The sequence below is a fragment of the Pseudarthrobacter sulfonivorans genome (genome assembly GCF_001484605.1).
GTDB classification, from domain to species: domain Bacteria; phylum Actinomycetota; class Actinomycetes; order Actinomycetales; family Micrococcaceae; genus Arthrobacter; species Arthrobacter sulfonivorans_A.
The window spans coordinates 2,809,582-2,866,483 of the sequence record NZ_CP013747.1 but is presented as its reverse complement, the minus strand read 5'-3'; the positions used below and the strand labels follow the sequence as shown (position 1 = coordinate 2,866,483).

The following is a 56,902-nucleotide window of genomic DNA, read 5'->3' as shown; positions in this document are numbered from 1 at the left end:
ACCGGTGGAGGCCCACAGCGGACGCTGCGTGCGTGCGCCGGCTTTGGTCAGAACTTCCCACCGTTCGGTCGAAAAGAGCTGCTCGTACACCTGGTAGGCCAGGCGGGCATTGGCTACGCCGGCCTTGCCCTTGAGTGCCTTGGCTTCGTCGGTGCCGAGGGCGTCGAGCCGTTTGTCGATCTCGCTGTCCACGCGGGAGACGAAGAACGAGGCGACCGAGTGGATCGTGGACAGGTCATGCCCGTTTTCCTTGGCCAGTTCCAGGCCGGATTGGAAGGCGTTGATGACGGCGCAGTAGCGGTCGAGGGAGAAGATCAGGGTCACGTTGACGCTGATGCCTTCGGCGAGGGTTGCGGTAATCGCTTCCAGGCCTTCGAGCGTCGCGGGGATCTTGATGAGGACGTTGTCCTTGTCCACCTTCTTGTAGAGGTTCTTGGCCTCGGCGATGGTGCCGGCCGTGTCCCAGGCGAGGCGCGGGTCAACTTCGATGGAGACACGGCCGTCCACTCCCTTGGTCGCAGCGGCGATCGGGGCGAACAGGTCGCAGGCGTCCGCGACGTCGGTGGTGGTGATCTCGAAGATGGTCTCCTCAACACCGGCGCCCTGGGCGGCGAGTTCTGCGATCTTTGCGTCGTAGTCCGAGCCGGAGGTGATCGCGGCCTGGAAGATGGACGGGTTGGTGGTCACGCCGACGACGTTCTTTTCGTCGATGAGCTTCTGGAGGCTTCCGCTGGCGAGACGCTCACGTGAGAGGTCGTCGAGCCAGATGGACACACCGGCGTCGGACAGCTGGGCGGTGGGGGTTGCGTTGGTCATGGCTTCTGCTTCTTCCTTCAAAAATTGTGGACTGGTGAGGGTTCGCGGCGGCACCGCGGGACGCCCCCATAAGGCCGTCCCGCGGTGCCGCCGCAGTGCAGGGGAAAGGCTAGTTGCGGGCCGCGGCGAGGGAGTCCTTGGCAGCGGCGGCAACCGCCTCCGCGGTAATGCCGAACTCCTGGAACAGGCGCTTGTAGTCAGCGGAAGCACCGTAGTGCTCGAGCGAGATGGAACGGCCGGCGTCGCCAACGAATTCCCTCCAGCCCAGGGCCAGACCGGCCTCCACGGAGACGCGGGCCCTGACGGCGGCGGGGAGCACGGACTCGCGGTAGGCGGCGTCCTGGTTGTTGAACCACTCGACGCACGGCATGGAGACAACGCGGGCGGCGATGCCTTCGGCCTGCAGGGCTTCGCGGGCCTGGACAGCCAACTGGACCTCGGAGCCGGTTGCGATCAGGAGCACGTCGGCCGGCACGGTGGCGCCGTCCTTCGATGCTTCAGCCAGGACGTAGCCGCCCTTGGCCACACCGGCCGGGGAAGCAAAAGTGTCGCCCTGTGCTGCACCATTACCGCGGGCGAAGGTGGGGACGTTCTGACGGGTCAGGACGATGCCGGCCGGGTTTTCGTGGTTCTCCAGCATGGTCTTCCACGCTATGCCCACCTCGTTCGCGTCACCGGGGCGGACGACGTCCAGGCCCACGATGGCGCGCAGGGTGGAGAGCTGCTCCACCGGCTGGTGAGTGGGGCCGTCCTCGCCCAGGCCGATGGAGTCATGCGACCATACGTAGATGGACGGGACACCCATGAGGGCGGAGAGGCGGATGGCGGGGCGCTGGTAGTCGCTGAAGATCAGGAATGTGCCCGAAAAAGCTCGGGTGCGGCCGTGCAGCGAGATGCCGTTCACGATCGAGGCCGCGGCGTGCTCGCGGATGCCGAAGTGCAGGACCCGACCGTACGGGTTGCCCTTCCACGTGTCCGTGGAGCGCGAGGCCGGGATGAACGACGGCGATCCCTCGATGGTGGTGTTGTTGGACTCCGCGAGGTCGGCCGAACCGCCCCACAGTTCCGGCATGACCGGGCCGATCGCGTTCAAGACCTTGCCGGACGCTGCGCGGGTGGAGACGTCCTTGCCTGCTTCGAAGACCGGCAGGACGGCGTCGAGTCCGGCTGGAAGCTTCTTGGCTTCGATCCGCTCCAACAACGCAGCGCCCTCAGGGTTGGCCGACTGCCACGCCTCGAAGGACCCGTCCCATTCGATGCGGGCAGCAGCACCGCGTTCGACGACGGCGCGGGCGTGCGCCAGGACGTCCTGGTCAACGTCGAAGGACTTGGCCGGATCGAAGCCCAGGACCTCCTTGAGGCCTGCCACTTCGTCGGCACCCAGGGCGGAACCGTGGATCTTGCCGGTGTTCTGCTTCTTCGGCGCCGGGTACCCGATGATGGTGCGCAGCGAGATGATGGACGGCTTGGAGGTCTCGGCCTTCGCGGCGAGCAGGGCCGAGTACAGCTCCTGGACGTCTTCGACATATTCGCCCGTCTCGGTCCAGTCAACGCGCTGGGTGTGCCAGCCGTACGCCTCGTAGCGCTTGAGGACGTCCTCGGTGAAGGAGATGTCGGTGTCGTCCTCGATGGAGATGTGGTTTTCGTCGTACACCACCACGAGGTTGCCCAGTTCCTGGTGGCCGGCCAGCGAGGAAGCCTCGGAGGTCACGCCTTCCTGGATGTCGCCGTCGGAAGCGATGACCCAGATGGTGTGGTCAAACGGGGACGTGCCCTCGGCAGCGTCGGCGTCGAACAGGCCGCGCATCCGGCGCTGCGAGTAGGCGAAGCCCACCGAGGAGGCCAGGCCCTGGCCCAGCGGGCCGGTGGTGATTTCGACGCCGGCGGTGTGCTTGTACTCGGGGTGGCCCGGCGTGAGGGAATCCCAGGTGCGTAGCGCCTTGAGGTCGTCCAGTTCCAGGCCGTAGCCGGACAGGAACAGCTGAATGTACAGGGTCAGCGAGGAGTGACCGGGTGACAGGATGAAACGGTCACGTCCCAGCCAGTCCGGGTCGCGGGGGTCGTGGCGCATCAGCTTCTGGAAGAGAAGGTAGGCGGCCGGTGCAAGGCTCATGGCCGTGCCGGGGTGGCCGTTGCCAACCTTCTCGACGGCGTCCGCAGCCAAAACACGGGCTGTGTCCACGGCGCGCTCGTCCGCGGGCGTCCAGTCGAGTGTTGCTGAATTTGTAGTGCCGGGGAGCATAACATTTGTTCTCAGGTTCACGGTTTGTCCTCTTGGATCTGGTCGGCCTGTAGCGGCCGGACGGATGCTTTCTGGTTGATATCCATGATTGCGAATCGAATGGGCAGGGGTAACACTGTTTTCTGACGGTTCTTACTACCCTTTTGGGTTGGTTGGACGCTTCCGCCCCGGTAAGCTGTTGGGATGAGTGCAGCCCCTGACCCATCCCTGAAGGAATCCACCATGCCTCTTCCAGACCTGCCGTGGCCGCTTTTGCAGAGCGTGGCAGCCTTGGCCGATGCCCCTCTGGCCCAGATAGCGGAGCGGTTGCGCGATGCCACACTCCCCTTCATGGGAGGCAGTGCGCTGGTCATCTTCACCGAAGACTGCACGGGGCGGCCGCAGAAAAAGGCGGGCGACGAAGAAATCATCTCCCGGGCCTCCATCGCCGAGCTTGACACGCTTCGCGCTGCCCTTTCGGATGAGGCACCCTGGTTTGGGGAAGCCGAGATCGCTGGCCGGACCCGGCCCGTCCTCGCCCTGAAGCACGCCTCCAGCAATGCCCTCCTGGTCCTCACGGATCCCGCCCCTGCCGATTCGGGACACAACTCCGGATTGGACCTGGTGACGTATCTCTGGCGCCTTACTGCCCGCCGGATCCGCGAGAAAGTGGCTGATGCGCCGCCGTCGTACCTGCTGGAATCTCGGGCGGCTTCCGCTGAGCGCCTCCGCGTGACGGCGGAACTGACCGATCTGCACTCCACCACCCTGGAGACCCTCCTGGCAGCCCTGCGTTCTTCCTCCTTGGAGGATGCAGCAGCCCGCTCAACCGTCACTGACCTCACTGCCAAGGCTTTAATCGGGCTCCGCACCCACAGCGACCGCACGACAGACCTGGTCAAAGAGCCCGTTGCCAAGGCTTTCGAACGACTGCGGGAGGACCTGCGGCCGCTCACACGCTACAGCGGCATCGAGATCGAATTTATCGAACCGCCGCTGAATGGAAGGGCGCTGCCCGGCGAAGTTGCCCACGCGGCACGGGCCATTGTCCGCGGACTTGTGCTGGCCATGACGGAACAGCCGGACGTCAGCAGGGTACGGACGCAGTGGGACTGCGATGGCGAAAACCTGCTGATCAACGTACGCGACGACGGCCGCGGTGCACTCGCCGCCGACGCGCCGAGCATCGCCCGCCTGGACCGCCGGGTCCAGGCGCTCACCGGACAGCTGCGGATCGACGTCATGCCGGGCTGGGGTGCAGACGTCTTCGTCACGCTCCCCTTGGACCTGCCGACACGCCCGTCCGGGGATGTCGCCGGATGGGACCTTGCCGCCCGGGAACTCGAAGTGCTCCAGCACCTTGTCGCCGGACACCGCAACAGGACCATCGCCTCAAAGCTGGGCATCAGCGAGAATACGGTCAAGTTCCACGTGCGAAACCTGTTCAAGAAGCTCGACGTCGGCTCACGCACCGAGGCCATCGCTCTGGCACACAGCCACGGACTCCGGTGACGGTGTAAACCCCGCTGACCGGCTAACGCAAGGAGGACGGCCCCGACTCCCATCGGAGACGGGGCCGCTATGCTGTGTGATCAGCTGGCAGTGGCAGCCGCCAGCGAAGCGGACTCCTCGGCGGCTTCCGGCTCCGCCACGTGCGGCACAAACCGGACGAACATGGCCTTGAAACCGGGGGTGTTGGATTCCCGCGCCACGTTCTCTTTATGAACCAGGGCGTTGGCCTCGGGGAAGTATGCCGCCGCGCAGCCCTTCGCCGTCGGGTAGGCCACCAGTCGGAACTTGTACGCCTGCCGGTCGTGCCCACGGAAGGTGCTGACCACGTCCACGAGGTCCCGGTCCTGGAAACCCAGTTCTGCCAGGTCCTCCGGATGCACCAGAATCACCCGGCGCCCGCCCGAGATCCCCCGGTACCGGTCATCCAGGCCGTAGAACGTGGTGTTGTACTGGTCGTGGCTGCGGATGGTCTGGAGGACCAGATGGCCGTGGGGCGGAGACAGGTACTCGAGCGGGCTGACGGTGAAGCGGCCGCGGCCGATGTCGGTCTTGAACGACCTGGTGTCCCGCGGCGGGTTGGGCAGCACAAAACCGTTTTTGGTCCGGATCCGGGCGTTGAAGTCCTCGAATCCGGGGATGACGCGGGAGATGTGGTCACGGACCACGTCGTAGTCCCCGGCCATGGCCCTCCAGTCCACCAGGTGGTCCGGCCCGAAGGTGGCCTCTGCCATCCGCGCGACGATCACCGGTTCGGCGAGCAGGTGCTCGGACACCGGCGCCAGCCTGCCCTGGGTGGAGTGGACCACGGACATGGAGTCCTCCACGGACAGGAACTGTACGCCCTTGGCGTGCTTGTCGTCCTTGTCCGTCCGGCCGAGGGTGGGCAGGATGAGCGACGTGCGGCCGTGCACCACGTGGGACCGGTTCGGCTTGGTGGACACGTGCACGGTCAGGCCAATCCGCTGCATCCCGGCTTCCAGGGTCTCGGTATCGGAACAGGCGAGCGAGAAGTTTCCGCCCATGGACACAAAAACGTCCACCTCGTCCCGCTCGAAGGCCGCCATGGTTTCGACGGCGTCGTGGCCGTGGTGCCGCGGGGACTCGATCGCGAACTCTTTGTCAAGTGCTTCGAGGAGCCATTCCTTGGGTTTTTCCCAGATGCCCATGGTCCGGTCGCCCTGGACGTTGGAGTGGCCGCGGACGGGGCAGGCGCCGGCGCCGGGTTTGCCGAAGTTGCCCTGCAGCAGCAGGACGTTGACCATCTCCTTGATGGTGTCCACCGAGTGCGGCTGCTGCGTCACGCCGAGGGCCCAGCAGAAGATGGTGGCCTTGGACCTGATCAGCATCCCAGCCACGGTCTCAATTTGTTCGCGGGATAGGCCGGTGGCCTTCTCGGTTTCCGCCCAGTCCAGTTCCTGGCGGGCGTCTCGGTAGGCGTCGAACCCGTCGGTTTGTGCGTCGATAAAGGAACGGTCGACGACGGTGCCCGGGTTGCGCTCTTCCTCCGCCAGGAGCAGGTGGCCCAGTGCCTGGAACAGTGCCAGGTCACCGCCGACCTTGATCTGCAGGTACTCGTCGGCGAGCGGTGTGCCGCCGCCCACCACACCGGAAACGGTCTGCGGATCCTTGAAGTTGAACAGTCCCGCCTCCGGCAGCGGGTTGACCGCCACCACCTTGCCGCCCTTGTCCTTGCATTCCTTCAGCGCTGAGAGCATCCGGGGGTGGTTGGTGCCCGGGTTCTGCCCCACCACAAAGATGAGCTCGGAATCGTGGATGTCCTCCAGGGACACGGTGCCCTTGCCGATGCCGATGGTCGGGTTCAGCGCCGAGCCGGAGGACTCATGGCACATGTTGGAACAGTCGGGCAGGTTGTTGGTGCCCAGTGCCCGCGCGAACAGCTGGTACATAAACGCGGTTTCGTTGGCGGTGCGGCCCGAAGTGTAGAAGACGGACCGGTCCGGGGTGGAGGCCCGGATGTGTTCGCCGATCAGCTCGAAGGCTTCGGTCCAGGAGATCGGCGAGTAATGCGTGTCGCCCTCGCGGATCACTACCGGTTCGCTCAGCCGGCCCTGGTTGCCTAGCCAGTACTCCGTTTTCCCGGAGAGTTCGGCGATGGAGTGCCGGGCCCAGAACTCGGCCCCGACCGTGCGGAGGGTGTTCTCCTCGGCCACCGCTTTGGCCCCGTTCTCGCAGAACTCGGCCGCTTTGCGCTTCGTGGCCGATTCCGGCCAGGCACAGCCTGGGCAGTCGAAGCCGCCCTGTTGGTTCAGCCGCAGCAGGGACTGCGCCGTCCGGGTCACCCCGGCCTGGGCCACCGCGCGCTCGAGGGCCACCATGACGGCCTTGATTCCGGCCGCTTCCGTTTTGGGCTTGTGGACTTCGAGGTTGTCCTCGTTGATGTCCGCGACGGGGGCGGGCTGCTTGCCGAACTTCATTGTTCCAACTTCCTTTGCGGCTCACGCCGTTCTTCTTCAAAACGCCCGTTGAGGCGCGCCAGCTGTCCTGGCGCGCCTCAACGGGATCCTGCTGTTAAAGACCCTGCTCTATTGGGAAACCTTAGCCAGCGTTTCCCGTTCCGCACCAATAGTCGTGTTGTCGCCGTGGCCGGTACGGACCACGGTCTCCGGCGGGAGGGTGAGCAGCCGTTCCCGGATGGAGGTCAGGATGGTGGGGTAGTCGCTGTAGGAGCGTCCCGTCGCTCCCGGTCCACCGTTAAAGAGGGTGTCGCCGGTGAAGACCGTTCCCTCACTTTCGAGGTAGAAGCAGGTGGAGCCCGGGGAATGGCCCGGGGTGTGGATGGCCAACAGCGCGGTGCCGCCCACCTCGAACACGTCGCCTTCCCCGTGGTACCGGTCCGGTTCCGTATCAGGGTAGGCCTGCTTCCAGAGGACCAGGTCCTCCGGGTTCAGGACGATCGGGGCGCCCACAGCAGCCGCGACCTCCCGCGCCGCGCCGATGTGGTCATTGTGCGCGTGGGTCAGCAGGATGGCCAGGACCTTCCGGCCACGGACCTGGTTGATGATCGCTGCCGCATCGTGCGGGGAATCGATGATCACACACTCATCATCGTTACCCACGATCCAGACGTTGTTGTCCACGTCCCAAGTGCCGCCGTCGAGCGAAAAAGTGCCCGAGGTGACCAGGTTTTCGATGGTGACTGTCATGAGAACTCCTTCAGTGTCTTTACTTCAACAACCGAGCGCAGGACCTTGCCCTCGTGCATCTTGGCGAAGGCTTCCTCCACCTGATCGATGGTGATCCGCTCGGTGACGAAGGCGTCCAGATCAAGGTTGCCCTGCTTGTACTGCGCCACGAGCATGGGGAAATCACGGGAGGGCAGGCAATCCCCGTACCAGGAGGACTTCAGCGAGCCGCCCCGGCCAAAGACGTCCAGCAGGGGCAGCTCAAGCTTCATGTCCGGCGTCGGGACACCCACCAGCACCACCCGGCCGGCGAGGTCGCGGGCGTAAAACGCCTGCTTGAACGTTTCGGGACGTCCGACGGCGTCAATCACCACGTCCGCTCCGTTACCTCCGGTGAGGGCCCGGATGGCCTCGATGGGATCGTCCTTGCTGGAATCCACGCCGTGGGTGGCCCCCAGGGTCTTGGCCATCTCCACCTTGTTGGCGTCGATGTCCACCGCGATGATGGTGGTGGCTCCGGCCAGCTTTGCGCCGGCGATCGCGGCGATGCCCACGCCGCCGCAGCCGATCACGGCCACGGATTCGCCGCGCTTGACCTCGCCCGTGTTTATGGCGGCACCGATGCCGGCCATCACGCCGCAGCCGAGCAGCCCGACGGCGGCGGCATCGGCGTCGTCATCCACCTTGGTGCACTGCCCGGCGGCTACCAGGGTCTTCTCCGCGAAGGCGCCGATGCCCAACGCGGGAGAAAGCTCTGTGCCGTCCTCGAGCGTCATCTTCTGCGTCGCGTTGCGGGTGTTGAAACAGTACTGCGGCTGGCCCTTGGCACACACACGGCATTCCCCGCACACGGCACGCCAGTTCAGGATCACGCGGTCGCCGGGAGCCACCTCGGTGACGCCGGAACCGACGGCGCTGACCACGCCGGTGGCCTCGTGGCCCAGCAGGTAGGGGAACTCGTCGCCGATGCCGCCCTGCTTGTAGTGCAGGTCGGTGTGGCAGACCCCGCAGGTGAGAATGTCTACCAGCGCCTCCCCCGGCCCCGGATCCGGGACCAGGATAGTCTCCACCGAAACAGGGGCATTCTTCTCCCTGGCGATGACCGCTTTGACTTTGTGAACCATTATTTTGTGTTCCTTTCCTGGATCCGGGCGGATCCGGTGAGTCGAGGTCCCCTTAGACGGCGATCAGTGACAAGCGATCCCGGTTACGTTCTGGCTCCCCGCTGCAGGTGAATGTCACGCTGCTGGCTTGATGCAGTCTGGAAGTACCAAGGCTGCGAACGGTTTCGCCGAAGACTTCGTCGGGGTCGAGGCGGCGGAGTTCTTCGGCGAGGCAGTCTTTGAGGCTGCGGCGTGGCAGGGAGATGCGTTGGGCGGGTTGTCCGGGCTGGGTGAGTTCAGCGACGGAGAGTCCGGGGCGGAAGAGCTGCACGTCGCCGGTGTGGCGGGTGAGGCGGACGCGGCGGATGCCGGTCCCGGCGGGGTCCGCGACGATGGTCACGGGCGCGTCCAGGGCCAGGGTCAGCCAGGCCGCGAGCAGGATCGTGGACGGGGAGTCGGAGGCGCCTTCGACGGCCACGGCGGTCACGGGCGAGGAGTCCACCTGGTCCAGGACCGCCGCGAGCTGGATCCGCCAGTTCGTCAGCCGGGTCCACGCGAGGTCGGTGTCCCCGGCCTTGTAGGTCGCCCGGATGTTCTCCAACGCCATTTGAGGGTCAGTTTCGTTCGCGGAATCGGTGATCCGGCGGTGCGCGATCCGGCCCACGGAGGTTTCGCAGGCGTTCTCCGGTGCCCCGTGCGGCCACCAGGCCACGATCGGGGCGTCCGGCAGGAGCAGGGCCGCGACCAGGGATTCGCTTTCGTGCGCGAGCTCGCCGTAGCCGCGGAGCACGATGACCTCGGACGCGCCGGCGTCACCGCCGACCCGGATCTGCGCGTCTAGCCGATCCGGTGCGCTCTGGCCGGCGTCGGCCAGCACGATGATCCGGCAAGGGTGTTCGCGGCTGGCCTCGTTCGCCGCCTCGATCGCTTCTTCCTCGAGCCCGGACCGGGTGACCACCACAAGGGTCAGGACCCGGCCCAAGGCGATCACCCCGCCCTGCTCACGCAGGGCCATGATCTTCTTGGAGATCTTCGAGGTGGTGGTGTCCGGCAAATCTACAATCATGGCCTTCTCCAGGTTCGTCCGTCACGGGCCAACAGTTCATCCGCCGAGGCAGGGCCCCAGGACCCCGGGGCGTAAGGCTCCGGCTGCTCAGCCAAACCGGCCCAGTAATCTTCAAAGGGGTCCAGGATCTTCCAGGACAACTCCACCTCCGCGTGCCGGGGGAACAGCGGCGGCTCGCCCAGGAGCACATCAAGGATCAGCCGTTCGTACGCTTCGGGGCTGGACTCGGTAAAGGAGTGCCCGTAGCCGAAGTCCATGGTCACGTCGCGGACTTCCATCTGCGTGCCCGGGACCTTGGACCCGAACCGGATCGTGGCGCCCTCATCGGGCTGGACCCGGATCACCACAGCGTTCTGGCCGAAGTCATCCTCGCCATGGTCACGGAACAGCAGGTTCGGGGCGCGCTTGAACACCACCGCGATCTCGGTCACGCGCCGGCCCAGGCGCTTGCCCGCACGCAGGTAGAACGGCACACCGGCCCAGCGGCGGGTATGGATATCCACCCGGATCGCCGCGAACGTCTCGGTGGTCGAATCGGCCGGGATGCCGTCTTCTTCCAGGTAGCCCTGGACCTGTTCCCCGCCCTGCCAGCCGCCGGCGAACTGCCCGCGCGCCGAATGGGTAGAGAGATCGTCCGGGAGCTTGACCGCGGCGAGGACCTTTTCCTTCTCCGCCCGCAGGTCATCGGCGTTGAAGGAAATCGGCTCCTCCATCGCCGTCAAAGCCAGCAGCTGCAGGAGGTGGTTCTGGATCACATCGCGGGCCGCACCCACACCGTCGTAGTACCCGGCCCGCCCGCCCGTGCCGATGTCCTCGGCCATCGTGATCTGGACATGGTCCACATAGTTCGCGTTCCACAACGGCTCGAACAGCTGGTTGGCGAAACGCAACGCCAGGATGTTCTGGACCGTCTCCTTACCCAGATAATGATCGATCCGGAACACCGCATCCGGCGGGAACACCGACTCCACAATCTCATTCAGAGCCCGGGCCGACTCCAGGTCATGCCCGAACGGCTTCTCGATCACCACCCGCCGCCACTTCTCCCCATCAGCCTGCGCCAGGCCATGCTTGGAGAGCTGACGGCAGACCTGCTCAAACGCCTTCGGCGGAATCGAAAGGTAGAACGCATGATTCCCCCGCGTTCCACGGACCTCATCGAGCCCCGCGATCGTGTCACCCAACCGCTCAAACGAATCATCGTCGTCGAACTCGCCCCGGACAAAACGGATACCCTCAGCGAGCTGGTTCCACACCGCCTCATCAAACGGCGTCCGCGAGTACGCCTTCACCGAGGCCTTCACCTCGGCGGCGAACTCCTCATCCGACCACGGCCGCCGACCGAAACCCACCAGCGCGAAACTCGGCGGCAACAGCCCCCGGTTCGCGAGGTCATACACGGCCGGCATGAGCTTCTTACGGGCAAGATCCCCGGTCACTCCAAAGAGCACCAACGACGACGGACCGGCAATCCGATTCAGCCGGCGGTCACGCGGATCCCGGAGCGGATTACGGCCTGGCTTATGCCCGGACCTCACACTTGAATCAACGTAAGTAACTGACATGGTTGCTTCTAACTTTCGACAAGGCAGTGCGGCAGTCGACCGACGGTCACGAGAGTATCTGCTCGCGGGTCTCCCCATAGGGAACGGTGTCGCTGAGTGCGAGGGTGTAGCGGCTGGGATCATGGCGGGTGACCAGAATGCCGGCATAGCATTGGGGCCTGGCTATTTGCCGAAGCGCGGCTTCTGCATCGTCGAGCAACTCGTAGAGTCGACCAGGCTCGGTAACGTGGACTTCCAAATGCTCGGCGGTCTGAGTGCGCATGATGAACAGCTTCCTTTCCAGGATGAGGGTCCCCCGAATGTGCCAACCCTCATCATTGAGGGTGTGATGTGTTCTTGGATCAAGTCGATGTGACGGGATCGTCTTAGTTCTTCCACCGAACGCGTACTGCCCGCGGTGACGTTTCTCCGCGGGCAGTACAGGTAAGACATTCCGCGGCTGCAGGCCCCCAGAAGTAACAGGGTCCTGCAGCCCGGAGGTGGCTTCCCGCAGCTTTACGGGTGTGGGACGCCACCGTCACTCGGATGGTTAGACGATGGCAGCGCGGAGCTGCTTCGCTGCCAGTGCCGGGTCGGCCGCGCTGTAGATGCCGCCTCCGACGACGGCTACGTCAGCGCCGGCCTTCTGGACTGATTCGATGGTGGCGAGCTTCACGCCGCCTGCGACGGAGAACGGAACGCGCGCTTCTGCTCCGGCGCGGAGCAGTCCGGTCAGGTCGAAGCCGGGCAGGGCCTGCTCGTCGAGACCGGCGTGCATCTCTACGAACTTGGCACCCAGGGCGCGGGCTTCCTTGGCGCGGGTTACCTTGTCTGCCACGCCGATGAGGTCAACGACGATGCCCTTGTTGTGGGCTTTGGCTGCCTTGACGGCGCCGGCGATGGTGGAGTCGTCGGCGGTGCCGAGCACGGTGACCAGGTCGGCACCGGCCTTGAAAGCGATGTCGGCTTCGAGTTCTCCGGCGTCCATGGTCTTCATGTCAGCGAAGACGATCTTGTCCGGGTGGGCGTTCTTGACGGCGGTGACGGCGGAGAGGCCGGCAGCCTTGATCAAGGGGGTGCCGAGCTCGATGATGTCGACGTACTCGGCGACCTGACCGGCCAGTTCGAGGGCGGCTTCAGTGGTCAGGACGTCCATAGCAACTTGGAGTTTCATGGTGTTGTTTTCCTTCTGTTGGGAACTGCGGTGGGTGTGAAAAATTGTGGTTCGGTTATTCGAGGTTGGCGTGCCGGAGCCAGAGCTCTTCAGCCGGTACATCGGTGTTGTCCCACAGAGACTGGAAGAGTGCTTCCGTGGCGAGGAAAAGGACCTGTTCGAAGAGAGACCCCGAGTACTGGCGGGAAACGCTGGAGCCGTGGTCGGTCTTCTGGGCGGCGGGAATGATCACCACCGCGTCTGCGAGCCCAGCGAGCGGCGAACTCGGATTGGTGGTGAACGCCGCAATCCGCGCTCCGGCCTTCGCTGCTGTTTCCGCTGACTTGACCACTCCCGAGGTGGTTCCCGATCCGGAGGCCACCAGGAGCAGGTCACCGGAACTGATTGCGGGAGTGGTGGTGTCACCGGCGACATGGACATCCAGGCCCAGGTGCATCAGCCTCATGGCGGCCATACGCAGGACAAGCCCGCTTCGGCCCGCGCCGGCCACGAACACCCGGCCCGGGTGGCTGAGATGGCGGGCCACGTCAGCTACCTGCTGCTCGTCGATCTTGGCCGCTGTGTCCGCGATCTCGTCCCTGACGAGAGACAGATTGCGGACAATGTCACCGGTGGTGCTGTACCCGGTGAGCGTTGTACTTGCTGTCGGATTCACGATTTGTCCCTTCCCTTCGGTCGTCGGCCTGTGTCGGTCGAACGATGCTTTCTGGTTGATATCCATAATCCCGAAGCAAAAGGGCAGGGGTAACACTGTTTTCTGACGGTTCTAACTACACTTAAGGATTGGGCGTTGTCCCAGGCCGTCCGTTGAGGAAGCGTCCAACGCCGTGGTCCATGGACTGCCATGCCGGACGAGTGGCTCCTTAGAGGGACCGGTCCGCTGGAGCGCGGAGGCCTACCGTTCTGAAAGCCGCAGTTTTGAAGGATTTATTGCATAGACTCTGAAGAACGAGTTAAGTCCTTTAGGTCCTGTCCGGGCTGCTTGTTGTTGTCCTGACCCGTAGCCCATTCTCGGAGCGCAGACTTTTGGCCTCGCCGTCCTCATTCCAATCGCAGATATATCGGTCCTTGCCGGAAATCGAGAGGGCCGACGCAATTGTGGACAGGATTACCAAGGCCATTGGCCTCGGGCTGCTCAAAGTAGGTGAACGTCTGCCCCCGGAAGCGGCACTCTCGGAGATGTTTGGAGTTGGCGGCGCCACTCTTCGCGAAGCTTTGGGGGACCTGCGCGAGCGGGGAATCGTCGAGACTCGCAGAGGCCGGAGCGGGGGAACCTTCGTCGTCAGCCAGCCTCGTACGCAGACCGACACCATCCGGGATTGGTTCCTCTCGACGTCCATTTCGGAAATACGTGACATCGGAGACGAGCATTCCGCTATTGCAGCCACGACCGTCCGGCTGGCATGTGAGCGCGCGGAAGCACACGACGTCGACCGTCTTCAGGAACTTGCGCGAGCATTGGTTCTGGCCTCAACCCCCGAATTGCGTGCACCTGCTGACAGCCGCTTCCATATCGAGTTGGCAGTAGCCGCGCAATCACCGAGGCTTGCCAACGCCGAAATCCGGCTTCAGGAAGAAACAGTTCAGCAGCTATGGACCCCGCTCACGGTGGCATTTGACCCAGAACAGGCAACCGCTGAACACTTGGAATTGGTCCGGGCAGTCGCCCAGGACCAACCCGAGAAGGCCCAGAAACTGGTACTTGAGCACATCAGGCGAAACATTTTCCATCTGATTGACAAGAAACTCACCCTCGGTTACGCCCGATCAATCCAGGATGGTCAATGAAGCCCGCCACTGAAGTCGTACAAGCTGCCAATGCCCTCACTTCGTGGATTAGCGGCGTCGCCATGGAGACTCAGAAACTCTCCAGGTCCGTTGCCTCGCTGCTTGAACAGAATCTCGCCGGCAAGTCCAAAATCGACAAGGCTGCCCTGGTCGGATTGGACGAACTCTCACGGCAGTTCCTGACGAATAACACTTTTGCTGTCGGCGCCGGGACCTTCTTCGCCACGGAATCCGTTGAGGAGGGCGGCCGACCTTGGGAATGGTGGTCCCGCAAGGAGTCCGGCGCCATCGGCAGGCTTGATTTTGACCTGACTCCAGGCAGCAGCCGATATTACAACTATGAGAAGCTACCGTTCTTTTCAACCGCCGCGTCCACAGGTGAGCAGACCTTTTGGGGGCCGTATGTCGACTATCTCGGCTTCGAGGAATACATCCTTACGTTCGCGGCTCCGTTTTCCGTCCACGGGAACTTTGCCGGCGTAGCCGCATGCGATATTCGGATCAAGGACCTGGAACCCCTCATCATGCCAACCCTGCGAGCCATCCCAGGCGATGCCGCCCTCATCAACGCCAGCAACCGCGTCGTTCTCGGCAACTCTGGCAGGTACTTGGTTGGCGAGCGGATCAAATCCGGATCTCCAGACCAACATCGGTTGGATTTGGATGTTCCCCACCTGGGGCTGTCCTTGATCTATACCCCCTAGCCTCGGACCTCCTGAAGTAGGCAGTGGATCGTTGTTATAGTTCGCGCTCTGGTGTGCCGGCCTCAATACATGGGACCGACAAAGTTGGCTGAGATCCGCAAGAAAACTGTTGCCATATAGCTTTAAGTCTGCAACCTTTGAAGTGATATACATCACAGCCGCCTCCGTTCCAGAGTCTGGATCGGAACATCCCAAGAAGCACCTCCACCAGGTGCACTCCACCCCCGCTCTGCCGTCGCACTCAACGCCAACGGCTCATTTACTGGCTTACAAGCCATCTGGATCGGACCCGGCACAGCTCGCCTTGCCTAAGGCAAGCGCTGCGATTCTTGCCCCTGCATGCTGACGCGAAAATTGAGCCCGGTCGGAAACCGACATTTAAAAAAGACTGGACTAGATGAATTTCGAGGCGTAGCTTTGCCCGTTAGGACGAACCTTCGTGACAGGCATCACACCGGCAGAACTCCGAGCAGAGCTCGGCTGGCCCTCTGGAAGTTGGAGGATGCCGGGTTCGCAGACGATCCCTCCCGGAGCCTCGGCCAGGGCCCTGACTTGAACTTCAGCAAGTCTCATATGCAGCAAAGATGAACAGCTCTGACAAAGATGAACAGCTCTGAGAAATCTTTGACGCCACTATTCATAGGAGAAATCATGGAAACCGCACTCGTAGGAACACTCAGCAAGGCCGGCTCCATCCACAAAGTTGAAAACGGCTTCATCGGACTGCCTGAGATGAACGAACCCGGGTGTGATGCCGCCATCGGCGACTGCCTCTCCAACCCTGCCGGGTCGGTCATGTGCGCCGGATTCTTCGAACTGAAGGAGTCAGAACCGCTGGTGTACACGTACACCTACGACGAAACGAAGGTCGTCATCCAGGGTGAATTCATCCTCACCGACCAGGCCACAGGGGAAGTAACGCACGCCAGGGAACGCGACGTGCTGTTCTTCCCAAAGGGCACAACCGTCAAATTCGAGACGCCTGACTATGGTCTGGGGTTCTTCACCGGCCACCGTTCCTTCGCACCCTAAGACCCCACCATGCGTTCTGGGTCCAGGCCACCCGCTTCAGGCACCGGCAGCGAACATCCATGTACCTTCAAATCGCCGTAGTGTACGCCGCATCATGCGCTGCCTGTTGAATCAATCAGCACGATTGATCCCGCCGAGCAATGGCAAACCACACGATTACCAGCTGTCGGCAAGAGTGTTGTGGTTTGCCACGCCGCCTCTTTAAACGATTCAAGAAGCAACTCACATGTCTAAAAAATCAGACGAATCTAAGTTCGTCTAAAGGAGATTCTTATGAGTAAAAATCGTTCGGACGGAGTCGATGACCTGGAAAGGTCGATCGACTGGAAACAGGGTCTGGCCATTGCGCTGGGTGTGCCCCTGCTGATACTGCCCTCCTTGGGCTATCTTCCAATGTATTTATCGGCTGCAGCCATTCTTATCTGGGGATTGTCGGTCGTTCAGGGATTCTTTCAGAACGCCGCCTATGCCGAGATGGCTACGACCTTTCCCAAGGCCTCCGGCCTGCCGGGTTTCGCGCAGCATATTTTTCGCACCGAGAACTACCAGGGCAAGTACGACAAGAGCAAGCTGATCGGCGGCTTCAGTGCCTGGAGCTACTGGTTCGCCTGGACCCCGGTACTGGCGATTTTTTCCATCCTGGTCGGCGGTTACCTGCATGGGCTGTTTCCGGTGCTGGGCGAGACGTTTACCGAGTATCAGCTCTCGTTGATATCCGGGGTAGTGATTTTCGGCGGATTGTTCGCCGTCAACTGGTTCGGCCTCAAGGACGGCGCCAAACTGGGGTACATCCTGGCTGCCTTTTCCCTGATACCGCTGGTCGTCCTGACGGTGGCGCCTTTTGCTACCGGACACGTTCAGCTGACCAACATCACCGGCAGCTGGGTGCCGACAGACTGGGCCTGGGATCTGCACCATATCCTGATTCTCTTTGGCATCTTTGCGATCGCACAATGGAGTGCCTGCGCCTGGGAAACGGCAGCCATCTACGGCCCCGAATACAAAAACCCAGCCAAAGACGTCCCCAAAGCCCTGCTTGCCTGCGGCATCATCTGCTTCTTCTCGTATGTGCTGGTGCAAACCGCAGTGATCGGCGTGCTGGGTGTCGACGGCGTACTGGCCGAACCTGTCTCGCCCCTGATTCCGGTCGCCCAGGCAGTCTTTGGCCAAGCCGGCTCCATGATCACCATCATCATGCTGATCGCCGCCATGATACTGATCATCCAAACCGCTTACCTGGGCTCGTCCCGAGCCATGCACTCCATGGCCACGGAAGGCAACCTCCCCAGGTCTCTCGGCAAAACGAACCGCCACGGCACTCCCTTCGTGGCCATGCTCGTCATCGGAGCCTTCAACCTGCTGCTGATCTCGATGGGAAACCCCGCCGCGATTGTCGCGGCATCGGCGATAGGTTACACCTGCGCCAACGGCATCAGCCTGTTCGCCTACGTCAGAGCCAAAAAACACCCCGACTTCGCTGCCCTGGAGAGGCCATTCACGGCACCCAAGGGCTGGAAAAACGTCGCCATCGTCTTCGGCCTGTTCAACCTGCCCCTGTGCCTAATCGGTGTGGTCTACCTCAACAGCCTCGAGATCGGCTGGACCCCGACCTGGGTCGGCTTCATCGTACTGGCGCTCTACATACCCATCTGGTTCTACTCCCAGCACGAATCGAGTCGCTCCAAAAAAGCAGCCACTGCCCGCCCTTTAGATGACGATGCCGCAGATTTGGAAGATGAGGTTCCCGTAGCCAGGTGACGGAACCTGCACCTATGGCTTCTAGATCCAAAGGAGTCCCCCTGCTGACTGCCGGTCACCGTTCCAGTCACTGCCTCAAAGACGGGAAGGCAGACCGGTCAAGAACGGTCTGCCTTCCTGTTTCTGCGTCCGGGAATCTGCGTACTTGCGTCCCTCTACGCATTTTTTCCTTGGCCCCTCCCAACCGCCGGACTCGATGTCCCGCCGCAGCCATGACGGCACCGCCTGCCTCCTGCACCATGGCCCGCATCGCTCGGTCCATGTATTTCGTGATCTCCTGGAAGAAGGGCGCGGCGCCGCTGGCAAAAATATCGTACTAAAGGTATTCCTCGGCGTAGCGCGAAGAGCTTCGCGAGCCCTGTTCAAGACTTCCGCCGGAGATCACGACCGTGTTTCCGGCGTCGCGGGTCCTCCACCCGAGATCGGGGCGCGATGATGCCATCGCTGCGGGCGGACACCGGGGCCGGCCCCTTTTTCTCCAACGAACCAAGGCTCGCATTGGATTTTGTGGGCATAAGTCATGGATTCGAGCGCGAACACTGACCTCCCCGTGCCCCGTGATTGGCGGTCGCGCACACACCTGTCTTGATTGTTCCGATATGTCAATACTCGGGGAGAAAAATTAACTTGAAACTCTCAAATTAATAATCCTAAAAAAGACTGGACTAGATGAATAACGTCGCGTAGCTTTGCAACCAGGACAAACGTTCGTGACTGGCATCACACCCAGCAGGGCTCGAGTAGAGCTCGGCTGGCCCTCTGGAAACAGAGGATGTCGGGATCGCAGACGGATCCTCCCGGAGCCCATCCAGGGTTCTAACTAGATCTCCAGCGCAGTCTCACATGCAGCAAAGACGAACAGCTCTGACAACGATGAACAGCACTGAGAAATCTTTCACACCACCATTCATAGGAGAAATCATGGAAACCGCACTCGTAGGAACACTCAGCAAGGCCGGCTCCATCCACAAAGTCGAAAACGGCTTCATCGGACTGCCGTCGATGAACGAGCCTGGAACGGTCGCTGCGATCGGCGACTCCCTCCACAACCCCGAGGGATCGGTCATGTGCGCCGGATTCTTCGAACTGAAGGCGTCAGAGCCGTTGGTGTACACGTACACCTACGACGAAATGAAGGTGGTCATCAAGGGTGAATTCATCCTCACGGACCAGACGACAGGCGAAGTGACGCACGCGAAGGAACGCGATGTGCTGTTCTTCCCCAAGGGCACAACCGTCAAGTTTGAAACCCCTGAGTACGGTCTGGGGTTCTTCACCGGCGACCGCACCTTCGCTCCGTAGGACCCACCATGTGTTCCGCATCCAGGCGGCCGGTAGCTGGCACCGGCTGCGAACCAGGTTTCCGCGGGGTCATCTGTGCCTCATTCGGCTCAACAGATGCTCCCGCGGATCAAAACAACGGTGGCCGGCCCCGGCACGATCTCCGTTTTTCATCTGCAGACCAGGGAACCCTCTCGAACCTTAGGTCTGTGCTCGGCCGGTCATGCATCGGGGTCCGTCTTGTGCTGGCCGGCCCTGCAGTCGACGTCCATGCAGCCGCAGCCGCAGCAGCGGAATGCGGACTGCTGGACGAGGAGATGACCCTCCTCTGTGAGGAAGGGGGTCCGCGCCTCGTTTTCTGCGGACACTGCCGCACGGCCACCATTACCGATCAACCCAGCGGCTCCGAGGTGGACTGTCAGGGATGCACTACTACCTTGGCAATTAGTAGCCACTTTTCCCGGCGTATTGGAGGCTACCTGGGATTCTCAGCCCATGCCGAGGAGGCAGCAGCATGACCGCGACGACTCTCGAGACCACTGTCCACCCGGCGGTGGCAGGAGGCCTGTTGCTGGAGGTGACAAACGTCAGCATCCAGACGCCATCGATTACCAGCATCATGTTTCGTGATCCGTCGGGGGAACCTCTGCCTCCCTATGTTCCGGGAAGCCACCTCGTGGTCCAATACGGGACAGGCGCCAATGCCTATTCGCTCACCGGATCAGGCAGCGCCCCCTTCGAGTACACCATCTCTGTCCTGCGTGTTGAGGGCAGTGCCGGGGGATCGCTGGCCATGCATGAGCTCGCCGTGGGTGACCGCGTCCACGTTTCGCGTCCACGCAGTGCCTTCGCTCCTGCGGCAAATGCCAAACATCACTTGCTTATTGCCGCAGGAATCGGAATCACGCCGGTGCTTTCACACGCCCGGTTCGCAGCCGAATGGGGGGCGGCCGCATCCCTGATCTACTGCTATCGGCCAGGTGAAGGGGCCCACGTTGCGGAAGCGAGGGAACTGCTGGGACAGGGATTGACGGAATGCCATAATCGCGGCAGCTTCCAGGAAGTTCTGACGGAAAAGCTCACTACTCAGAAACTCGGAACTCACCTTTATGTCTGCGGCCCGGCTGCCTTCATGGACTCAGTCCTCGAGCAGGCCCGCGACCTTGGCTGGCCGAAGGGCCTTCTGCATTCAGAAGCCTTTGGCGCGGCCGACCTGGATGAGGGCCAACCGTTCTCAGTGAACCTGGCCCGCAGCGGCATCAGATTGGAAGTTCCGGCCGGCGTTTCGTTGCTGGAGACACTCGAAAAGGCAGGAAAAAGCATTCCGAACATGTGCCGCAAAGGCATCTGCGGCGAATGCTCCCTGTCAGTACTTCGAGGGGCACCCCAGCACCGGGATCTCTACTTGAGTGACCAGGAAAAAGCCGAGAACACCACCATGATGTGCTGCGTTTCACGCAGCCTGGATGAAGAATTGGAGTTGGACCTTTGAGCATCATCATCGACACAGACGCGGTCACCGCGGCCCTCCCCGAACGGATCAAACGCTTTCCCTTTCCCTATTCCAGTGAAAGTTACCGCTACAGCGCCAACGTCGAACCGTCCCGCAAAGTAGTGATGACTGAAGCTGGCGAGTGGGGCGGCCGGCTGCTGGACATCGACGAGCACTACCTTTCAGACGTCAAGGAACGCGGCGAAGTGCTGGACCGGGATCCCTCACGAATCCAGGTCCTCCCGCACATGCGGCCAGCCGTGTGGGACGCCATCGCTACCCTGCTGCCCGCAATGGCGGAAGAAAACCCGGACAGTATGTCCTTCCACCGGGAGGGAAATAATTGCCGCTGGTGGAACGGCCTGCAGGACCTGGAGGTGGAATTCACCATCGGCGACGACAGTTCCCTGCAGGGGGGCCCGTTGCGGTTCCTCGGCAGCCAGATCCAGGACGACATGGTCTTTCTTGACCAGCGCGAGGATGCGCTGTGGCTCGACGCCGGACTCGTCACATTCGCCGCCGACTGGTCCCTCGGATTCGATACCGGCATGAAATTCCACGAAATCCACGGCCCCGTCCCACGGGTACTCGAGGAGAAGATCGTCAGCCGGGCCGAGCAATTCCTCTTGAGGCTGCAGCCGGGCGAGCAGTACCGGCGGACCAACTGGACCTTAACCATCGACCGGCGTCTGGACACCTCCACCGAAACCTATCCCAACTGGGCACCGGAGCGCGGCACCATCGCCGACGATCCCGCCCTCCCGGATAGAGTCCACCTGCGGGTGGAGGTCCAGCACCTCATCCGCCTCCCCCACTCCGGGGCGATCCTGTTCTTGGTCCGGACCTACCTTCTGTCGCTCGCCGACATTGCCCGGGTCCCCGTCTGGCGGGAGATCGTGGGCCGCGTGTTGGCCGAGCTCCCGGAAGACATGGCCGAGTACAAGGGCATCAGCAGGTACCGCAAGGCGGCATCTGACTGGTTGCTGGCCACCTAGTCACCCGCCCGGGCCCTCTACCCATCCAACGATCGGTGGAGAACACCCCGGCTGTCAGACCTTTATTGACCCTCATTGCGAAGAAAGAACCAAGGAGAAAAGTATGTCTATCGACATTGAAACCGAAACTGTTGTAGGGGTAACGCACCCCCTGGATCCGCTTTCCCGGAATGAGATTTCCCGGGCGGCGTCCATCCTGAAGGACGGCCCGGCCGCGGCAGAGTCGTTCCGCTTCATCAGCATTGAGCTGCGCGAGCCTGAGAAGGAACTGCTGCGCAGCGGCGCTAAGACGGTGCGCGAGGCAGATGCAGTCCTCGTGGACCGTGCCGAGGGGCGTTCCTACGAAGCGATTGTCGACCTTGATGCGGGCATCGTCTCGAAGTGGACGCAGCTGGCTGCCAACATCCACCCGCCCTTCATGCTCGACGAGTTCGCCGAGGGTGAAGAGAGCTGCCGGAAGAACCCCGAGGTCCAGGCCGCCCTCGCCAAACGCGGCATCACCGACATGGGCCTGGTCTGCTTCGAACCGTGGTCCGTGGGCTACTTCGGCGAGGATAACGAGGGCCGGCGCCTGATGCGTGCCCTGGTCTTCGTCCGTCAGGAGGCCGACGACAGCCCGTACGCGCACCCGATCGAGAACTTCATCGTCATCGTTGACCTCAACTCCGGCGAGGTCGTCAAGGTCGAAGACGACCAGGCCATCCCCGTCCCCAGCGCCAGCGGCAACTACCTGCCCAAATACGTCGGCCCCGCCCGCACCGACCTCAAACCCATCTCCATCACCCAGCCCGAAGGCGCTTCCTTCAACGTCACCGGAAACCACGTCCAGTGGGCCGACTGGTCCTTCCGCGTCGGATTCACCCCCCGCGAAGGCCTGGTCCTCCACCAGCTGAAGTTCCGCAACAAAGACACCGAACGCCCCGTCATCAACCGCGCCTCACTCTCCGAAATGGTCGTCCCCTACGGCGACACCGCCCCCGTCCAGGCCAAAAAGAACGCCTTCGACTCCGGCGAATACAACATCGGCAACATGGCCAACTCCCTCACCCTGGGCTGCGACTGCCTCGGCGAAATCAAATACTTCGACGGCATCACCGCCGACAGCCACGGCAACCCGCTGACCATCGAAAACGCCATCTGCATGCACGAGGAAGACGACTCCATCCTCTGGAAGCACTTCGACTTCCGCGAAGGCACCACCGAAACCCGCCGCAGCCGCAAACTCGTCATCTCCTTCATCGCCACCGTCGCCAACTACGAATACGCCTTCTACTGGCACCTCTTCCTCGACGGCAGCATCGAATTCCTCGTCAAAGCCACCGGCATCCTCTCCACCGCCGGCCAGAAACCCGGCGAGAAAAGCCCCTACGGCCAGACCCTGAACAACGACGGACTCTACGCCCCGATCCACCAACACATGTTCAACGTCCGCATGGACTTCGAAATCGACGGCCCGAACAACGCCGTCTACGAAGTAGACATGGAAATCCCCGAAGACAACCCCACCCACACCGCCTTCATGGCAGTGGACCGGCTACTCGAAACCGAACAAGCCGCCATCCGGAAAACCGACTCCTCCAAACACCGCTTCTGGAAAATCGCCAACCGCGACAGCAAGAACATCGTGGACGAACCCGTCGCCTACCGCCTCATCCCCACCGACGGTATCCAACTGGCCGCCGGCGACGAATCCTACGTCAGCAAACGAGCCCAATTCGCCCGCAACAACCTCTGGGTCACCGCCTACGACCGCACCGAACGCTTCGCCGCCGGCGAATTCCCCAACCAAGCCACCGGCGCCGACGACGGCCTGCACATCTGGACCCAAAAAGACCGGAACATCGTCGACCAAGACCTCGTAGTCTGGTACACCTTCGGCATGCACCACGTCGTCCGCCTCGAAGACTGGCCCATCATGCCCCGCCAAAACATCGGCTTCATGCTCGAACCCCACGGCTTCTTCGACCAAAACCCCACCCTCAACCTCCCCAGCAACGAAAACCGAACCGAAACAACCACCACCGAAACATGCTGCACCACGGAAAAGTGAACCGACCAAGCTGACGAATCAGAGCTGGAAAAGGAACAACCCTAAACAGGCGGTCCCCGGTGCTGTGGCAGCAGCATCGGGGACCGTCCTGCACCTACCCAAACCCAGTAGTGAGAGCGTGATCCCCGTGTTCAATATCCCCGCCATTACCTGGGCCCTCACGGCCGTTCTGTTGCTTAGCGGGAGCTACCACTTCCTGCAGGCTACAAAGTCTCACCAGCGTACGGACCAGATCAACAAAAGCCTCCATGCACTCATGAACGTCCTCATGGCTGCCATGTTATGGAACCTCGTGCCGTCAACGACGCTGGCCCAGACCGCAGTCCTCACCGGTGCGGCGCTGTGGTTTGTTATACAGGCCGGCGCCCGGCCGGAATTCAAAACACTCTGCGCGGGTAACCAAGGGCGGCTAAAATGCCTGTACCACAGCCTCAGCATGGCTGGCGCTGCGGTCATGATTGCCATGATGGGTCAGGTCACCACCGGCCACGTTCCGGCAGGCGGAATGTCAATGCCGAACGCCCATCACTCGATGGCAGCCGCAGCCCCAAGCACGGCTGCAGCAACCTTTGACCACTCACCCGGTCTCGCGATCCTGCTGACAGTATTATTCGGAGCTGCGGCAGTGGTTTTCATTCTCCTTTTAGTGCGTTTCCGGGTAACGAAAACCACTCTCCGCGACACGGCGGCCTCGCGGCTTTCCGTCCGTGCAGAACACGGGCTGGAAGCTCTCGGCGCCGCCGTCATGGCCATGATGTTTGCCACCATGTCATGACCCTGGCAATTGATCGCCCACAAGCAACACAGTGCGTCGCGAAAACCCGAGCCCTATCCAACGCCGAGCGATCCACCCTCATAGAAAAGACTTGCGACTCAAGCCTCGAGGCCGGGGAGTGCTTCTTCTGCACCGGACCTGAGACCGACTGAGCGCAGCAGACCCCAGGGCCTTCCGTTGCCCAACGCGGAAGGCCCTGGTACCAAAAAAGCGAGCGGTCATACGATCCGAATGTGGACGCAGCTTCCTTAATGCCCATCGGCGCGGCGTCCGGTTCGGAGCCCGTGACACCGCTCTGAGAAAGGCAATCACGATGAACTCTTCAACCGGCCGCACGCCCAAGACAGCCGCGGTTCTGGCCGTTGCAACCTGTTTGATGACCTTCGGCGCTGGAGCCGCGTCAGCACACGTCGGCGTTACACCTGATTCAACATCTGAAGGTGGTTTCTCCCAACTGACATTCCGGGTCCCCAACGAATCCCAAACGGCCAAGACGACCAAACTCACAGTCACCCTCCCATCCGAAACGCCCTTCACGTCCGTGTCGGTCAAACCGATGGATGGCTGGACGGTCGAGGTCCTGGAAGCAGAGCTTGCAGCTCCTATAACTGTCAAGGGCGCAACGATCACGAAAGCTCCGGCCTCTGTTGTATGGACAGCAGATGAGGCGCATCAGATTTCCCAGCGGCAGTACCAGACCTTTTCTATCTCAGTGGGCCGGTTGCCGCACGCAGGAACTACCGTGCTGCTGCCGGCAGCCCAAACGTACTCCGACGGAACTGTTGTGAACTGGAGTGAGGCGGCAGTTGCCGGCCAAGCGAAGCCCGAGCATCCCGCGCCTTCCTTCATCGCCACCCCTCCGGCAGGTGCGCACGGCGCCGAAGCAACCGCAGATATTGAGGCGGCATCGGCTACCTCTGCCGTGTCCCACGATGCCGGCTCTGCGGCCCTTGGATGGGCAGGCCTGGGCACCGGCCTGCTGGGTCTGGCCGCCGGAGCAACCGCGCTGGCCAAGACTCGCAGGGTCGACAAGGACTAACACCGGAAGACTGGCGGGCGGCTCTGTCATGGGCGAGCCCTGCCTGCTCCTAGGGCCCGTACACCCTCTACTACCTGGCGGCAGCAGAGGGTGTACGGCGCGTCAGCGCGCTTAGACGCCGGCCTTGATCAACAGTGCATCAATCATCATGAAGAACTGGGCGCGGTGATCGGTAGCCTTCGGGTCGGTCATGTATTGAATGGCGGCTCCGTCGTAAATCATCAGAAAGATCCTCACCAGCGTAGGGAAGCCTATGAGGCACTGATCACCGCTGCTTTGGGAGGTGGGCGTACAAGCCGTCGGGAAGCTCATATGCCAGCCCGCCCACCACCACCGCGCGGAGGCCCGTCAGGACCGAGCCCCATATCGGCCTCCCCCGAAGCCGCGCCCACACGGCCGTGGCCGCAAAAGCGAGTGCGCCGAGCAGTACCAGCCGGTGCCCCACCGCGTGCGTTGGTGACCGGACGATGAAATTGAACGAGGCGGCCAGCCCGCAGGCCATCATGGCGGCAGCGAGCAGGACCAACAGCGCCCACAGCCCTTCGTTCCAACCCATCCAGTCCGCTAATCCGCGTCTGATCGGGCGACTTCTTCCGTGCCTTGAAGTGTCTGGGAAGCATTCCACTGGCGGCACGAGAATGAAGATCCAACCTATGTATATAGTCCCGCGCTGCCCCTGCCGGTCGTTGTCCAAGGGGCAGTGCGGGCAGGGTTTACGCTAGGTCCGAGGCGGCGCGGTGAGGCGATTTCGCCAGGTGTGCTGACATCGAAATCCGCGCTTTGGCTGCTGTGATCCGCCCTAGAATCAGCACCAACACCAGAGCGATGATCACGGGCACGCATACTGAGAGAACGATGATGCTGGTATCCACGCCGAGTCCGATGAGGACGCCGCCGAAGATCGGGCCGACAACCGATCCGAGTCGGCCCATTGAAGCCGCCCAGCCGATGCCGGCAGTCACCGTTGCCTGGGGGTACAGCGTCACTGCCACCGCGGCCTGGCCGATCATGCCGGCCTGAAGTCCGAGGCCGACGCCACCGAACACCAGCAGCAGCAGCGCTTTGTCCGGGCCGAGGAATGCAGAGATGACAAGGAACACGATCGCTGCTGCCGAGGTTCCAGCCAGGACCGACGTCATCCGGTATCGACTCGACCCGAGGATTAGTACGCAGGCACCGACGATGCTTCCTATGCCCAGGGCCGCGGACCCCAGCGGTGCTAGACCGGTGCTGAAGCCGTAGCTGGTGAGCAGGGTCGGCAACCACGACGAGAACACGTAGAACACGGCGAAGATGAGGAACGAAAAAGCCCACAGGAGAATCGTTCTGCTTCGTACGGAAGCATCGAACAGACGCGCAACTGACGCATGGCGCTTGGCCTCAGCCGCGTCGTTGGGCGTGCTCGATACGTGGCTACCGGACAATCCGAACCACAGGAACGGCAGAAGTACAGCAGAAGCGATAGCTCCGACAATGAACACCCATTCCCACCCGAATGCGCTCACGATACCGCTCCCGGCCAGCCCTGCAATGAGAGCCCCGAGTGAGATGCCCGTCATCACGGCCACCGCAATCGATTGACGCAAACGACCGGGATTGACTGCGGTCGCATGGGAGACAGCGGCCGGCAGCACGGCACCCAGTCCCAGGCCGGTCACGAAACGTAGAATCGTCAGCACCATAATCGAATCTGACCACGCCGTCAGCAGCGAACCCAGCGTGAACACCACGACTGCCGAAAAAATGACGTTTCTGGTGCCGAGCTTGGCCACGAGGCGCCCTACCGCCAGATACCCCAGAGCCACTCCAGCGCTGGTCAGCGCGAGCGCAGGAGTGAAGTGCGAGGGTTCAACACCCCAGTCCTTCGCAATCGCCGGTATGGACACCCCCAACGCGACCGTGTCGTATCCATCGAGCACTACAGCGGCACATGCGAGACAAAGTACCCACCAATTCGGTTTGGTCTCGTCCTGCTTCTTGGGTTCGATCATCGTCTCCATCGGACATCCTTAAGGTTGTGAGGGCTTCGAATTCAGTCTCGAAGCGGGGGATGCCACCATCATCGGCGGCTCGCCAGTCAGTGCCGTGGACGAGGTGCACGCTCGCAGGCTACGTCATGGCGATTTTCTCCGTTCAAGCCCGACATGTGCTCTCTCGCCGTCGGCCCGGCCATAAATACGCGGGCTGGCGAGGTAGGCAAGTGTGGTGAAGATCATGCCACTGCGTTAGTTCTATCTCCTTAGTGCTTAAAGGTCAAGCCCCCACTTCCTTGACACAAAGTATCTTAGTACTGTTATTCTTTGGCATGACCTAGTTCACATTCCGGGTCGCCCCCGCGACCTGCGGGACAAGCCGCGAACAACGTCGACGGCAGCATGAGTGACTATGAAGATTGGTGGACCCTGAGGATGACAACGCAGAGTAGCGCGGGCATCGCGGACCGGCCGGCGGGTACGGGCTCCGAAGGATTCGACCCCACCCTCGGCTCTGAACCGGGCATGGACACGCTGGACGAAATTTATGTCGGCGGGGTCTGGACCCGGGGCGCGGGGGCACTGATCGAGTCCGTCAATCCCGCAACGTCAGAGGTGTTCGCGACGCTCCATGGTGCCACCATTGACGATGTTGATCTAGCAGTTACGGCCGGCCTGGCGGCCATTGAAGAGTCCGGCTGGGCCCGTAGGCTACCGCACGAACGCGCTGCTGTTCTGCACAGGATCGGTTCGGCTATCGAAGCCAATGCTGACCGCATCGCTATTCTTCAGACCCAGGACACCGGTAAAACCCTCAAAGAGACACGTGGGCTGGCAATGAGCGCTGCTGCCACCTTCCGTTTCACCGCGTCAGCCCTGGAAACTATGGAGGACGCGTTAACCCCGCCGCGGGGTGACTACCTGAGCATCTCCACCTATGAACATATCGGCGTGGTAGCTGCCATCACGCCATGGAACTCCCCGATCGCCAGCGACGCGCAAAAGGTTGCCCCGGCACTTGCTGCGGGCAACGCCGTCGTGATCAAACCGCCGGTCTGGGCCCCGTGGGTGTCGCTGCTGCTGGCAAGGATCTGTGACGAGGCAGGATTGCCTTCGGGTCTGCTTTCGGTGCTTCCGGGCCCGGGACGGACCGTCGGGGATGCGCTGGCACGGCACAGGGATGTCGGCAAGGTCTCCTTCACCGGCGGCACCTCGACCGGCCGGCAGCTGGGCCGCATCGCGGCCGAGAAAATCATGCCGATCACGCTGGAACTGGGCGGAAAATCGCCAACCATCGTTTTTTCGGACGCGGACCTGGATCAAGCCGTCGCGGGGGTGCTCTACGGAATCTTTTCCTCAAGCGGACAGAGCTGCATCGCGGGTTCGCGGATATTTATCCAGCGGGCCATCTATGACACCGTCCTGGCGCGCTTGGTCGAGGGGGCCAAAGCCCTGCGGGTGGGTCCAGGAACCGAGGCGGGCACGCAGGTTGCACCGCTTGTTGCCCACGCCCATAGGGATTCCGTTGAAAAGATGGTTGAGGACGCACGGGCAGCCGGAGCACAGATCCTGTGCGGCGGCGCACGGCCGGTGGAGGCGGAACTACAGCAGGGTGCCTACTACCTGCCCACCGTCATTGCCGGTGTGACCAACTCCGACCTGATCTGCCAGGAGGAGATCTTCGGTCCTGTGGCAGTGGTTCTTCCCTTTGATGATGAAGCTGATCTGCTCGCCCAGGCCAACGACAGTGTGTTTGGTCTGGCCTGCGGCATCTGGACGGCAGACTACCGGCGGGCCTGGCGCATTGCGCGCGCCGTTGCTGCGGGCACTGTCTGGATCAACACGTACAAGCAGTTCAGCATTGCTACCCCCTTTAGCGGGATCAAGGAAAGCGGTCTGGGAACCGAAAAAGGCAGGGACGGCATCCGCTCCTACATGCGCCAAAAGAGCATCTACGTGGATCTTTCCGGTGCCCCGTTGCCATGGGCCGGCGCATGAGACCTGCAGCATATTCCAATCCATCCCCGATGAAAGGCAAGTCAGTGAGTGCTCACCCCTACAGTCCGGCATATCAGGCCGGAGGTTTCGGCTTTGTGTCCGGGGCGTTGTCCGTTGATGAAAACTACACGCCCGTCAGTGGTCGGCTCGAAGCCATTGAGGCCGCTTCGACCAGGCTCTCGGAGCGGTTGGCAACCATCGGCATGTCTATGCAGGACATCGTCAAGACCACCTACTTCGTCACGGACCTGACCCTGCGCGAAGAAGCCAACAGCCACTATGAGCAACTCTTCAGTGCTCCCCGGCCGGCCCGGACCTTCGTGGAAGTTTCTGCGCTGCCATACGGTGCCACGGTGGAAATTGAAGCCATCGCGCACCGTGGCCAGGAGTGAACCATGACTACCGCCATTTTGAACACACGGGGACCGGAAGTATCCCCCCAGCCGGTTCCCGCCAATGAAGGGGCAGTAGCCGGGGAGCCCCCCGCACGGACCCTGAGGGTACAGCAGAAGACCTGGGAAGCGGACGGCGCTACCAGCGTCACGTTCGCTGATCCGTCCGGGGCGAAATTGCCGCAATGGCAGCCAGGTTCGCACTTGAGCCTTCATCTGCCCAACGGGCTCATACGCGAGTACTCGCTGTGCTCGAATCCGCTGGATTCGAGCAGCTGGACAGTGGCTGTGCTGCGGACGCCTGATTCACGGGGTGGCAGCCAACTGGTCCACGAGGGTTTGCCGGTGGGATCGCTCCTTAAGGTTGAAGGCCCGCGCAATAACTTCGCGCTCGAAGACGCCGGACGCTACGTGCTCGTGGCCGGCGGAATCGGCATCACCCCGATCATCTCCATGGCACGGGAACTTCAGGCGGCAGGGGCGGACTGGTCGCTGCTCTACACCGGCCGGTCCAGGGGCACTATGGCCTTTCTGCCTGAGATCGTGGCCCTTCCGCAGGACCGGATTACCATCCACGCCGATGACGAGGCCAACGGCAGTTACCCTGACCTGGCCGCCGCTGTCGGAACCCTGAGCCCGGATGCGCTGGTCTACGCCTGTGGTCCGGAACCATTGCTGAAGGCTGTTGCCGGGGCCATGCAGGACGAAGCCCAGCTTCGGATCGAGCGGTTCAAGGCACCGGAGAAGGTAATCGTCGCGGAACAGAGCGAATCAGCGTTTGACGTGGTGTGCAACAGCACCGGCCAACGCATTCCTGTGGCGCCTGATGTATCTGTCCTTGATGCTCTCAACAACGCCGGTGTTGACGTTCCCAGCTCCTGTGCGGAGGGAATCTGCGGTACGTGCGAAACCCGTGTCATCAGCGGCGAGGTGGAACACCGTGATTTTCTCCTCAGCCAGGCTGAGCAGGCCGCGAACAAGTCAATGTTCGTCTGCGTCTCGCGTTGCCGTTCGGCCGAACTGATTCTTGATCTTTAAACCTCGAAAAGTAAGAAGGTAGCCCCATGAATTTCTTTGCAGCAGAGCCTGTCTGTAAGTTGCGATCTCTTCGGTCAGTGTCCTTGAAGGTACCGGAAACGGCGCGTGCCAAGGATTTCTATCACGAGGTTTGGGGCCTTTCCACCGTTGAGGAGGACAGTGACCGCTTCTGGCTTCGCGGAACCGGCTCGGAGCACCACATTCTGAAGCTGGAAAAGGGCCAGCAGAACGCCCTTGGCGGCGTGGCCTTCGCCCTCGCTACGCCCCAGGAGGTGGACCAGGCCGCAGCTAAGCTCACCGCTCTGGGTATTCCCCTCTTCCGCGAGCCAGGACCATTGGACGACGCTGCAGGCGGTTACGGCCTGCAGCTGGTTGACCCCGAGGGAAGACTTGTTGAACTTTCCGCTGATGTTCATGCCGTCCTCAACCAAGAGCCTGCGGGGCGGCGGGCGATCCCGCGCAAGATCGCCCACGTCGTGCTGAACACTATTGACATTGACCGGGCTACGGCCTTCTACACCCAAGTTTTGGGGATGCGGGTCTCGGACTGGTCCGAGCATCAGATGTCATTTCTTCGGTGCAATTCCGAGCACCATGTCATCGCCTTCAATCGGGCCCCCTGGACAGCGGTCAACCATGTGGCGTACGAAATGCAGAGCATCGACCATTTCATGCGCGGCATCGGGTCCCTCAAAACCCACGGTATTGCCCCCCAGTGGGGTCCGGGCCGCCACGGTCCCGGGGATAACACCTTCTCCTACTTCACCGACCCTTCAGGCCTTGTATGTGAGTACACCTCTGAAGTGGCGCAGGTTGATGAAGACAGCTGGCTGTGCCGTACGTGGAAGCGGACTCCCGAGCTGTCGGACCAGTGGGGAACTGCCGGGCCGCCCACGGTTGATGTTCGCACCGCTATGGCCGGAATCCCCGATGACGGCTACCGCTCGCTGGTTGTTCCGGGTAGCGCCGACTACTTCACTGTTCCCTCGGTAGATGCGGCAAACCATGCAGCAGCCCACTGAGGTGGCTACCGCCATCCGAAACCTGGACAGCCGTATTTCCCTCCACGGCGTATCGCTGGTGGTCCGCGGCGAAGGAGCGCCTGTCTTCCTGATGCATGGCATCGGGGGAAATGCCTCATCCTGCGGGGCGTTGGCGCAACTGCTCAGTGAGGCCGGCCACCGCACGTTCTGCTGGGATGCGCCCGGCTACGGGGAATCTGCGGATCCGCGGGGCCCGGTGGACCACTCCGGGCTCGTCCTGCAGATCTTGGCTTCCCTCGCCGTCGGACCCGCCCACCTGATCGGGACCTCGTGGGGAGGAGTTATCGCCACCAAAGCGGCAGCGCAAGCACCGGATGCTGTCCGCTCTCTGGTTCTAGCGGACAGCACCCGCGGTTCGGCTGTTACCGGGGATTCGGCGGACAGGATGCTGGCGCGCATCCCGGAACTGGCCGCAATGGGGCCAGAAGCCTTTGCCGGCCGACGGGCTTCCCGGCTGCTCTCGCCAGCAGCGGATGCTGTCACGGCCGCGGCGGTCAGGTCCGAGATGGCCGCGGTCCGCCTGCCCGGGTATACCGCCGCAGCGACGATGATGGCAGCCACCGACACGTCGGATGTGTTGCCGTCTCTGCAGGTACCGTCACTGGTCCTGGTCGGCGAAGACGATGTAGTTACCGGCGTGGCAGAATCCAGGGTCCTCGCCGAATCCATACCAAATGCCTCGTTAGAAGTCATTCCGCGTGCAGGCCATGCCGCAGTGCAGGAGAAGCCTGCAGAGATGGCGTCATCGATTCTTGAGTTCTGGAAAGGGCTGTCATGACACGGTTGATAGTAATCACCGGCTCCGGCCGCGGACTGGGGTTCAGTATTGCCGAACGGCTGGCGGCCGACGGTGACCGCGTCGTCATCGCCGAGAAGAACGCCGAGCTCGCCGAACAGGCAGCCGCGACGCTGCGGGAACGCGGACTCGATGCCACGGCAATCATTACCGACATCGCCGACAAGGCCTCCGTCGCGGCCTTGGCCGACGCCGTCTGGAAGCTAGGCGGCGCAGATGGGCTGGTCAACAATGCCGCCCTCGCCGACGGAGTCGGCGGCGACGCATTCTGGGACCTTGACGAGGATTTCTTCCAGCGGGTCATGACCGTCAACACCTACGGTACCTGGCTCGTGAGCAAGCACCTCTATCCACACTTAGCGAAAAAGCAGACGGGCTCCATCGTCAATATCGCGTCCGATGCCGCCCTGTACGGGTCTCCGCGCCTTGTCCACTACGTCGGCTCCAAAGGTGCGGTCCTGGCGATGACCCGGACCATGGCCCGCGACGCGGGAGCAGCCGGGATCCGCGTCAACGCCGTCGCCCCAGGCCTGACCAGGGTCGAAGCAACCGAGTCCGTTCCGTCCTCCCGCTATCAGCTTTATGAGGACAACAGGGTACTCACACGGGACCAGGTACCCGAGGACGTCTCCGGCGTGGTCCAATTCCTGCTCTCCGACGCGGCGGCGTTCATCACAGGTCAAAACATCGTTGTGGACGGCGGCTTTGTTATGGGGCACTAAGGCGGCCTTCGCCGACCTATGAACATCCCCTTCCGAAAACTACCCCATGATGCCGACCACCGGCTAACGATCAAGGAGATCCCAGATGGACCTGCAACTCAAGGACCGCACCGTCGTCGTGACAGGCGCGAGTTCCGGTGTCGGCCTGGCCACCGCCCACTACCTGCTCGCGGAAGGCGCCAAAGTAGCTGCTTGCGCCCGTGATGCCGGGCGCCTCGCCGCAGCCTTCGATCAATTTGCCTGGGCCGACAAGAACTCCATCTACCTCGCCTCCTGCGACGTCACTGACCGCCAAGCGACGGACGCATTCGTCGCCGGGACGCTGGATAGCTTTGGCACCGTGGATGGGCTGGTCTGCAATGCCGGCCGTTCCCTCATGGCCACGTTGGATGAGACGACTGACGAACAGTTCCGCGACGAATTCGACCTCAAGATATTCGGCGTTTTGAACATGGTGCGATCCGCTCGTGCCGCACTTGCCGCATCGGCGCAGGGATCGGTGGTCAACGTGAATGCCATCCTGTCCCGCCAGCCCGAGCTGCGCCTGGCAGCTACTTCGGCCGCCCGCGCCGGGTTGCTGAACTTGTCCCATTCGATCGCAGATGATCTCGCCGGGGACGGTACCCGGGTCAACTCGGTGCTGCTGGGACTGATCGACACCGGCCAGTGGCGCCGGCGATTTGAGAATTCCGGCAGCGGGCTGGACTTCACGGACTGGAGCGCCGAGATCACGAAAGACCGGGGGGTAAAGCTGGGCCGCTTCGGCACTGCCGAAGAAGTCGCCTTCCACATTCTCACCCTTCTATCCCCGCTTAGCGGCTATACAACGGGAGCCACGATCGACGTCGGCGGCGGTGTTGGCCGCTATGTGTAAGCCACCCGCCAATCCGGCTTCCGCTGCACGGCCTCCCCGGCGGACCCGGCCCTGATCTACGAAAGAGATAAGACATGTCACAGGAACAAGCAACAGAAATACCCCGGGATCCTACGGGCGGGGACATCCTCGTCCGCGTCATGCGCAGGCACGGCATTGACACCGCTTTTGGGGTGATCAGCATCCACAACCTTCCCCTGGTCGAGGCCGTGGACCGGGAACTGAACTTTGTAGCAGTCCGCCACGAAGCCGCCGCAGTTAATGCGGCCGACGCTTACGCGCGCGCTTCGGGTAAGTTCGGTGTGGCCCTGACCAGCACCGGCACCGGAGCGGGCAATGCAGCCGGCTCCATGGTGGAGGCACTGACTGCGGGCAGCAGGGTGCTGCACATCACGGGCCAGATCGACAGCGAATACCTCGGAAGCAACCGGGGAGTGATCCATGAGGTCCCTCGCCAGCTGCAGATGCTTCAAGCAGTATCCGGTTACGCACGGACGATCTTCAACGAGAAAGATGCGGAGGCGGATCTGGAGGAGGCTATTGCGCACCTGCTCACTCTTCCGCACACACCAGCCAGCCTGGAATGGCCCATCGATCTGCAATACCTGGCCCTCCCGGAAGACCAGCGCCCGGCCGACACCCCCAGCCCGGCAGCTGTCTCCTTCGATCATGACGCCGTGGCTGAAGCCGTGAAATTGCTCTCTCAAGCCAAAAGACCCCTTATCTGGGCAGGCGGTGGAGCCGCCGGCGCCGGTACCGCCCTGGCTGAGCTGCTGCACCGCCTCGGGGCCGGGCTGCTGACCAGCAACTCGGGCAGGGGCGTAGTACCCGAAGACGACGATCAGGTGATCGGAAACTTCGCCACCACGCCCGAGGCCGCCGCGCTCATTGCGGATGCGGACCTGCTGCTGAGTGTTGGAACGCATTTTCGTTCCAATGAAACGAAACACTACTCAATGACCTTGCCCAGGCCGCACATCCAGCTTGATATTGATCCTGCCGCCATCGGCCGGGTTTACCCGGCTGATGTCGGGCTGGAGGGTGATTCACGGATCCTGCTCGAAGAGATCGTTAAGAAACTCCCCGCGCACAGCGTCGAAGCAGGCTGGACCGAGCGGGTCCGCGCGACCCGCCGCAGTGTCCGGGCCGCCCTGACCGAATACATCGGCGGGTATGCCGAGATCTGCGAAAGCCTTCGCCGCCGGCTTGACCGTGAATCAGTGATCGCCCGCGACGTGACGATCCCCTCCAGCCAATGGGGCAACCGCCTGCTGGAAATTTACTCGCGGGAGACGAACATTTTCCCGCTCGGCGGCGGCATTGGCCAGGGACTTGCGATGGGTATCGGTGCCGCCTGCGCCCGGCCCGGAATCCCGACGGCGGTGATCGTCGGTGACGGCGGACTGGCGGTCCACCTCGGTGAGCTTGCCTCCCTGGGCGGGTCGGGTGCCTGGTGCGTAGTGCTGGTCTTCAATGACAGCGGCTACGGGGTCCTTCGGAACATGCAAAAAGCCAACGGCTTCGCCGAAGCCGGCGTGGACCTTTACACACCGGACTTCGATTTGTTGGCCCAATCACTTCGCCTGCCGTTTTGGCGGGTCCGTGGTTCCGGGCAGTTCGACCAGGCCCTGGCAGAAGCGCTGGCAGTTCCGGGACCGGCAGTTATCGAAATTGATGTCACCGCCCTGGACCCAGCCCCGGGAGCCTTTGTGCCGCCGGTGCATATCCCCAGCCGGAACCACTAGACGCACGAGGAGGAAATCATGGAACCGACAGAAACTCTAACCTGGGACGGCCCGGAACTGGAAGCAGGGCAGATCCGGCATCGCGTCGTCTGTCTTCACAACGGCGCCGGAGCCGGAGAGTGGTTCGCGCATCAGATAGCCGCCTACGACGCCGTGGCCTGGGACGTTCCGGACGGTGTCATTCCGGACGCCGCTGGCTCACCAGACCAGATTGAGGCATGGGTGACAACTGCTGCGGCAGCGCTGCGGGACGGCGGGGTCACCCCGGTGCACCTAGTGGCCTCCGGCCGTGCCGTCTACGGCACGATCGTGCTCGCGGGCCGTTATCCCGAGCTGGTCAAAAGCATGATTCTTGGCGACCCGGAAGTTGACATCTCCATCGAGGGATATGCCCGTTCGCTCCAACTCGTTCAGGCCCCATCGCTGGTTATCGCCGCCGCGCCGCACGCGGACACAGATATTAACGAGCCCCAGAGCATCGCTGGCGGCATCGACAATGGCGTCTTCGTCATTATCGAAAATACCGCCGTCCCCGCACACCGAACAAGGGCTGACTCTTTCAACGAGTGGGCCACATCATTCATGACCATCGCCGAAGGCCTGCACACCTTCGCCGAATCAGAGGAGGACTTCCGTGCCTGAACAGTACCTAGAACCGAATCAGGCCCGCACCGGGCCTGCGACTCCCTACGAGAAGAAACTCGCCGGGGCACTCAGCGAGATCTTCGCCGGCGGCTCAAAAGATCTGCCAGGAGTGGTTGCAGGTTTGAACGGCCTCGGTCTAAATGCTCCGGATGGCAGCCCGTGGGACGAAGCCCGTTTCCGCGCCGAAATGCGACGATTGGGAGAATAAGAAATGACAACTACAACACCAACCGCACGTCCCACCGGCGGCAAGAGCAGGACAAAAAACGTCGTGGGCGTCCGCCACGAAGTCGATGCCAAGGAACTGGCAGCGATGGGCCTGCGGGACCGCTGGTACCCCATCTACCCCTCCCGCTTTGTCGGCGTTGGGGACATGGTCAAGGTCAAGCGCCTGGGCGTGGACTGGCTGCTGTTTCGCGATGCCACCGGACGTATTCGCATGCTAGAGGACCGCTGCCCCCACCGCAGCGCCCCCCTCTCAGTCGGTCAGCACCTCGGAGACCGCGTGGCCTGCAAATATCACGGAGTGCAGGTCGATGGAAACGGTACGGTAATTTCCGTTCCTGGCATGCCCGGATGTGCCCTCGAAGGCCGAACCGTTACCACGTCGCTGGCAGTTGCAGAAGCAGCCGACACCATCTTTGCGTTCATGCCACTGACAGCTGACTCCGAGGTAACGGAGTTCAAGCTGCCGGACCGCTTGGCCAATCCGGAAGTTTCCTGGTTCTCGAACTTCGCGGAATGGAAGGGGCCCTGGCGCTTCTACATGGACAACGTCCTGGATCCGATGCACGGCGCTTTCCTCCACCGCGACTCACACTCCATGTTCGGCGGAGACACCAGCGCCCGCTTCCGCATCCGCGAAACTGATCGCGGCTTCTTCTTTGAGAAGACAGACCAGCGCGGCGTGAACTTCGACTGGGTCGAATACTGCCGCGAAGCTATGGACTACGTCGATCTGGAAATCCCCTATGCCGAGTCTGCAGGGCCCGGCGGGAATTTTGGCATCGTCGGTATGGCCACTCCCATTGATGCAAACAACTCGGCAATTTTCCACTGGCGTACCCGCACCGTCTCCGACTGGGAGCGGGACGTCTGGCGGTTCATGTACAAGGCGACACTTGAAGAAAAGCACTGGGCAGTCCTTGAACAGGACCGCGAAGTCCTCGAAGCACTCGCCGCAGACGCCGACAAAGATGAACATCTCTACCAGCATGACCTTGGCGTCGCACGGATCAGGCGCATATACGAAGCCGACGCAGAAAAGCAGGCCGCCGTCCTCAGAGGGGAAGGCCTGTAACGGAGGACTCCATGTTGCTGGACGGTGGAAATCGAAGCACAAGGGATTATCGGGGCTGCCCACCAGTGGGATTTGCGTCAGATGCCCTGGGTGCGCGGTCCGGGTGGATACGTCTCTTCCAGTTCTGACCCTCCGAATGTCGGATTGTAGTTGGCAATCCGACATTCGGAGGGAACCGACCTTCTCTCCCACTAAGGCGCTGTAAAGCGCGTGAAAGCACCGGTAGTTCAGAGTGGTATTCGAGTGAGCACTAATGCCTCCGAGCGTGACGAGAATATTCTCGTCACTGTGCTTCATGAACCCTCTGTGCGAGCGGAACTAACTACCTACTCTCAAGACTCGAAGGACATTATGAAGTCAGCACGCACCTGCCGGGTCGGAGTCATCGGTTACGGCGCCATCGGAGTACCCGTCGTTGCTGGGATTACTACGGGACGGGTCACAGGGGCTGTCTTGGAAGGGATCATCTCCCGGAGCCCGCTAAGGAGTGCTCCGGCGAAGCAGTTGGACCTGACGGAGGCTCTGGAATGCTGCGACTTGCTAGTTGAATGTGCAGGTCAGGAAGCACTCGTCGAGCACGCCGAGGTTGTGCTCCGGGCGGGTGTTGACCTGCTCGTGACGTCTATTGGTGCCCTGGCAGATAGAGAATTCTCAAAGCAGCTCAATGCCGCCGGGCCGGGGCGGCTCTTCCTGACATCTGGCGCAGTTGGCGGCCTCGACCTTTTGTCCTCAGGCGCCCGTGCGGGAGGCTATGACAGAGTCACGATTACGACGACGAAGTTGCCGGGCTCCCTTGTCCAGCCCTGGATGAACGAGGCCTTGGTTGAGGAGATACGCAATGTTCGTGGCCCACTGGACGTTTATGAAGGATCGGCCGCTGAAGCCGCGCTGTTGTTCCCCAAGTCTCTAAACGCTGGCGCCGCCGTTGCCATCGCTGTTAACAACTGGGACGCTGTGACGGTCAGAGTACGGGCAGACCCCGCAGCGGAACTGACCAGCCACGTCATTGAAGCTTCTGGAACCATCGGGGAATATCGATTCGAAATCCGCAACAAGCCTTCTGAGGACAATCCGAGGACAAGCGGTGTAGTGCCGTTCGCCGTACTACGATCCCTGGAATCCATTATCGGTGGCCGGGGTGGACTGATATGAGTGCAGGAACCGCCTCGAATTACTGCCCTCCTCGCAGCGGGCAGTAAGCCTTCGCGCCAGAAGTGTGCCAGTTAGCGCCGGCAGAAGAAGACGGAATGTTTCAGGAGCCTTGGCCAACCGCTTCCGTCGCATTTACATCAAATGCGACCACCGATGCCTCTGCCTTCTTAAGCAGCGCTGCGAGTTGATCGAGTTCCGATAGTGACAGACCGCTCAACATCTGACGTTGCTTGTCTAAATGCTTTCCGAGTGCCTCATCGATAACAGCCTTGCCATGTGCGGTCAGCTGGGCATAGACAACCCGACGGTCTTCGCGGGTCCGAACTCTCTCAATGAGGTTCTGCTCCTCCATCCTGTCCAACCGGAAAGTAATACCACCGGTCGTGAGCATGGAGGAGGTCGCGAGCTCTCCGGCAGTCTTCCGGTGCGGTGGCCCGGAGCGGCGCAGGTTGGCCAGGACGTCGAAGGACGCAAGTGTCAGCCCGTACTCATCAAAGTAGGAACTTTCGACAGCGCGGACCTGATTGGCCAGCCGCAAGAGCCGCCCGAGGACGCCAATGGAGCTCGCATCCAAGTCCGGCCGTTCACGCAGCCAATCCGCCAGAATGCGGTCAATAGCGTCGTCTTCAGTCGTATCGTCAGGCATGGCCCTGTCCTTTAGATGTAGGTAATGCATCTTAACATTGAGCTTTTCAGCAATCAACTAACTCAGTCTAGTTCCACTCAGGGTCTTGATACTTGATCCAATCTACCTTAGTGTTGAGATAGTTATAGTTGAGGGAGTTGCTCCTTAGCTTTGCTACCAGTTTTTGGTTTACATCGACCCAGTCCGAGAGGTTTAACAATGAGCGAAACCGTAAATGCACCGACAATAGATCTTGAAGAGCTCATCGATTCGTCTATCGCGTCCCGTGAGAGCCGCGTCGTTGACTTTGACACTCTGAAGTTCCAGACGAAAATGGGAGACAAATTCCGGCGTGGCCAGGTCCGCTACATCGGCTCGGGCGCTACCGGGGACCACTCGGACGACAACAACATCCTCCAGGCCGAGCACTTCACGTTCTCTAACATGGTTCTGCCGGCCGGGTGCGTAGGACCGGAGCACACTCACCCCGACGTCGAAGAGGTGTTCTTTGTCCTCGAGGGGCAGGTGGAGTTCTGCGTCCACGATGTCGAGGACGGCACAAAGACGGCCAGTCGCGTTTTGGGCTACCGCGACCTCATTCGTGTTCCTGCAGGCGTTCCCCGGAGCCTTCGCACTGTCAGCGAAGACGATGCGCTGATCTGCGTAATCATCGGTGCGAAAAAGCCGGAGATTCCCTTCTACCCGCCGACCTCCGAGATGCACGGAGTCACTCGCTAGAAATGTTCTCCGAGAAGCGCGGGTACCAGCTAGAGCTGGTACCCGCGCTTCTTGGTGCAGCTGTCGATGACCAACGCCCGCTCGATGGACAGACTGCACCGCGCGACCCCCTGAACGTCGCTAACACCGGATCGGGCTCTGCAAATTCAGGCCTCGATCACGAGATCCTAAAGCCCGGGAACCATCTCAGCTTGCGGGGCATGGGCCGACGCATGATTGACGCCGGCAATGTGGCTACCATCGGAGCGGAGACCAGTAACTGAATCAAATCCGCGACCTCGGACGACGCTGCCGAGAAGTGCATTATCGCCTTCACATTGTTCGCGCGAGGATGCAAGGGATTCCGAACTTCGGGACTTCCTGCTCGGAGAACTCCCCCACCCGCGTGAAAATGGCCCCGCGCAGGTCCCGGCCCGCCCCCATGGCGGCCTTCGCCCCGAAGTACACGGCAATCACCGCGCACACGATCTGCAGCAGCGTGATCGCCAGCATCAGGCCACCCAGGCTGAGGATGACGCCGGTGTCCCCCTTGGCCACACCCTCATCGATGATGTCCGCATTGAGCGTGGGCAGGTACAGCGACGCGATGGACTGCGCCAGCTGGAAAATCACGACGGCGATCAGCAGCTGCCGGTGCGGCCGCAGGTATTCAACAAGCAGTTTCCAGAGCATGGCGGCTCCAAAGGTTCTGTCCCGCTGGAAGGTCTAGCTGGGGGTGGTGCGAAGGTCAGTTTACGTCCGGAGGCTGGGATAAAGCCGGGCGGGCGGCTGGGAAAATGGGCCGGTTCTCGCAGAGCGTATTAGCGCAGGCAGCGGTCTTCCGGGTCGATGGCGGTCATGATGCGGCGGCTGATTTCGCGGACTTGTTTGAGTTGGGCCTTGGTCAGCGGGTCAAAGACGAGACTGCGGACGGTCTCGACGTGGCCGGGCGCGGTTGCAACGACCTTTTCCCAGCCATCGTCGGTGAGGGTGGCCAGTGTGTACCTGCCATCGGCAGGGTCGGGGGCCCTGCGGAGCCAGCCTCTCTTCTCCAACTTTGCCACCACCTGGGACAGCCTCGGGAGCATAGCTTCGGCCATCACGGCCAGCTCGCTCATCCTCAGCGTGCGTTCCGGGGACTCGGACAGAACAGACATGACAACGTACTCAAAATGGCTGATGCCGGCATCCCGCTGAAGCTGCGCATCCAGCGCACCCGGCAGGCGAAAGACAACGCTGCCGAGGGCAATCCAGACCGCCTGTTCTTCCTCGCTCAGCCAGCGCGGCTCGCTCTCAGGTTGGGGAGGCGACGACTGCCCCTTGGCTTCGACACTGAGTGACCTTTCCATGTCAGCCATGCTACAGGGTTCACTTCATTCATGAAGTCTCTGGTCAAGAAATTCACTTGCATCTTGAAGTCATTAGTTCTACTGTTGAGTTCAAGGTTGAAGTGAGAGCCGGAAGTCGCAGCACTTCGATCGCGAACATCTTCCACCCTCACACCAAATAGGAATCATCATGAACATCGCCCTCTGGATTGTCGCTTCTGCCCTTGCCCTGGCCTTTCTGGCCGCGGGTTTGATGAAGATCTCCCAGCCGCAGGAGAAGCTCGCCGCTTCGGGCCTGGCCTGGGCGGAAGACTTCAATTCCGGCGCCATAAAGGCCATCGGCGCAGCTGAAGTCCTCGGCGCCCTGGGCCTGATCCTGCCGGCGGTCACGGGTATCGCCACTTTCCTTGTCCCTGTCGCCGCCGCCGGCCTCGCCGTCGTGATGGTCGGCGCCATCATCACCCACATCAAGCGCGGCGAGAAGCAGGCGGTTGTCATCAACGCCGTCCTGGGCGCGTTGGCACTCTTCGTCGCCGTCGGCCGCTTTGGCCCCGTCCCGTTCTAACCCAACACCGCCCGGCATACCAGCGCTACATCCCCGCCACGGACAAACAGGATCCTGAAAGGAAACAGCCATGACAACCCAGCATGACCCGTTCCACCCTGCAGTCCCCGCGGGTGCCTATGACAACCTGCTCGCCCACGCCCTGCCCCGGGCGCGGGCACAAAAAACCTGGGAACCCGAAGACGGGCCGCTGCCGGCACTGTTCGTCAGCCACGGTGCCCCGCCCACCCTGGATGACCCGCAATGGCTTGACGACCTTTTCACCTGGTCACAGAGCATGCCCAAGCCACGGGCCATCGTCGTCGTCTCAGCACATTGGGAAAACGCACCGCTGGCCATCTCCGGCGCAGCTGCGGGCACTCCCCTGTACTACGACTTCGGCGGCTTCCACCCGCGCTATTACACCCTCCAATACGCCACACCGGATGCCACCCATCTGGCCCGGCGCATCGCCGCCACCCTGAGTGACACCACCACGGTGCACCACTACGCCGACAGGGGCCTCGACCACGGCGCCTTTATCCCGCTGATGGCCATGTACCCCGCCGCCGACGTCCCCGTCGTGCAGCTCAGCATGCCCAGCCTGGACCCCGAAGCCTTGCTGAAGCTGGGTCAGCGGCTACGCCAGCTCCGTAATGAAGGCATCCTCATCATCGGCTCCGGATTCATGACCCACAGTTTCGCCATCATGCGGAACCCCGCACTCGTCGGCCACACAAAGGCCTTTGACGAATGGGCAGCCGATGCACTCTCCCATGGCGATATCGACGCGTTGACCGATTATCGCGATAAGGGTCCCGGCGTTGAGGTCGCACACCCCACCGCCGACCACTTCGTCCCCCTGCTCCTCACTCTCGGGGCAGGTTCAAAGCTCGGAGCGCCGGCCACCACAGCAATCGACCGCCTATGGTTCGGCAACTCCATCCGGTCACTCCAAGTCGCCTAAGACTTTGGAACCGCAGTGCAGCGGACGACGGAGGGACGTCCCGCCGTCGTCCGCGCATCGCGGATTGACGGTAGCTGTTGATCTTCAGCCGCACTCAGAATCAGCCGAAGAGTCCTACCCATCGTCGACGCGAAGGTGCTACAGAAGAAGACCACACGGCCGGGAAGCCCCGTTCATCGAACTGGAGTACTTTTCTTCGGGCTCAGGAGGACCTCGGCCTGTCTCCTGATGTCCTGCAGAAGGTCGTCGACGGTGCTGCCGATATTGACGGTTGCCGCCATGCTGACAAACATAATGGCGGAGATGATGTGCGCCTGGGCCGCGGCCTCGGGTTCGCCGACGCTTTCATCGCGCCGCAGGATCGCGACGATGGCTTCCTCAGTTTGACCCGTCAGGGCGAGTGCGTCCCGGTGGTGAGGTTCTTCGGGATCCCCGAAGATCATTTCCCGCAAGTAGGTCCGTCCGTTGTCAATCTGGGTGCGGTTGCATTCCACGACGGGCCGCACGATTGCCATCACGGCATCAAGGACTTCGGGGATATCCGCGGCCGCCGCCCGGCCGCGCACCAGCGCGTCGACATAGCTGGAGTTCTGAACGAGAAGGAGGAGCTCGCCCTTGGTCTTGGCGTAGAGGAACAGCGTGCCGGTGCCGATGTCGGCCCTATCGGCGATCTGCTGCGTGGTGACCTCGTCTACGCCATGCGTTGAGAAGAGTTCCCTGGCGGCAGCGGTGATGCGGTCAAGCTTCTCCTGCTTGTTGCGTTCGCGCCGGCCGACGGACTTGGATGCGAGCGACATGGTGACCTTCCCGGGAATAAACTCTGACTACACTCAGTTATGAACGCAGTCACTAATGCTGCTGCTCAGATACTGCTCTCATCTTCGCATGGCCTCTGAACACGGCTTCATCGCAACGAAAGAAGACACACCATGCCCTCACTTAAAGGATCCATCGTTCTCGTAACCGGTGCGAACGGAGGCATTGGAACGGAGTTCGTTCACGACGCCCTCGCCCGCGGCGCAAGCAAGGTGTACGCCACAGCCCGGTCTCCCCGCAACTGGGAGGACGAGCGCATCGTCCCGCTCACCCTCGATGTCACGGACCCGGCCTCCATACAGGCAGCGGTCGAGGCCGCCGGGGACATCACGGTGTTGATCAACAACGCCGGAGCCTCCGTGGCCAGCAGTGGCATTCTCACCCACACCATTGAAGAAATCCGAACCAACGTCGAGACGAACTTCCTCGGCCCATTGTTCCTCACCCGGGCATTCGCTCCGACCCTGTCAGCGAGGGAAGAGTCTTCGATCATCAACATCCACTCCGCCCTGAGCTGGTACGCCGTCGCCGGCATCTACAGCGCCACCAAGGCCGCCCTCTGGTCGGCCACCAACTCACTGCGCCTGGAACTCGCCCCCGCAGGCGTCCACGTTGTGGGCGTACACGTCGGCTATGTCGACACCGCGATGGCTGCTCACGCCACTGGCCCAAAAATGCAGCCAGCCGAGCTGGCCAGGGCGGTCTTCGATGCTGTCGAGGCCGGCGAGTACGAGGTCATCGCTGACGAAACAACTGCGACAGTCAAAGCAGGGCTGAGCGGTCCAGTTGAAACGCTCTACCCCGAGCTGCGCAGGACGATCGTCTGAAGCAGCGCCCACACCTGACGCGGGGCGGAACCTGCATCGGCCGGGATGGGGAATCCCACGCCGATGCAGGTTCCTCCTTGCTCAGCGGTCCAGAAACTCCACCGCGGCCGGGGCGAACTTGTCGTGGAACTGGAAGATGCCGCCGTGGCCGGAACCCGGGTAGATGATCAGCTCGGAGCCTTTGATGCGGCGGTGCAGATCCTGGGAGAGGACCGAGGGCACCATCCGGTCGTTGTCCCCGTTGGCGATCAGGGTGGGCTGGGTGATCTTCGACAGGTTAGCCGGCGTCCCGCGCCCCCACTTCCTGATGGCTTTCAACTGGGTCTGGAACGCCTTGACCGTGATCGGCGCGTCGCGGTCGGCGGTTCGCTCCTCGAGTCGCTTCACGAATGCTTTACCGGCTTGCTTGCCCGCGGTGTCGCGGTTGAAGAACAGGAATTCCTTGGGGTCGGACCGGGTCAGGGCCGCGCGGAGCATGTCGTAGTAGGTGGTCCCGGCGACCTTGTCCATGTCCTTGCCGCCCCTGGGGCCGGTGCCGGTGAGGACGAGCTTGCGGACGAGGTCGGGGTGCTTGAGCACCAGGTCCTGGGCAACCATGCCGCCGAGGGAGAAGGAGAAGATGTCGATCTTGTCGAATCCGAGCGCCTTGATGAAGGTGTAGGCGTCGTCGGCCATCGCCTCGATGCTGTCGGGCACCCGGCCGGTCGAGGCGCCCACACCCTGGTTGTCGAACGTGATGACGTGGTGGTTTTTTGCGATGGGGTCGATGATGCGTGGATCCCAGTTATCCAAGGTCGCGGCGAGATGGACGAAGAAGATGACGGGAATGCCACCCTTGGGTCCAAGCTCGCGGTAGGCGTAGGTGACGCCGCCGGCGCTGATGGCGCTGGCCGGCGCTTTGGCGTAGGACATAATTACGGGTTCATTCAAGGGCTCGTGCGCGTTCATGACGGTTCTCCTGTGAAGTTGGTTGGTAGTCGCCTGGTGAAGATGGTGTCGGTGCCTTGGTTGTCCTCAGGGGTTGCTGATGACGGCCTTGCCTCGGATGCCGCCCTTTTCCAGACCCTCGAGGGCCTCGATGGTCTGGCCGAAAGGGAAAACGCGGCCGACGACGGGGCGGAGCGCGCCGCCGTCGATCAGTGCGGTGATCTGGCGCAGCTGGTCGCCGCTGGCGCGCATGAACAGGAACTCGTAACTGACGCCGAGCTTCCTGGCCTGCCGGCGGATCCCTGCGCTGAGGCCGCTGATCGCCAGGCGGAGCACCGGGTTCAGGCCGGCTTCGCGGGCAAATGCCGGGTCCGGAGGCCCGGCAATGCCGATCGCTTTGCCGCCAGGCTTGAGCACGCGCAGGGACTTCTCGAGATTTCCGCCGCCCAGGCTGTCCAGCACCACGTCGTAGCCGCTCAGGAGCTGTTCGAAGTCTTGGCTGCGGTAGTCAATGACGGTGTCTGCGCCGAGGTCGCGCACGAAGTCCATGTTTGAGGCACTTGCTGTGGTCGCGACGGTTGCGCCGAGGTGCTTGGCGAGCTGGATCGCGATCGATCCGACTCCCCCGGCGCCGGCGTGGATGAGGACCTTCTGGCCGGGCCCCACGTTGCCGCGCTCAACAAGCGCCTGCCACGCGGTCAGCGCGACCAGTGGAAGCGAGCCCGCCTCCTCCATGCTGATTGAAGCCGGTTTCAGCGCCAGATCGGCCTCGGCGATGGCGATTCGCTCGGCGAACGTGCCGATGCGGTCCTGGCCGGGGCGTGCGTAAACCTCGTCGCCAGGCTTGAACGCGCGTACCTTCGAACCGACACGGATGACGGTTCCCGCGACATCATTTCCGGCGATCAAAGGAAGCCGGTACGGCAGGATCTGCTTGAACTCGCCCGCCCGGATCTTCTCATCGAGCATATTGAGGCCCGCGGCCTGCACCTGCACCAGCACATCCCGCTCCCCCACTGTGGGCTCAGGAACATTCGATTCCTGCAGTGCGCCCTTGTACTTTGTGACGACGAACGCTCTCATGGTTCCGACTCCCTCTTGGTGATGTTGCATCACTCAATTACTGACTGAACTCAATTCTGAGTCCAGTCAGTAATATTGTCAAGGGCAACCTACCCCTACCCAACATCCGACGTAGGCGTCGGCCGGTCCGGGTGAAGCGGTAGGGAACCACCTGGTCGGGGTGGATCCGCGGGGATGCGACACCGACCTTTGACAGCACCCTGCCGGGCAAGCTGGCTCCGGGAAAGATCACGTCATCCTGGGCGGCTCGCCGCAGGGAGGAGGGTTCAATCGCCTGGCCGGCGGCCCTCGGCTGGCCCCACCACGCGGGCGGCAGAAGCCCCGAGGGTGTGGTCCCGCGAAGGTCAGCTTACGCCCGGAGGTTGGGATTCCGCCCGCCCCAAAGAAGAGATTCAAAAAAGGATCCGCTAAAACGCTTGATCACGACGGCGCCAACATTTATCTTTAGCTTGATCAAACGCTTAAGCAGGACCGGGCATCAAAGTTGATGCCTGCAGCTACCACCCTTTGCGAGGAAGCAAACATGACCCATGATTTTTCTCGGCGCCACGTCCTGCAAGGCACAGGAGCAGGAGCACTCGCCCTGTTCACGAGCAGCGGCATGCCCATCACGGCCGCCCAGGCCCAGGGATCACTGCGTGCCGTCTACCACCTGACCCCGCCGTCCGGTTGGCTGTGCGACCCGCAGCGCCCGGTGTATGCCAACGGCGCCCACCACCTCTACTACCTTCACTCCGGGCAGAACAACGGCCCCGGCGGATGGGACCACGCCACAACCACCGACGGGGTGACCTTCACGCATCACGGAGTCGCACTGCCGCTGCAGCCAGACTTTCCCGTGTGGTCGGGCTCGGCAGTCGTCGACACGTCAAACACTGCGGGCTTCGGCGCAGGAGCCATCGTGGCGCTCGCGACGCAGCCCACCGACAACATCCGCAAGTACCAGGAGCAGTACCTGTACTTGTCAACCGACGGCGGGTACACCTTCACGGCCCTCCCCAATCCGGTGATCTTCAATTCCGACGGCCGGACCGCGACGACACCGGCGGAGATCGAGAACGCGGAATGGTTCCGCGACCCGAAGATCCACTGGGATGCGGCGCGCAGCGAGTGGGTATGCGTAATCGGCCGAGCCCGATACGCAGCGTTCTACACCTCACCGAATTTGCGCGACTGGCAGCTGAAACGAAACTTCGACTACCCGAATCACGCGCTTGGCGGCATCGAATGCCCCGACATCTTCCAAATGACCGCCAATGACGGCACACGGCACTGGGTGCTCGGCGCAAGCATGGACGCCTACAGCGTCGGCCTGCCGATGACCTTCGCCTACTGGACAGGCACCTGGGATGGCGAAGAATTTATCACCAACAACCTCGACCCGCAGTGGCTCGATTGGGGCTGGGACTGGTACGCCGCCGTGACCTGGCCCGCGGTCGATGCACCGGACGAGCGACGGTACGCGGTCGCCTGGATGAACAACTGGAAGTACGCCGCGCGCGATGTTCCCACCGATGCCTCCGACGGGTACAACGGCCAGAACTCGATCGTGCGCGAGCTGCGCCTGGAGCGTCAGCCGGAAGGCTGGTACAGCCTACTCAGCGCCCCGGTCGGGGCGCTCTTAAATTACGTCAGCTCGACAACCGTACTGCCCGACCGCACCGTGAACGGCAGCGCCGTGCTGCCGTGGAGCGGCAGCGCCTACGAGCTCGAACTCGACATCTCGTGGGATGCTGCCGCGAACGTCGGGGTATCGGTGGGGCGCTCCGCCAACGGCACGCGCCACACGAACATCGGCAAGTACGGTGACGAGGTGTATGTCGACCGCGCATCTTCGGACCAAAGCGGCTTCTCGCTAGTGCCGTACACTCGTGCGGCGGCGCCCATCGACGCCGCCGCACGCTCAGTGCACCTGCGCATTTTCGTCGACAAACAGAGTGTCGAAGTCTTCGTTAATGCCGGGCAAACGGTGCTCTCGCAGCAGGTGCACTTCGCAGACGGCGACACCGGAATCTCGCTGTACGCCGACGGCGACCCTGCGACCTTCTCCGGAATCACCATCCGCGAATTCAGCTAGGACCTGAACCAGACTGCCGGCCCCCAGGAGCTTCCTGTCGGCCGGCAGTGCTGTGTCGTCCGAAGCTTCGGGAACCGGGTCCGTGGGAAGTATGAGGCTGCTTCCGCGCTGTCCGCATCTTCCGGATTAAGACCAGCGAAAGAATAAACTAAACTTTTGCTAAAACGCTTGATCAGAATTCCGATTGGGGCTAGATTACAGGTGATCAAACGTTTTAGCAGAAATGGACATCAGTGCCGATGAAACGCTCAGTTTTCTTCCAGCCCTCCGATGGATGGGTTGGCGATCTTATCCCCTTCGAGAAGGACGGGGAGTTCTGGCTCTTCTACCTTCACGAGGTCCGCTCAGACCCGAAGCCGGGAACCTCGTGGAACCTGGTCACCACCAAAGACCTCACGCAGTTTGCGGACCAGGGTGTTTCGCTCCACCACGGAAGCGACACCGACCTGGACTTCAACGCTTACACGGGCAGCGTCGTCGTCGATGAAAGCGGCAACCACCGCCTGTTCTACACGGGACAGAACCCACGGAACCTCGGACCGGACGGCGTTCCCCTGCAACTGGTCATGCAGGCCACGAGCACCGATGGTATGCAGACCTGGGTGAAGCACCCCGAGCTCACTTTCGGCCCCCCGGACGGCTTTGAGTCCGGGGACTGGCGGGATCCGTTCGTCTTCCGGGATGAGGCCGCAGGCCAGTGGCGGATGCTGCTGGCGGCACGGCACTCCACAGGACCTGAACGCCGCCGCGGCGTCATTGCCCAGTGCGTGTCCGATGACCTGATGAACTGGCGGCACACCGAACCGTTCTGGGATCCGCGCCGCTACATCACGCATGAATGCCCGGATGTCTTCGCGTGGGGTGACTGGTGGTACATGGTCTACTCGGAGTTCTCCGAATCGTTCACCACCCGGTACCGCATGGCCAAGAGCCCCGACGGCCCGTGGACGGTACCGGACCTGGACAGCATCGACGGGCGCGCCTACTACGCCTCAAAGACCGCGGAGCGGGACGGACGCCGCTTCTTTTTCGGCTGGATCGCCAGCAAGGAAGGCAACCGCGACGACGGACCCTGGCAGTGGGCAGGCACGATGTCCGTCCTGGAAGCCCGCCAAAATGCGGACGGAACGCTCGGGTTCGCCTTCGCCGATGAACTGGTGGACAGCTTCTGGGAGGACGTCCCGGTGTCCCTGGCTCACGAACTGCCCACCCGGCTCAACGTCCCGGACGGCTACACCGCCCTCGTCTCGGAGGAAGAACTGCCCAGCCAGTTTTACGCGAAGGCAGTGCTGGACATTGCCCCCGGGACAACGGAATGCGGTCTGCTGCTGCGCTCAGGGCCAGACGGTGACCAGTCCTACGTGCTGCGCCTGGAACCGAAGCGCGGCAGGCTCGTCTTCGACCGATGGCCAAGGACCAGCACCGGAGACGCGCAATGGCATGTCTCCGGCGACATTCCGTTCCACATCGAGTTGGAACGCCCGTGCGACCTGTCCCCCGGCGAACACACCCTGGAAGTCATCGTCGACGGCGACATCTGCGTTGCCGTCCTGGACCGGCAGGTGGCCCTCAGCACCAGGATCTACGACTTGCCCGCGGGGCGGATCGGCGTTTTCGCCGGCGAAGGATCCGTCACCGTCACTGAACTTCAAATACGTCAGCGCACCGACAACTAAATACACACCACCCTCACCTCCGTTCCAATCAAAGGAGATTGCCCTCATGAAAAAACTCTTCCGTGCTGCCGCTGTCGCAGCCGTCACCGCCCTGGCTTTGACAGCCTGCGGCGGCGGAGGGTCCAGTGACCCTTCCAACGTCAGCCCCACCGGGGAAATCAAAGCCCGTGAAATCTCGTGGCTGCTTTCGCGGCCGGCCGACGGGGCCGTCATCAACATCATGAAGAAGCTGGCGGACGAGTACGCCAAAGACCACCCGGGCTTCGAACTGAAGCTCATCACCACTCCCGACCGGCCCTCCTACATCCAAAAGCTCGAGACGCTGGCCGCGGCCAACAAACTCCCCGAGCTCTTCGACACCGACGCCACGCCCTTCGCCCAACAGCTGGCCAAACAAGGCAAAATGGTCGACGCCGAAAAGCTGCTGAAGTCCCTGGACGTCTACGACGACTACCGGCCCAGCGCGCTGGACTACCAACGGTTCGACGACGGGTCCCTGAACATGATCCCGTTCCAGTTCGAGCTGGAGTTCGTCTGGTACAACAAAGCCCTGCTGCAGAAGGCCGGGGTCGCCGTCCCGAAGTCCCTCGATGACATCCCCGCCATGTGCACCGCCCTGCGCGATGCCGGCATCACCCCCATCGCCATCGACGGCCAGGACCAGTGGCCGCTCGAGCGGTACGTCGCCTACCAGCCGTTCCGTGAAGCCGGGCCGGACTTCATCCAGAAGCTCAAGAAGGGCGAAGCGAAGTTCTCTGACCCCGCAGGCCAGAAGACCGTCGAATGGCTGGCGGCGCTCGGCAAGGCCAAGTGCTTCCAGGATGGCTTCTCATCGCAGGGCTACTCCGACGCCCAGAACCAGTTCACCTCCGGCCAGGCAGCGATGTACAACATCGGCACCTGGGAGCTGCCCAGCCTGGCAACGGACAAGCTGAATCCTGAAGTGCGCGAGGACATCGATTTCTTCACCTTGCCAACCACTGCAGGATCCGTCACGGCGGCAAACGAGTTCGTGTCGCCGTCGGGCATTGGAATGGCCGTCAACTCCAAGACCTACGACCCGCTGGTCAGCGACTTCCTGAAGTTCGCGCTGAAGAAGTACCCGGCCGAATACGCGGCCACCGGTGCGCTCTCGCCGACCACCAATGTGGAGACCGCCCTGCCGGCCAACGCCACACCCTTGTACAAGAAGGCCCTGGAGAAGGCCAACGACCTCGGGGGCAAGCAGGCCATGCCGTGGGACACCCAGCTTGACCCGACAACCAACGGCCGGCTGCAGCAGGAGCTAGTGCTCCTCGTCCAGGGCAACATCACGCCCGAACAGTTCACCAGCACGATGGACAGCACCATCGCGCAGAACGCCCCGAAGTTCTTCAAGTAATCACAGCGGTGGGGGCTGCGGCTGCGGCCCCCACCCGAAAGGCCTAGCCATGCTCCCCAACAGGTCACGACTTTCTGTCCTGGTGTTCCTGCTCCCACCGTTGCTCCTTTACTGCGTCGCCGTGCTGTTCCCCATCGTGCAGTCGATGTTCCTCAGCTTCTTCTCCTGGAACGGCATCAGCGACATGGAGTTCGTAGGGCTCGCCAACTACGTGCGGATGCTCACCGCAGACGACATCTTCTGGCGCTCCTTCTTCAACGCCCTCGGATATCTCGCCATCTGCCTGGTGCTGCAGCTCGGCGGCGCCCTGCTCGTGGCCAGCCTCCTCACCTCAATGCGACGCGGCCGCGAGCTCATCAAGACCCTCTACCTGCTGCCGGCGGTGATCTCCACCGTGGCCATCGCGTTCCTCTTCGTGCGCATCTACTCGATCGAACCGGTTGGCCTGCTCAACCAGCTCCTGCACTGGATCGGCCTCGGCGCCCTTGAACGGCCCTGGCTCTCGGACATCAACACCGTGCTCACCGCAGTATCGGCTCCGGAAGGGTGGCGGTTCACCGGCCTGTACATGCTCATCATCTACGCGGCGCTGCTGTCCGTCCCGCAGGAACTTGAGGAGGCGGCCCGCCTCGACGGCGCCTCGCGGTGGCAACTGTTCACCAAGATCCGCTTCCCGCACATCATGCCCGTCTGGATCACTACCACGATCATGGCAACCACCTACGGCCTGCGCGGATTCGACATCCCCTACCTCATGACCAACGGCGGCCCCGGACAGTCCTCGGAGCTGCTGACCACCTACATGTACAAGACGGCCTTCTCGAGCACCGACTTCGGATACGCCAGCACCATCGCCGTATTCATCGTTGTCGAGTGCCTGGTGGCCGTAGGGCTCATCCTCTTCCTGCTCAAACGAAAGGCGGACGCATGACCGCGCCGGCAGCTCCGATCACCAGGCCTGTGGCAGTCCCATCAGACAGCCTGCCGCCGCTCCGCCGCCGCAAGCCGCCCAGCCTTCACAGCACCCTGTCAAGAGTGCTTATCGCCCTCATCGTCATCGTGCAGGTCTACCCTCTCGCCTGGCTTTTCATCACCAGCCTCCGCACCGAACACGACTTCGCGACCGGCGACCCCTTCGCGCTGCCAAAGTCCCTGACGTGGGAGAACTACGCCCGCGCCTTCGAGACGGGCAACCTCTGGTTGAACATCCTGAACAGTTTCATCGTCACCATGGGAGCCAATGTCCTGATTGTGCTGCTGGGAATGATGGCAGCCTATGCGTTGCAGGTCCTCGGGTTCCGGTTCAGCAAGTTCGTCCGCAGCCTTTTCCTGGTCGGCATCATCGTGCCCGTCCAGATCGCTCTCGTGCCGCTCTTCATCGACTACTCAACCATCAACCTGCTCGACACCTACCCGTCGATGATCATTCCCCTGGCCGGCTTCGCCCTTCCGATGTCGATCTACCTTTTCTCGTCGTTCTTTGAATACATCCCCCGGGAAACGTACGAGGCCGCGTCCCTTGACGGAGCAGGTCCATACCGGATCTTCGGACTCATCACGCTGCCCCTTTCGGTAAATACCGTCGTGACGGTCGTCCTGGTCAACAGCATCTTCATCTGGAACGATTTCATCTTCGCCAACACCTTCGTCCTTTCCGAAGAACTGAAGACCATTCCACTGGGCCTGCAGAACTACATCGGCGCCATGGGAAAGACGGACTGGACGGCCACGTTTGCCGCCGTCTGCATCACCATCACGCCCCTGCTGCTGGTCTTCCTCGTGCTGAACAAAGCCATGATCCAAGGCCTGGAGAGCGGTGGGAGCAAGGGATGACAGCAGGAACAGCCGGATATACTCCTCAAGGAGGGCTCATGAATTCGCAGGAGAATAGTTCTGTCACACCACTGGGTGCGGCTGCACCCCTCGAACGTCCCGGGCGCCCTCAACCCGTCACGCTCCGGCAGGTAGCCGAGGCCGCGGGCGTTTCGACTGCCACCGTCTCCCTGGTAGTGAACAAGAAAAAGACTGCCCGGATATCCGACGAAACCCGCCAGCGCGTGCGGGACGCCATCCGGGACCTGGGCTATCGGCCGAATGCCATGGCGCAAACCCTGGTCAGCGGGAGTTCGCGGTTCATCGGGCTCGTAGCCGATGCCATTGCCACCACCCCTTTTGCCGGCCAGATCATCCACGGCGCCCAGGATGAAGCCTGGAAGCACGGCTACGCACTTCTCATCGCCAACACCGAAGGCAACCGCGAGCTGGAGACGGACGCGATTGCCATGATGCTCGAATACAAGGTGCGCGGAATCCTCTACTCCACCTGGTTCCACCGGCCCACCGACATCCCGGCCTCCCTTAAGGAGTCGGACTTCGTCCTCGTCAACTGCTTTTCCACGGAACCAGGCTCCCGGGCCGTGGTCCCGGATGAAATACAGGGCGGCCGTTCAGCCACGGAGATCCTGCTGAAACACGGCCACCGCCGGATCGCCTTCATCAACGCCACCATCCCGGCCCCGGCTAAGGACGGACGACTCCAGGGCTACAGGGAAGCGCTGGAAGCGGAAGGCATCCCGTTCGACGCGGGCCTGGTCTTGGAAGCCTACCCAGACCAGGAAGGCGGGTACGGAGCGACCGAGGAACTCCTCAAGCGCGAAGCCACTGCCGTGTACTGCTATAACGACCGAATGGCGATGGGGCTATACGACGGGCTACGCGAGCACGGGCTCTCCATCCCCGAGGACATAGCAGTGGTGGGATTCGATAACCAGGAAGTCATCGCCGCCCACGTCCGGCCCCCGCTTTCCACCGTGGCTCTCCCCCACTACGAACTGGGCGCAGCCGGAGTGCGGATGCTCCTGGGCCTTGAAGAAGCACCGGCCGCTGACCCCACAAAAATCCACTGTCCCACCGTGGAACGAAACTCGGTGCGGGCTCTGGCCCCCGCATAGCCGCACCCAGGAATTGGCCAGTGCCGCCGTCCAACGAGCCGTGCGTTCGCCCGGACAGCCAGGTCGAGCCTGTCGGATTCCGGTGGTGGTTTCCGACAGGCTCGATCACCGCTACTCATCAGCGGTGCGGGCGGTTGAGTACTACCGTCCGGTTACGGCGGAGACCTTAAGAAGATCTCCGAGCGTGCTCATCACTCTGTCCGTGACCTCGCCGATGCCGCCGATGCCGTCAACCTGGGTCAGGATGCCGCGTTCGGCATACTTGGCCACAACGGCCTCGGTCTGCTCGTGGTACAGGTCAAGGCGGTGGCGGATCACGGCTTCGTTGTCGTCGCTCCGGCCGGTTTCCTTGGCACGGCCCAACAGGCGCGAGACGAGTTCCTCGTCGTCGGCCGTGAGCTGCAGGACGACGTCGAGCTTTTCTTCGCTGTTCGCGAGGATCCCGTCAAGGTAGCCCACCTGCGCCGTGGTGCGCGGGTAGCCGTCCAGGAGGAAGCCGTTTTCGACGTCGGACTCGCTGAGGCGGTCGCGGACCATCTTGTTGGTGACGCTGTCCGGAACGAAGTCCCCGGCGTCCATGTACTTCTTGGCCTCGATGCCAAGAGGAGTTTCGCCCTTCACGTTGGCGCGGAAGATGTCGCCGGTGGAGACCGCGGCGACACCGAGGCGCTCCGAAATCCGTTCGGCCTGCGTTCCTTTTCCGGAACCGGGAGGTCCGATAATCAGCATTCTCGTCATGTAAAAGCCCCTTCGTGGTACCAGTTTGTTGAACGCTAGCTGTGCTATCTGCCCGGGCTAGAAGAAGCCGAGCTTGTTCTCTGAGTGGCTGACCAGGAGGTTCTTAGTCTGCTGGTAGTGGTCCAACATCATGGAGTGGTTTTCACGGCCGATGCCCGAGGACTTGTAGCCGCCGAACGCAGCCCCGGCAGGGTAGGCGTGGTAGTTGTTCACCCACACCCGGCCGGCCTGGATCTCGCGGCCGGCACGGTAGGCCACGTTGCCGTTGCGGGACCAGACGCCGGCGCCAAGGCCGTACAGGGTGTCGTTGGCGATGCTGACTGCGTCCTTGTAGTCGCCGAAGCGTGCAACGGAGACCACCGGGCCGAATATCTCCTCCTGGAAAATCCGCATGCTGTTCTGACCCTCAAAAATGGTCGGCTGGACGTAATAGCCGCCGGCCAGGTCCCCATCGAGCTCCGTCCGTGCACCGCCGGACAGAATTGTGGCGCCCTCTTCGAGTCCGATGTCGATGTAGGAGAGAATCTTCTCCATCTGGCCCACGGATGCCTGGGCGCCGATCTGGGTGTTGGTGTCCAGCGGGTTGCCCTGGATGATCTGTTCTGTCCTGGCCACGGCATCAGCCATGAAGGAATCGTAGATACCGTCCTGGACGAGGGCACGGGAGGGGCTGCTGCAGACTTCGCCCTGGTTGAAGGCGTAAAGGGTGAAGCCCTCCAGCGCCTTGTCATAGAACGCGTCGTTGGATTCGGCAACATCGTTGAAGAAGATGTTCGGGCTCTTGCCGCCGAGTTCCAGGGTGACCGGGATCAGGTTCTGGCTGGCGTACTGGCTGATCAAGCGCCCGGTGGAGGTCTCGCCGGTGAACGCGATCTTGCGGATCCGCGGGCTGGAGGCCAGCGGCTTACCCACTTCCGCCCCGAAGCCGTTGACGATATTCAGCAGGCCCGCAGGCAGCAGGTCCGCAATGAGTTCCGCCAGGACCAGGATGGAGGCCGGGGTGTTGGAAGCGGGCTTGAGCACCACCGCGTTGCCGGCCGCCAGGGCAGGAGCCATCTTCCAGACGGCCATCAG

At 62.2% G+C, this 56,902-nt stretch carries 53 protein-coding genes and 1 pseudogene (2 of these 54 running past the window's edge); 34 read left to right on the top strand and 20 right to left on the bottom strand.

What is annotated here, in order from left to right:
- Both tal and tkt read right to left on the bottom strand, forming a co-directional pair.
- Positions 1-816: the 5' portion of a transaldolase gene (gene tal, locus AU252_RS12915; RefSeq protein ID WP_058931074.1), read on the bottom strand. The gene continues 306 nt to the left of window position 1, outside the view; 816 of the gene's 1,122 nt are visible here — the first part of the coding sequence; it begins with the start codon at positions 814-816; the stop codon falls past the left edge of the window.
- A 109-nt stretch (positions 817-925) separates the two neighbouring features.
- Positions 926-3,058: a transketolase gene (gene tkt, locus AU252_RS12910; RefSeq protein ID WP_058931073.1), complete on the bottom strand. Its 2,133-nt coding sequence runs from the start codon at positions 3,056-3,058 to the stop codon at positions 926-928.
- Between the two features lie 222 nt (positions 3,059-3,280).
- Between tkt and AU252_RS12900 the strand changes: the two genes are divergently transcribed.
- On the top strand, positions 3,281-4,549 hold the full coding sequence (locus tag AU252_RS12900; RefSeq protein WP_058931071.1) for a helix-turn-helix transcriptional regulator: 1,269 nt from the start codon (positions 3,281-3,283) through the stop codon (positions 4,547-4,549).
- Positions 4,550-4,629: 80 nt separating this feature from the next.
- Here the strand turns inward: AU252_RS12900 and AU252_RS12895 are convergent, their stop codons facing one another.
- The 8 genes from AU252_RS12895 to hxlB all read right to left on the bottom strand — a co-directional run bounded on the left by AU252_RS12895 (position 4,630) and on the right by hxlB (position 13,234).
- Complete coding sequence (locus tag AU252_RS12895; RefSeq protein ID WP_058931070.1) at positions 4,630-6,984, bottom strand: FdhF/YdeP family oxidoreductase; 2,355 nt, start codon at positions 6,982-6,984, stop codon at positions 4,630-4,632.
- Positions 6,985-7,092: 108 nt separating this feature from the next.
- Complete coding sequence (locus AU252_RS12890; RefSeq protein WP_058931069.1) at positions 7,093-7,713, bottom strand: MBL fold metallo-hydrolase; 621 nt, start codon at positions 7,711-7,713, stop codon at positions 7,093-7,095.
- The gene (locus AU252_RS12885) at positions 7,710-8,816 is read right to left on the bottom strand and encodes an S-(hydroxymethyl)mycothiol dehydrogenase (RefSeq protein ID WP_058931068.1); all 1,107 of its coding nucleotides are present in this window, start codon (positions 8,814-8,816) and stop codon (positions 7,710-7,712) included. Before AU252_RS12885 ends, AU252_RS12890 begins: the two co-directional genes overlap by 4 nt.
- Positions 8,817-8,868: 52 nt before the next feature.
- Positions 8,869-9,861, bottom strand: coding sequence for a glucose-6-phosphate dehydrogenase assembly protein OpcA (locus AU252_RS12880; protein WP_240484168.1), 993 nt, complete (start codon positions 9,859-9,861; stop codon positions 8,869-8,871).
- Complete coding sequence (gene zwf, locus AU252_RS12875) at positions 9,858-11,426, bottom strand: glucose-6-phosphate dehydrogenase (RefSeq protein ID WP_058931067.1); 1,569 nt, start codon at positions 11,424-11,426, stop codon at positions 9,858-9,860. The genes AU252_RS12880 and zwf overlap by 4 nt, the downstream gene beginning before the upstream one ends.
- Before the next feature lie 46 nt (positions 11,427-11,472).
- Complete coding sequence (locus AU252_RS23615) at positions 11,473-11,688, bottom strand: hypothetical protein (protein ID WP_099093390.1); 216 nt, start codon at positions 11,686-11,688, stop codon at positions 11,473-11,475.
- Between the two features lie 267 nt (positions 11,689-11,955).
- The gene (gene hxlA, locus AU252_RS12865; RefSeq protein WP_058931065.1) at positions 11,956-12,579 is read right to left on the bottom strand and encodes a 3-hexulose-6-phosphate synthase; all 624 of its coding nucleotides are present in this window, start codon (positions 12,577-12,579) and stop codon (positions 11,956-11,958) included.
- Between the two features lie 55 nt (positions 12,580-12,634).
- A complete protein-coding gene (gene hxlB / locus AU252_RS12860; RefSeq protein ID WP_058932918.1) occupies positions 12,635-13,234 on the bottom strand; it encodes a 6-phospho-3-hexuloisomerase in 600 nt (199 codons plus the stop codon).
- Between the two features lie 413 nt (positions 13,235-13,647).
- On the opposite strand from hxlB, the gene AU252_RS12855 reads away from it, so the two are divergent.
- The 11 genes from AU252_RS12855 (at position 13,648) to AU252_RS12810 (ending at position 25,493) form a co-directional block, all read left to right on the top strand.
- The gene (locus AU252_RS12855; protein ID WP_240484167.1) at positions 13,648-14,367 is read left to right on the top strand and encodes a FadR/GntR family transcriptional regulator; all 720 of its coding nucleotides are present in this window, start codon (positions 13,648-13,650) and stop codon (positions 14,365-14,367) included.
- Positions 14,364-15,071, top strand: a complete 708-nt coding sequence (locus AU252_RS12850; RefSeq protein ID WP_058931063.1) for a cache domain-containing protein — start codon at positions 14,364-14,366, stop codon at positions 15,069-15,071. The genes AU252_RS12855 and AU252_RS12850 overlap by 4 nt, the downstream gene beginning before the upstream one ends.
- A gap of 651 nt (positions 15,072-15,722) precedes the next feature.
- Complete coding sequence (locus tag AU252_RS12845; protein WP_058931062.1) at positions 15,723-16,103, top strand: cupin domain-containing protein; 381 nt, start codon at positions 15,723-15,725, stop codon at positions 16,101-16,103.
- A gap of 273 nt (positions 16,104-16,376) precedes the next feature.
- The gene (locus AU252_RS12840; RefSeq protein ID WP_058931061.1) at positions 16,377-17,861 is read left to right on the top strand and encodes an APC family permease; all 1,485 of its coding nucleotides are present in this window, start codon (positions 16,377-16,379) and stop codon (positions 17,859-17,861) included.
- Positions 17,862-18,782: 921 nt separating this feature from the next.
- On the top strand, positions 18,783-19,163 hold the full coding sequence (locus AU252_RS12835; protein ID WP_083510373.1) for a cupin domain-containing protein: 381 nt from the start codon (positions 18,783-18,785) through the stop codon (positions 19,161-19,163).
- 8 nt (positions 19,164-19,171) lie between these two features.
- A complete protein-coding gene (locus tag AU252_RS24800; protein WP_083510372.1) occupies positions 19,172-19,660 on the top strand; it encodes a dimethylamine monooxygenase subunit DmmA family protein in 489 nt (162 codons plus the stop codon).
- Positions 19,657-20,634: a PDR/VanB family oxidoreductase gene (locus AU252_RS12830; RefSeq protein ID WP_058931060.1), complete on the top strand. Its 978-nt coding sequence runs from the start codon at positions 19,657-19,659 to the stop codon at positions 20,632-20,634. Before AU252_RS24800 ends, AU252_RS12830 begins: the two co-directional genes overlap by 4 nt.
- Positions 20,631-21,629, top strand: a complete 999-nt coding sequence (locus AU252_RS12825; RefSeq protein ID WP_058931059.1) for a heme-dependent oxidative N-demethylase family protein — start codon at positions 20,631-20,633, stop codon at positions 21,627-21,629. Before AU252_RS12830 ends, AU252_RS12825 begins: the two co-directional genes overlap by 4 nt.
- A gap of 103 nt (positions 21,630-21,732) precedes the next feature.
- A complete protein-coding gene (locus AU252_RS12820) occupies positions 21,733-23,679 on the top strand; it encodes a primary-amine oxidase (protein ID WP_058931058.1) in 1,947 nt (648 codons plus the stop codon).
- A 127-nt stretch (positions 23,680-23,806) separates the two neighbouring features.
- A complete protein-coding gene (locus AU252_RS12815) occupies positions 23,807-24,454 on the top strand; it encodes a DUF5134 domain-containing protein (protein ID WP_157768978.1) in 648 nt (215 codons plus the stop codon).
- 313 nt (positions 24,455-24,767) lie between these two features.
- Positions 24,768-25,493, top strand: coding sequence for a YcnI family copper-binding membrane protein (locus AU252_RS12810; RefSeq protein ID WP_058931056.1), 726 nt, complete (start codon positions 24,768-24,770; stop codon positions 25,491-25,493).
- Between the two features lie 265 nt (positions 25,494-25,758).
- Here AU252_RS12810 and AU252_RS12805 read toward each other — a convergent pair whose 3' ends face one another.
- Both AU252_RS12805 and AU252_RS12800 read right to left on the bottom strand, forming a co-directional pair.
- Complete coding sequence (locus AU252_RS12805; RefSeq protein WP_058931055.1) at positions 25,759-26,049, bottom strand: hypothetical protein; 291 nt, start codon at positions 26,047-26,049, stop codon at positions 25,759-25,761.
- Between the two features lie 157 nt (positions 26,050-26,206).
- The gene (locus tag AU252_RS12800) at positions 26,207-27,493 is read right to left on the bottom strand and encodes an MFS transporter (protein ID WP_058931054.1); all 1,287 of its coding nucleotides are present in this window, start codon (positions 27,491-27,493) and stop codon (positions 26,207-26,209) included.
- Between the two features lie 408 nt (positions 27,494-27,901).
- Here AU252_RS12800 and AU252_RS12795 point away from each other — a divergent pair, with 408 nt between their 5' ends.
- The 12 genes from AU252_RS12795 (at position 27,902) to AU252_RS12745 (ending at position 39,171) form a co-directional block, all read left to right on the top strand.
- The gene (locus AU252_RS12795) at positions 27,902-29,464 is read left to right on the top strand and encodes an aldehyde dehydrogenase (protein ID WP_346425549.1); all 1,563 of its coding nucleotides are present in this window, start codon (positions 27,902-27,904) and stop codon (positions 29,462-29,464) included.
- A 44-nt stretch (positions 29,465-29,508) separates the two neighbouring features.
- Positions 29,509-29,856: a RidA family protein gene (locus AU252_RS12790; protein WP_083510584.1), complete on the top strand. Its 348-nt coding sequence runs from the start codon at positions 29,509-29,511 to the stop codon at positions 29,854-29,856.
- 3 nt (positions 29,857-29,859) lie between these two features.
- Positions 29,860-30,894, top strand: a complete 1,035-nt coding sequence (locus AU252_RS12785) for a PDR/VanB family oxidoreductase (RefSeq protein WP_083510371.1) — start codon at positions 29,860-29,862, stop codon at positions 30,892-30,894.
- A 77-nt stretch (positions 30,895-30,971) separates the two neighbouring features.
- Positions 30,972-31,916 carry a VOC family protein gene (locus AU252_RS12780; protein WP_240484166.1) on the top strand — a complete coding sequence of 315 codons (945 nt, stop codon included), beginning with the start codon at positions 30,972-30,974 and terminating at the stop codon, positions 31,914-31,916.
- Positions 31,900-32,715, top strand: a complete 816-nt coding sequence (locus AU252_RS12775; protein ID WP_240484165.1) for an alpha/beta fold hydrolase — start codon at positions 31,900-31,902, stop codon at positions 32,713-32,715. Before AU252_RS12780 ends, AU252_RS12775 begins: the two co-directional genes overlap by 17 nt.
- On the top strand, positions 32,712-33,455 hold the full coding sequence (locus tag AU252_RS12770; protein ID WP_058931050.1) for a 3-oxoacyl-ACP reductase family protein: 744 nt from the start codon (positions 32,712-32,714) through the stop codon (positions 33,453-33,455). The genes AU252_RS12775 and AU252_RS12770 overlap by 4 nt, the downstream gene beginning before the upstream one ends.
- Before the next feature lie 85 nt (positions 33,456-33,540).
- Positions 33,541-34,329, top strand: coding sequence for an SDR family oxidoreductase (locus AU252_RS12765; protein WP_058931049.1), 789 nt, complete (start codon positions 33,541-33,543; stop codon positions 34,327-34,329).
- Positions 34,330-34,403: 74 nt separating this feature from the next.
- Complete coding sequence (locus AU252_RS12760) at positions 34,404-36,074, top strand: thiamine pyrophosphate-binding protein (RefSeq protein ID WP_058931048.1); 1,671 nt, start codon at positions 34,404-34,406, stop codon at positions 36,072-36,074.
- 18 nt (positions 36,075-36,092) lie between these two features.
- The gene (locus tag AU252_RS12755) at positions 36,093-36,716 is read left to right on the top strand and encodes an alpha/beta fold hydrolase (RefSeq protein WP_058931047.1); all 624 of its coding nucleotides are present in this window, start codon (positions 36,093-36,095) and stop codon (positions 36,714-36,716) included.
- A complete protein-coding gene (locus AU252_RS23195; RefSeq protein WP_083510370.1) occupies positions 36,709-36,927 on the top strand; it encodes a recombinase-like helix-turn-helix domain-containing protein in 219 nt (72 codons plus the stop codon). The genes AU252_RS12755 and AU252_RS23195 overlap by 8 nt, the downstream gene beginning before the upstream one ends.
- 3 nt (positions 36,928-36,930) lie before the next feature.
- Positions 36,931-38,019: a Rieske 2Fe-2S domain-containing protein gene (locus AU252_RS12750; RefSeq protein ID WP_058931046.1), complete on the top strand. Its 1,089-nt coding sequence runs from the start codon at positions 36,931-36,933 to the stop codon at positions 38,017-38,019.
- A gap of 243 nt (positions 38,020-38,262) precedes the next feature.
- Positions 38,263-39,171, top strand: coding sequence for an aspartate dehydrogenase domain-containing protein (locus tag AU252_RS12745; protein ID WP_240484164.1), 909 nt, complete (start codon positions 38,263-38,265; stop codon positions 39,169-39,171).
- Between the two features lie 100 nt (positions 39,172-39,271).
- On the opposite strand, the gene AU252_RS12740 is transcribed toward AU252_RS12745, so the two are convergent.
- Complete coding sequence (locus AU252_RS12740; RefSeq protein WP_058932913.1) at positions 39,272-39,817, bottom strand: MarR family winged helix-turn-helix transcriptional regulator; 546 nt, start codon at positions 39,815-39,817, stop codon at positions 39,272-39,274.
- A gap of 198 nt (positions 39,818-40,015) precedes the next feature.
- Here AU252_RS12740 and AU252_RS12735 point away from each other — a divergent pair, with 198 nt between their 5' ends.
- Positions 40,016-40,534 carry a cupin domain-containing protein gene (locus tag AU252_RS12735; RefSeq protein WP_058931045.1) on the top strand — a complete coding sequence of 173 codons (519 nt, stop codon included), beginning with the start codon at positions 40,016-40,018 and terminating at the stop codon, positions 40,532-40,534.
- Positions 40,535-40,852: 318 nt separating this feature from the next.
- Here the strand turns inward: AU252_RS12735 and AU252_RS12725 are convergent.
- Both AU252_RS12725 and AU252_RS12720 read right to left on the bottom strand, forming a co-directional pair.
- Positions 40,853-41,206, bottom strand: a pseudogene (locus AU252_RS12725) (ABC transporter transmembrane domain-containing protein); the annotation flags it as partial.
- 128 nt (positions 41,207-41,334) lie between these two features.
- Positions 41,335-41,862 (bottom strand): MarR family winged helix-turn-helix transcriptional regulator, encoded by a 528-nt coding sequence (locus AU252_RS12720; RefSeq protein ID WP_058932912.1) that lies wholly within the window; start codon positions 41,860-41,862, stop codon positions 41,335-41,337.
- Between the two features lie 169 nt (positions 41,863-42,031).
- Between AU252_RS12720 and AU252_RS12715 the strand changes: the two genes are divergently transcribed.
- Positions 42,032-42,406 carry a DoxX family protein gene (locus AU252_RS12715; RefSeq protein WP_058931042.1) on the top strand — a complete coding sequence of 125 codons (375 nt, stop codon included), beginning with the start codon at positions 42,032-42,034 and terminating at the stop codon, positions 42,404-42,406.
- A 70-nt stretch (positions 42,407-42,476) separates the two neighbouring features.
- Complete coding sequence (locus AU252_RS12710; protein ID WP_058931041.1) at positions 42,477-43,352, top strand: DODA-type extradiol aromatic ring-opening family dioxygenase; 876 nt, start codon at positions 42,477-42,479, stop codon at positions 43,350-43,352.
- A gap of 173 nt (positions 43,353-43,525) precedes the next feature.
- Here the strand turns inward: AU252_RS12710 and AU252_RS12705 are convergent, their stop codons facing one another.
- Positions 43,526-44,149, bottom strand: a complete 624-nt coding sequence (locus tag AU252_RS12705; protein ID WP_058931040.1) for a TetR/AcrR family transcriptional regulator — start codon at positions 44,147-44,149, stop codon at positions 43,526-43,528.
- A 132-nt stretch (positions 44,150-44,281) separates the two neighbouring features.
- Between AU252_RS12705 and AU252_RS12700 the strand changes: the two genes are divergently transcribed.
- The gene (locus tag AU252_RS12700) at positions 44,282-44,995 is read left to right on the top strand and encodes an SDR family oxidoreductase (RefSeq protein ID WP_058931039.1); all 714 of its coding nucleotides are present in this window, start codon (positions 44,282-44,284) and stop codon (positions 44,993-44,995) included.
- 81 nt (positions 44,996-45,076) lie between these two features.
- Here the strand turns inward: AU252_RS12700 and AU252_RS12695 are convergent, their stop codons facing one another.
- Both AU252_RS12695 and AU252_RS12690 read right to left on the bottom strand, forming a co-directional pair.
- On the bottom strand, positions 45,077-45,943 hold the full coding sequence (locus tag AU252_RS12695; protein WP_058931038.1) for an alpha/beta fold hydrolase: 867 nt from the start codon (positions 45,941-45,943) through the stop codon (positions 45,077-45,079).
- A 66-nt stretch (positions 45,944-46,009) separates the two neighbouring features.
- On the bottom strand, positions 46,010-47,005 hold the full coding sequence (locus tag AU252_RS12690) for an NADP-dependent oxidoreductase (RefSeq protein ID WP_058931037.1): 996 nt from the start codon (positions 47,003-47,005) through the stop codon (positions 46,010-46,012).
- A gap of 523 nt (positions 47,006-47,528) precedes the next feature.
- Between AU252_RS12690 and AU252_RS12685 the strand changes: the two genes are divergently transcribed.
- The 6 genes from AU252_RS12685 (at position 47,529) to AU252_RS12660 (ending at position 55,090) form a co-directional block, all read left to right on the top strand.
- Positions 47,529-49,082, top strand: a complete 1,554-nt coding sequence (locus tag AU252_RS12685) for a glycoside hydrolase family 32 protein (RefSeq protein WP_058931036.1) — start codon at positions 47,529-47,531, stop codon at positions 49,080-49,082.
- 239 nt (positions 49,083-49,321) lie between these two features.
- Positions 49,322-50,758, top strand: a complete 1,437-nt coding sequence (locus AU252_RS12680; RefSeq protein WP_058931035.1) for a GH32 C-terminal domain-containing protein — start codon at positions 49,322-49,324, stop codon at positions 50,756-50,758.
- 46 nt (positions 50,759-50,804) lie between these two features.
- Positions 50,805-52,139, top strand: a complete 1,335-nt coding sequence (locus AU252_RS12675; RefSeq protein WP_058931034.1) for an ABC transporter substrate-binding protein — start codon at positions 50,805-50,807, stop codon at positions 52,137-52,139.
- Positions 52,140-52,188: 49 nt separating this feature from the next.
- Positions 52,189-53,070, top strand: coding sequence for a carbohydrate ABC transporter permease (locus AU252_RS12670; protein WP_058931033.1), 882 nt, complete (start codon positions 52,189-52,191; stop codon positions 53,068-53,070).
- Positions 53,067-53,972: a carbohydrate ABC transporter permease gene (locus AU252_RS12665; protein ID WP_058931032.1), complete on the top strand. Its 906-nt coding sequence runs from the start codon at positions 53,067-53,069 to the stop codon at positions 53,970-53,972. Before AU252_RS12670 ends, AU252_RS12665 begins: the two co-directional genes overlap by 4 nt.
- Positions 53,973-54,010: 38 nt before the next feature.
- Positions 54,011-55,090, top strand: coding sequence for a LacI family DNA-binding transcriptional regulator (locus AU252_RS12660; RefSeq protein WP_083510369.1), 1,080 nt, complete (start codon positions 54,011-54,013; stop codon positions 55,088-55,090).
- A 141-nt stretch (positions 55,091-55,231) separates the two neighbouring features.
- On the opposite strand, the gene AU252_RS12655 is transcribed toward AU252_RS12660, so the two are convergent.
- Both AU252_RS12655 and exaC read right to left on the bottom strand, forming a co-directional pair.
- Positions 55,232-55,819, bottom strand: coding sequence for an adenylate kinase (locus AU252_RS12655; RefSeq protein ID WP_205630696.1), 588 nt, complete (start codon positions 55,817-55,819; stop codon positions 55,232-55,234).
- Positions 55,820-55,885: 66 nt separating this feature from the next.
- Positions 55,886-56,902 carry the 3' portion of an acetaldehyde dehydrogenase ExaC gene (gene exaC / locus AU252_RS12650; RefSeq protein ID WP_058931030.1) on the bottom strand. The gene runs 507 nt beyond the window's last position, so only the last 1,017 of its 1,524 coding nucleotides appear in the window; its start codon lies off the right edge, out of view; it ends in the stop codon at positions 55,886-55,888.

Excerpts from the sequence above, each read along its gene's own strand:
- tkt (WP_058931073.1), bottom strand. The coding sequence starts at position 3,058 with ATGCTCCCCGGCACTACAAATTCAGCAACACTCGACTGGACGCCCGCG.
- AU252_RS12900 (WP_058931071.1), top strand. The coding sequence starts at position 3,281 with ATGCCTCTTCCAGACCTGCCGTGGCCGCTTTTGCAGAGCGTGGCAGCC.
- AU252_RS12895 (WP_058931070.1), bottom strand. The coding sequence starts at position 6,984 with ATGAAGTTCGGCAAGCAGCCCGCCCCCGTCGCGGACATCAACGAGGAC.
- AU252_RS12890 (WP_058931069.1), bottom strand. The coding sequence starts at position 7,713 with ATGACAGTCACCATCGAAAACCTGGTCACCTCGGGCACTTTTTCGCTC.
- AU252_RS12885 (WP_058931068.1), bottom strand. The coding sequence starts at position 8,816 with ATGGTTCACAAAGTCAAAGCGGTCATCGCCAGGGAGAAGAATGCCCCT.
- AU252_RS12880 (WP_240484168.1), bottom strand. The coding sequence starts at position 9,861 with ATGATTGTAGATTTGCCGGACACCACCACCTCGAAGATCTCCAAGAAG.
- zwf (WP_058931067.1), bottom strand. The coding sequence starts at position 11,426 with ATGTCAGTTACTTACGTTGATTCAAGTGTGAGGTCCGGGCATAAGCCA.
- AU252_RS23615 (WP_099093390.1), bottom strand. The coding sequence starts at position 11,688 with ATGCGCACTCAGACCGCCGAGCATTTGGAAGTCCACGTTACCGAGCCT.
- hxlA (WP_058931065.1), bottom strand. The coding sequence starts at position 12,579 with ATGAAACTCCAAGTTGCTATGGACGTCCTGACCACTGAAGCCGCCCTC.
- AU252_RS12850 (WP_058931063.1), top strand. The coding sequence starts at position 14,364 with ATGAAGCCCGCCACTGAAGTCGTACAAGCTGCCAATGCCCTCACTTCG.
- AU252_RS12845 (WP_058931062.1), top strand. The coding sequence starts at position 15,723 with ATGGAAACCGCACTCGTAGGAACACTCAGCAAGGCCGGCTCCATCCAC.
- AU252_RS12840 (WP_058931061.1), top strand. The coding sequence starts at position 16,377 with ATGAGTAAAAATCGTTCGGACGGAGTCGATGACCTGGAAAGGTCGATC.
- AU252_RS12835 (WP_083510373.1), top strand. The coding sequence starts at position 18,783 with ATGGAAACCGCACTCGTAGGAACACTCAGCAAGGCCGGCTCCATCCAC.
- AU252_RS24800 (WP_083510372.1), top strand. The coding sequence starts at position 19,172 with ATGTGTTCCGCATCCAGGCGGCCGGTAGCTGGCACCGGCTGCGAACCA.
- AU252_RS12830 (WP_058931060.1), top strand. The coding sequence starts at position 19,657 with ATGACCGCGACGACTCTCGAGACCACTGTCCACCCGGCGGTGGCAGGA.
- AU252_RS12820 (WP_058931058.1), top strand. The coding sequence starts at position 21,733 with ATGTCTATCGACATTGAAACCGAAACTGTTGTAGGGGTAACGCACCCC.
- AU252_RS12810 (WP_058931056.1), top strand. The coding sequence starts at position 24,768 with ATGAACTCTTCAACCGGCCGCACGCCCAAGACAGCCGCGGTTCTGGCC.
- AU252_RS12805 (WP_058931055.1), bottom strand. The coding sequence starts at position 26,049 with ATGGGTTGGAACGAAGGGCTGTGGGCGCTGTTGGTCCTGCTCGCTGCC.
- AU252_RS12800 (WP_058931054.1), bottom strand. The coding sequence starts at position 27,493 with ATGGAGACGATGATCGAACCCAAGAAGCAGGACGAGACCAAACCGAAT.
- AU252_RS12795 (WP_346425549.1), top strand. The coding sequence starts at position 27,902 with ATGACAACGCAGAGTAGCGCGGGCATCGCGGACCGGCCGGCGGGTACG.
- AU252_RS12785 (WP_083510371.1), top strand. The coding sequence starts at position 29,860 with ATGACTACCGCCATTTTGAACACACGGGGACCGGAAGTATCCCCCCAG.
- AU252_RS12775 (WP_240484165.1), top strand. The coding sequence starts at position 31,900 with ATGCAGCAGCCCACTGAGGTGGCTACCGCCATCCGAAACCTGGACAGC.
- AU252_RS12770 (WP_058931050.1), top strand. The coding sequence starts at position 32,712 with ATGACACGGTTGATAGTAATCACCGGCTCCGGCCGCGGACTGGGGTTC.
- AU252_RS12765 (WP_058931049.1), top strand. The coding sequence starts at position 33,541 with ATGGACCTGCAACTCAAGGACCGCACCGTCGTCGTGACAGGCGCGAGT.
- AU252_RS12760 (WP_058931048.1), top strand. The coding sequence starts at position 34,404 with ATGTCACAGGAACAAGCAACAGAAATACCCCGGGATCCTACGGGCGGG.
- AU252_RS12755 (WP_058931047.1), top strand. The coding sequence starts at position 36,093 with ATGGAACCGACAGAAACTCTAACCTGGGACGGCCCGGAACTGGAAGCA.
- AU252_RS12750 (WP_058931046.1), top strand. The coding sequence starts at position 36,931 with ATGACAACTACAACACCAACCGCACGTCCCACCGGCGGCAAGAGCAGG.
- AU252_RS12740 (WP_058932913.1), bottom strand. The coding sequence starts at position 39,817 with ATGCCTGACGATACGACTGAAGACGACGCTATTGACCGCATTCTGGCG.
- AU252_RS12735 (WP_058931045.1), top strand. The coding sequence starts at position 40,016 with ATGAGCGAAACCGTAAATGCACCGACAATAGATCTTGAAGAGCTCATC.
- AU252_RS12720 (WP_058932912.1), bottom strand. The coding sequence starts at position 41,862 with ATGGAAAGGTCACTCAGTGTCGAAGCCAAGGGGCAGTCGTCGCCTCCC.
- AU252_RS12715 (WP_058931042.1), top strand. The coding sequence starts at position 42,032 with ATGAACATCGCCCTCTGGATTGTCGCTTCTGCCCTTGCCCTGGCCTTT.
- AU252_RS12710 (WP_058931041.1), top strand. The coding sequence starts at position 42,477 with ATGACAACCCAGCATGACCCGTTCCACCCTGCAGTCCCCGCGGGTGCC.
- AU252_RS12705 (WP_058931040.1), bottom strand. The coding sequence starts at position 44,149 with ATGTCGCTCGCATCCAAGTCCGTCGGCCGGCGCGAACGCAACAAGCAG.
- AU252_RS12700 (WP_058931039.1), top strand. The coding sequence starts at position 44,282 with ATGCCCTCACTTAAAGGATCCATCGTTCTCGTAACCGGTGCGAACGGA.
- AU252_RS12695 (WP_058931038.1), bottom strand. The coding sequence starts at position 45,943 with ATGAACGCGCACGAGCCCTTGAATGAACCCGTAATTATGTCCTACGCC.
- AU252_RS12690 (WP_058931037.1), bottom strand. The coding sequence starts at position 47,005 with ATGAGAGCGTTCGTCGTCACAAAGTACAAGGGCGCACTGCAGGAATCG.
- AU252_RS12685 (WP_058931036.1), top strand. The coding sequence starts at position 47,529 with ATGACCCATGATTTTTCTCGGCGCCACGTCCTGCAAGGCACAGGAGCA.
- AU252_RS12680 (WP_058931035.1), top strand. The coding sequence starts at position 49,322 with ATGAAACGCTCAGTTTTCTTCCAGCCCTCCGATGGATGGGTTGGCGAT.
- AU252_RS12675 (WP_058931034.1), top strand. The coding sequence starts at position 50,805 with ATGAAAAAACTCTTCCGTGCTGCCGCTGTCGCAGCCGTCACCGCCCTG.
- AU252_RS12670 (WP_058931033.1), top strand. The coding sequence starts at position 52,189 with ATGCTCCCCAACAGGTCACGACTTTCTGTCCTGGTGTTCCTGCTCCCA.
- AU252_RS12665 (WP_058931032.1), top strand. The coding sequence starts at position 53,067 with ATGACCGCGCCGGCAGCTCCGATCACCAGGCCTGTGGCAGTCCCATCA.
- AU252_RS12660 (WP_083510369.1), top strand. The coding sequence starts at position 54,011 with ATGAATTCGCAGGAGAATAGTTCTGTCACACCACTGGGTGCGGCTGCA.
- AU252_RS12655 (WP_205630696.1), bottom strand. The coding sequence starts at position 55,819 with ATGCTGATTATCGGACCTCCCGGTTCCGGAAAAGGAACGCAGGCCGAA.